Here is a 57,671-nt window from a genome sequence, read left to right as displayed (position 1 = left end):
ACAGCTCGCTTTGAGCATCGCCTTTGATCGCATCCGCCATTACGCCTGAGATAAAGCTGGTTCCTAGGATTCCCCATTTCATGTCTTAGATCTCCTGCTCTTGTGCTTTGATAGGTCCACGTTGCGTTTCGAATGCTTGAACCAACTCGGTAATGCCACGCTCAATAAACGCTTTAGTATGAGGCATCACAAAGTGCTGATTGATCGCTGCACGGTTAGCGTATTGCTCAAGCAAAATCACACGATCGCTTTGGCTTTGATCATAGGTTGCAATCGCTTGTAGGCAGCCCGGTTCGCTTTGCATGTCTAAACAAAACTGTTCGATGGCTTCGATCGCAGCAGCTCGCTCTATGTTGGTTTTGATCTTAAGTTCGGCAGTAACAAAGATGGTTTCATTCGTTTGAGGCATTTCACGCTCTTATTTTAGTTAATTATCGGTTTGCCATTAATATAATTACCCCCTAATAATTGATAAACTCGCCTTTTGTTTATTGTTTATCAACCAAGAGTGTTCAATGGATAAGTTAACCAGCATGAAAGTCTTCGTCTATGTTGTGGAACAAGGCAGCTTTCGCAGTGCCGCCAACCACTTCAACCTATCGGCGACCATGATCAGTAAACATGTCCACCACCTTGAAACGAGCCTTAACTCTCAACTAATTCATCGCACAACGCGTAAGCAGTCTTTAACCGATTCAGGTCAACTTTATTATCGAGAATGTAAGCGAATTCTCGAAGACATCAGCAACGCTGAAAACCTGATTCAAACCTTGGAAAACCAACCTCAAGGCACCGTAAAAATAAACTGCCCAGTCACTTATGGAAATAAGGTGCTCGCCCCGATAGTGGCTAAGTTTCTCGCGAATCACCCGACGATCAACGTCGAACTCGTGTTGAACAACGATCTTGTTGATCCTTACTCTTCTGATATTGATTTGATGGTGCGAATTGGCGATCTGTCTGACTCTAGCTTAGTCGCCAGATACTTAGGGGATTATGTGATGTGTTACTGCGCGGCTCCAGAGTACCTTAGCCAACATGCAGAAATCAGCGTGTTGGAAGACCTTGCGCAACACCCATCACTTGGGTTCAGTTACAGCAGCCAAGCTCCTCACGCCACACCGAACAAAGAACGTGTGCGCTTGATGTCGAATAATGGTGATGTGTTGCGATATGCCACTCTACAAGGCGTAGGTGTGTTGTTACAGCCGACTATCTTAGTTGCCGAAGAAATTGAACGTGGGATGCTATTGGAGATCTTGCCCGGCATGGCACCGTTACCCAAACCGATCCACTTGTTGTACAAAACTAAGCAACTGTCATTGAAAAACCGAACCTTTGTCGAGTTTTTATTAGCCGCTCTTTCCGAGTAACTAAGCGCTTTCTAAACAACAAAGACCGCTAGACTGTTTGCCAATGGCTCATCAAGCGTTTCCCAAGATCAGAAGGTGTTGTGTTATGGACGATCATCTCATCACATTGGTTGAACACCATAAAGTGCTTTAGTTCTTCGCACAAAGCGTCAATCAATGACTCATGATTTTTAACTCTATCTTCAACAACCAAGTTGCGAATATTGAGTAAACGGGTCTTCCTGTCGACCTTACAATCCATTCGCGCCACCAGCTTACCTTGCCACAGAATCGGCAAACTAAAGTAACCAAACTGACGCTTGGCCTCTGGCACATAGCACTCAAGGAGGTAGTCAAAGTTGAACAATGATTGCATTCGCTTTCGTTGAATCAACAGGTTATCAAACGGAGAAAGTATCTTTAGCTTGGTTCTGGAAAGGGGTTGATTCAACAACTCAAACGCATCAGGCAGTACATAGTAATCAGAGCCTTGAATCTCTACTTTCAGAACCTGCTTATCTTCAAGCATCTGTTGGAGTGTTTTCTGAATCAGAGGCTTAGTGTTCTTAAGTAGGTAGCTCATTTCCGACGCTATTCCAACTCCGTTAGCCTCTAAATAACGTGTTATCAGATGCTCGATGTACTCTTGTTCTGTCGGCTCAGAGGTATCAATTCCGCTCGGCAAAACTCGCTCGGTTAGGTCATACACCTTATGAAAATTCACTCGGCTTGGCACCATTAAGTCGCCTTGCATGAACAATGTTTCTAATGCTTGCTTGGCCGGTTTACCGCCCCACCCGCCGGGGTTTGGCCTATCCCCTTCAAAATCTTTCGCCATCAACGGCCCTTCGCTCTCAATGCGTTTGAGGACATGTGCCATCAGTGCGTCATCCTTTTTATACCAATGCTTGAGCTTACCGCTCGCAAACCCATTCTTTCGATGCAGGCTGAAGCGGTAGTCACGCATGGGTAAATACGCAGCGGCATGCGACCAATATTCAAATACTTCTCGACGCTCTAACAGCTTATCAAGATGGTTCAGTTGGTAATCTTGATTGCGATTCCAAAGCGTGTGGTGGTGAGCTCGCTGAATCACAGAGATGGTATCAATTTGCACATAGCCAAGGTTTTCAATCGCAGACAACGTGTTCGCCAAAGCGCCCCCATTGCGTTGCTTTTTAGGTGGCAACTTCTTAGGCGGCAGCTTTTGCGAAAGCAATACCAGTTTTTGCGCTTGAGCGAGTGACAGTGATTCCATGTAATTCAGACTCTAATTGATACCAATGATCCGTTTATGATTCAGCAATAAGCTCTTGAAGAATCTGCTTATATGTTTCTATCGTCTGCGCGCCCGTTACTGCACTCTTACGGTTGAACACCACAGTAGGAACCGCAGAGATCCCCATGCGTTGCCATTCAAACTCTTGCGCTTCAATTTGCTTCAAGTTGTCGGTGTTCTTTAGGCGCTTCAGTGCCTTCGTTGAGTTTAGCCCAACCGCTTCAAGCTCTTGTGCCATGACTTCAAGGTCAGACAGATCTTTTTGCTCTGTGAAGTGAGCGGTAAAGAAGCGTAGCTTTAACTCAGTCTGTTTACCGTGCGCTAGTGCAAAATCGAGAAGTACATGTAGATGACGTGAATTGACCATTCTCATGCTGTCATAGAAATTGAAATCGAAACCAACCGATTTGCCACGCGCCGCCAGTTGCTCACGCGAACTTTGGCTCTCTTCCGCACTAGAACCGTATTTCCTCATGATATGGTCACGCAAGTTTTCACCCTCTTGCGGCATATCAGGATTGAGCTCAAACGGCTGCCATTCAAGTTCAATTTGCTCCGCTAAGCCAAGTTCCGTAATGGCTTGCTCTAAGTTTTTGTAGCCGACCACGCACCAAGGGCACATTACGTCAGAAATAATATCGAGTTGAAGTTTATTGCTCATCGTCATTCCAAATGATCATTGATAAAGCATGTCCGCTGTATAAGCAGGCATCCCATTTACCTTCAGACTACAACAACCTGAACAATCGTTCAAATTTAACTAAATTCAACATTAACGAACAAAAAAGCCAACTCATGTTCACGAGTTGGCTTTAATAAAAATCTGTTGGAGCTTAACCGCGTTACGCTAGCAGCTTCTCAAGCACTTGGAACACACCGGCATCAACGTTGCTCGGTGCGCCAAAACGAGCAATCTCTTTCAGCTTAGGATGGGCGTTTTCCATCGCGTAAGAGTGGTGGCTCTCTTTAAGCATTTCCAAGTCATTCAGGTAGTCACCAAAACTCATGGTCTGCTCGTAAGTGAAACCTAATGTATTTTGTAGATGTTTAATCGCCGCGCCTTTTGACGCTTCAGCGTTCATCACATCCAACCAAATTTTCGCACTGACAACCACTTGGTAGTTCTCACCAAACTTGGCATCAATAGTTGGGTTCACTTTCTCTTGTGAACCGTCGAAGTGACAGATAGCCACCTTGATGAAATCGTCTTCTACCGCCAGTAAATCTTCTACTTGCTCACGGCGATGGTAGTACTTAGAGATCTCCGCTAGAGCACGCTCATCTTTGGTTTCGATGTATGCAGACTTCTTACCACATAGCACCACATGAGCACCTTCAATCGCGCGAGCTTCTTTAATGATCTCTTTGATGGCATCAGTATCAAGTAAGCAACTGTAAAGCTCTTGGCCTTTATGCATCACCAATGTGCCGTTTTCAGCAACGAACATCATGCGATCTTTTAGCGGGGCAAAGGTTTCCATCAAGCTGTAGTACTGACGACCCGATGCCGCAGCAAAAATAATGTCTTGAGCTTCTAAGCGCTCGTAAAGGTTGAAAAATTCTGGGTCTAACTTTCCGTGTTCATTAAGCAGAGTGCCGTCCATATCAGCAGCGATAAATTTGATGTTCTGTTGTGGCATTTCAGGGCTTACCTATTAGTAAAAATTAAAGTGCAAATTATGATTTTTCGTTATCTTGTGTAACGGTTCTGCGTTCGATTATATCGCTAGAGTAGCCAGTGAATGCAATGCTTTTCGATAGGCTTTTTTCTTCGAATGATGGCTTGAGTCTGACTTTGAATCAAGCTGACCAAACTCACTTCTCACGATAAGCCCTTCAATGAAGGTCATGACTGATTCGCTGCGTAATTCTAATGTTGCAGCGTCTACCTCTTCGCCACCACTCACCACGTTGTGAATAGTATTCTTAAGCCAAACTTTGTGCTGTCGCGAGAGCATCGCAATGTCATCTTCGGACTCTTTGAATTCCGCCAAGGCGTGCATGAACATACAACCTTTGAAATCAGGTTGTTCAAACCACGCAAGATGCCAATCTAACAGCGCATCGAGTTGGTTTTGTATCCCAGAAGTTGATGATAGCGCCGCTTCTAAACTCGACTCGAAGCGCTGATGACGCCTTTCTAACACCGCTTCAATCAACTTGGTTTTTGAACCAAAATGGCGGTACATGGAGGTTTTGGAAACCGCCGCCTCATCACGAATCATATCTACCCCAACAGCGGTATAGCCATACTGATTAAATAGCGACTCCGCTACATCCAAAATCAGATCTTTTTTACTCATCGTTAATCAACCTTAAAATCGCTCTGAAATCGTAGAGCTCAATTTCTCGTTGCAAGAAGTGTACAGATCTGTATCATTCAAATCAAACAGTACAGATCTGTACACTTGCAATAAAAAGAGATAACAAGAGGAAATGATTATGATCGGTAAACTATCTGGTGGTGGAGCCCTTCCTCCGAAAGCAAGCATTAGCCAGCTTATTAAAGGTTTTATTGGCGGTACGCTGGGCATCTTAACCTTGTGCCTATTAGCAGAAAGCTCTGGGTTCCCGTGGTTAATGGCTCCATTTGGTGCGACGTGCGTACTGCTGTTTGCGGTGCCTACATCGCCATTAGCTCAACCGAGAAACGTCATTGCGGGCCACTTTATTTCGGCTGCTGTTGGTCTAATCGCGTTATATGGCTTTGGGGATTCCTATTTAACCATGGCAATCGCCGTCGGCTCATCCATCATGCTAATGCAATACTTTCGAGCGGTTCACCCACCTGCTGGCGCTAATCCGATTGTGATAGCTTTAGCAGGTACTGCGCATGTGGATTGGACGTTCTTATTTACTCCAGTATTAATCGGCAGCATCGCTTTGGTCGGTATTGGTGCGTTATTGAATAACAGCGATTCACAACAAAAATGGCCGTTATACTGGTTTGGTTCATCCAAGTCTTAGTCCGTTGAATTTCAATAGTAAGTAACGATTTTCGTATCCAACTTAAGAGCAAATTGAAAGATCACATTGACCCTTGTATAAAATGGGCTTACTATTAATCGTCTTTTAACGATTATGGAAAGCGAAACATCAATATGAACGAAACTTGCCCTACAACTGGTGGCTGTGCTCTACCAATCGGACATGGTGATACCGAAGCTGAAACGCAAATGGCAGCTCTAGCCAAAGCGCTCGCTCACCCGGCAAGAGTTCGTATATTGAGTATCCTTTCAACGCTAGAAAAATCGGGCGGTTGTTTGAACAGTGACTTGGTTAGCGAATTAGGTTTGGCGCAATCGACAGTATCAGAGCACCTAAGAATCTTGAAAACCTCTGGTTTCATCACTGCTGAATCGATACCACCGAAGATGTGCTACCGCATTAATCGAGATAATATTCAGCAATTTGAGACGCTAATCGACACCATTTTGAAATAGATTTATCGCGCTTAGTTTGTCGAGTACGGAATAAATTAAGCGTATTTTTTTGCTTTCCAATATCGTTTTTCGACGATTAACGATATCAACCAAAGAGAAAATATCATGAAGCCAAAATTAGGTTTTCTAGATCGCTACTTAACGCTGTGGATCTTTATTGCCATGGGTCTTGGTGTACTGCTTGGCATCCTATTCCCACAGATCGAGCAGTGGAATGAATCGATGTCGGTTGGTACCACCAACATTCCGCTTGCGATTGGCCTTATCTTAATGATGTATCCGCCTCTGGCTAAGGTTAACTACAACCTATTAGGCACCGTGGTCAAAGATAAGAAAGCCATCAAACTATCTCTGATTATGAACTGGCTTGTTGGCCCTATTCTGATGTTCGTGTTGGCGCTAACATTCTTAGGTGACCACCCAGGTTACATGGTCGGCGTAATTCTGATTGGTCTTGCTCGTTGTGTGGCGATGGTTCTGGTTTGGAACGACATCGGCGGTGGTAACAAAGAGTACGGTGCGGCGTTGGTTGCCCTAAACAGTGCATTCCAGGTCGTGAGCTACAGCTTTATGGCGTGGTTATTCATCAGCGTTCTACCGCCAGTATTTGGTTACGAAGGCATGTTGGTTGATATCTCGATGATCGACATTGCACACAGTGTACTTATCTACCTTGGTATCCCATTTCTAGCGGGCTTCTTGAGCCGTAAGATCCTTGTGTCGATGAAAGGCGAGCAGTGGTACAACGATGTGTTTATTCCACGCATCTCTCCAATCACACTGATTGCACTACTGGCCACTATCGTTCTGATGTTCAGCCTAAAAGGCGAGATGATTGTTGAACTGCCAATGGACGTATTGTTGATTGCGGTTCCACTGACTATCTACTTCACAGCAATGTTCTTCATCAGCTTCTTCATTGGTAAGAAGATGGGTATTGAATACGACAAGAACGCATCAATTGCATTCACAGCGACGGGTAACAACTTCGAGCTAGCGATTGCCGTAGCAATCTCTGTATTCGGTATCAACTCAGACCAAGCGTTTGCCGGTGTTATCGGTCCACTGATTGAAGTACCTGTGTTGATTTACCTAGTGAACGTGGCGCTTAAGATGAAAGACAAGTACTACAACGGTCAGACGGTTAAACCTAGTGTCTAGCGTCTACATCTAGAGCTAACAAAAAGCAGCATCACATCAAACAGAAAGGCTCACACGTTAAACGGTGAGCCTTTTCTTTATTCAGTTTGATCCAATTTAAGTCTCGTCCAGTTTACGTTTCGTCTAATAAGCCTTTCAATGCTTGTTCAAGCCAAAGTAACGCAGGGCCTTTCGAGCGTGTTTTAGACAAAACAAGATCAACGGGAGGCGACCATGTTTTGTGATCGAATGAGACATTAATCTCCACTAAACGCTGCTTATTCAGCTCCTCTTCGACAAGGTGTTTAGGTAAGTATGCCCAGCCAATATCACTGCCGAGTACCATCTCTTTGATCACAATAAAGCTGTTTGACCACCATACCTTTCCGGCAATCAGCGGAAACTGATCCATCACCTTGCCTTTGTCTCCCCTCAACATTAACTGACGATGCGGGAGTAAGTCAGTGAGTTTCGCCACACCTGTTTTTGCGAGCGCATGACTTGGATGACACACAGCAATAAACGGTAAGTGACCGATAAAGCATGGCTCAGAACCGACATCAAAAGCCAAGTTGGTAAACATCAATCCAATGTCGGCTCTCTCTTCGATAATTAACGGATTGACCTCTGTTGTGGTACACGCAACCAGTTCAACTTCAGTAGCAGGGAATTGTTGACTGAACTGACTAAGGATCTTAGATAAGTTCGGAACCAGTAATGAATCATCTAATGCAATTTTGATGAGCCCCTCTTCACCGCTACCCATCACACTAACCGTCACATTCAGATCTTCAACCTGAAGCACGATCGCTTTCACCTGTTTAAATAACTGCTCGCCTGCTTTGGTTAGTGAAGGCTTTCGAGTCGAACGATCAAAAAGCTCAACATTAAAATCTATTTCAAGATTACTGATGCCTTGGCTTACCGCCGACTGCACCTTCCCTAAATGACGAGCACTGGCAGAAAATGACCCTAATTCAACGGCATACACAAACATTTTCAGCTGTTCAATGTTGTACATTCGGTTTCTCCCAAAACTTATTATCACCATATGTGATAGTAACTATCTTTATATTATCACTTAACTAGATATTATCTAGCCAAGTCATTAGCCCATCGGCGGCTATTTAATCGTAAAGAGAGTTAGAAAAATGTCACATAAAGAACGCATGTTGCACATGGTGCTATTTGAATTGGTTGCTTTGGTTTTGATGGCAGGGCTTGCAACCTATATTACAGGAAACGGCGCAGGCGAAATGGCAGGCTTAGCGCTCGCAATATCATTGATAGCGATGGCGTGGAACTACGTTTACAACTATGGCTACGACAAAATTTACGGAGCAGACCGAAGCAAAAGAACCAAGAAAACACGTGTTCTGCACGGATTAGGTTTTGAGCTTGGCTTAATGACAGTGACTTTGCCTGTCTTGATGTGGGTTCTACAACTCGACTTCCTAACCGTACTGATCATGGACATCGGCCTAGTTATTTTCTTCGTACTTTACGCGATTGCGTTCAATTGGGCGTATGACTCAATCCGAGCTCAATTGGTTTCGAAAGGAAAAGTTGCAGCTCTGGTTTAGAGCGGTAAGTTCGTCTCGTATAACAAGAACATACACCCAAATGAAAACTGCCAAACTACAACATAGTTGGCAGTTTATTCATTTATGCATATAAGCTCATTTGTTAACGCCCTTGTTACATAGCAAAAACATCACACAGCCCTCCCTAATTAAGTCTAATAATCCGCCACTCACGAAGTAGCATCACAAATCCAAACATAAACTCCTCGTACCAGTTGCGCATTCATTTACATATAGGTAGTTTGAGCGGCTTCGCAACCTATCAATTCGAGCAATGACGTTCATGCGAGCATCTTTTCCGAGCAAAAGTGTTCGGATTAACATTTCAAGTGACTTTAATTAACAATTTTATGCTCAAACGCTCACTTTTGATGTTCGTTTATTTTCGAGTTCGCAAATATATGCACAATACACGTGCTAGATAAGCAAAACTAAAAAGGACTCGAACATGACAACAAACAAACACCCTTCTTTATTTGGGCAATGCTTGGCTGAATTTATCGGTACAGGATTACTCATATTCTTTGGCGTTGGCTGTGTGGCCGCTCTGGTATTAACTGGTGCGACATTCGGACAATGGGAAATCAGCATCATCTGGGGCTTCGGTGTTGCGATTGCAATTTACTGTACTGCCGGCGTTTCAGGCGCACACATCAACCCAGCAGTAACGATTGCACTGGCCATGTTCCATGGCTTTGATAAAGCGAAAGTGGTGCCTTACATCATTTCGCAACTGCTTGGCGCTTTCTGCTCTGCAGCATTGGTTTACAGCCTGTACAGCAACCTATTTACTGACTACGAAATCGCACATAACTTCGTTCGTAGCAGCCAAGACGCACTATCAACTGCTGGTATCTTCTCGACTTACCCACATGCTTCACTCTCTTTCTTCGGCGCTTTTGCTGTGGAATTCGTGATTACTGCAGTGTTGATGTTTGCAATTTTGGCGTTAGGTGATGAGAACAATGGCGCATCTCGCGGCGCAATGAACCCTCTACTGATCGGTATTCTTATCGCGGTAATTGGTGGTTCTTTAGGTCCACTGACTGGCTTTGCAATGAACCCTGCTCGTGACTTCGGACCAAAACTGTTTGCTTACTTTGCAGGTTGGGATTTCGCACTAACAGGTGCTCGTGATATTCCTTACTTCATCGTACCAATCCTTGCTCCAATTGCGGGTGCATGTTTTGGTGGCTGGTTGTACCCACGTGTTATCGGTGCTTACCTACCTATTGAAGGCCAAGGCTGCACAATTCCAAACCAATGTGAAACAGAACAAGAAGCTGAACAAGCTCAAGCTTAATCACTAAGCGCCCCTACATTTACTAAAATATAAATAACAAAAGAAAAAGGATTCTTACCATGACCGAGCAAAAATACATTGTTGCCCTAGACCAAGGCACCACAAGCTCTCGCGCTGTAATCCTCGACCACGATGCAAACATCGTAAGCTCTTCTCAACGCGAATTTACTCAGATTTATCCTAAAGCCGGTTGGGTTGAGCATGACCCAATGGAAATCTGGGCAACTCAAAGCTCTACATTGGTTGAAGCACTTGCTAAAGCAGGCATTCGCAGCGACGAGCTAGCGGGTATCGGTATCACTAACCAACGTGAAACCACCATTGTTTGGAACAAAGAAACGGGTAAGCCGGTTTATAACGCCATCGTATGGCAGTGTCGCCGTACAGCAGACATCTGTGAAGACCTTAAAGCACGTGGCCTAGAAGACTACGTACGTGACAATACAGGCTTAGTCCTTGACCCGTATTTCTCAGGTACCAAAGTAAAATGGATTCTAGACAACGTTGAAGGCGCTCGCGAAGACGCAGAAGCTGGCAAACTACTGTTCGGTACAGTTGATACTTGGTTGGTTTGGAAAATGACTCAAGGACGTGTACACGTTACGGATTACACCAACGCGTCACGTACTATGTTGTTCAACATCAACGACCTATGCTGGGATCAGAAGCTACTTGATGAAATGGGCATTCCAGCAGTCATGATGCCAGAAGTAAAACGCTCTTCAGAGGTATACGGTCAAACGAACCTTGGTGGTAAAGGCGGTACGCGTATCCCAATCGCGGGTATTGCGGGTGACCAACAAGCTGCACTTTACGGTCAAATGTGTGTAGAAGCAGGCCAAGCTAAGAATACTTACGGCACGGGTTGTTTCCTTCTAATGAACACAGGCCAAGAGAAAGTAACATCGAAGAATGGTCTACTAACAACGCTAGCATGTGGCCCTAAAGGCGAGCCTGCATACGCGCTTGAAGGTGCGGTATTCATGGGTGGCGCATCTATCCAATGGCTACGTGATGAAATGAAGCTACTGGCTGGTGCAGAAGACTCTGAGTACTTCGCAACCAAAGTAGACTCTTCAAACGGCGTTTACGTGGTTCCTGCATTTACTGGCCTAGGCGCACCCTACTGGGATGCTTATGCTCGCGGTACGATTGTCGGCCTAACTCGTGGTGTTAACTCTAGCCACATCATCCGTGCAACGCTGGAAGGCATTGCTTACCAAACGCGTGACGTACTAGACGCGATGCAAGCGGATTCAGGCATCAAGCTAGCGAAACTACGTGTTGATGGCGGCGCAGTAGCGAACAACTTCCTAATGCAATTCCAATCAGACGTGCTGGATACTGAAGTTCACCGCCCGGAAGTAACAGAAGTAACGGCTCTTGGTGCCGCTTACCTTGCTGGCCTAGCGGTTGGTTTCTGGGACAGCATTGACGAGCTTCAAGACAAAGCCGTTCTTAACCGTACCTTCATGCCACACCACGACGAAGAGAAGCGTAACCGCCGTTACAAAGGTTGGAAGCGTGCTATCAAGTGTGCACAGGTTTGGTCTGAACTGCACGATGACGACGAAGAGTAATCTAAGCGTGAGTTAACAGAGGAGCACGAATAATCCCTTATTAATCGATTCGATTGTTCGAACCTCAGCAAACGAAACTAAAAAGAGCACTATTTTGTGCTCTTTTTTGCGTTTCAGGCTCAAATTCCATGTTTTGAGCAGCGTTTTTGCGGTTTAGACATGATTCCTTACCATCATTACTTCTCTCTTTTCATCAATTCGAGCACAATAGTGTGAGTTTATATTTTCGATTTTGACGCGCTAGAGCCCTTTGCGCGCAGGGAGTGGTAAGTTAAGTGAAGCAGATACCAAGACACCAGCAGATTGTAGATCTGGTAAAAACACAAGGATATGTGAGTACCGATGAGCTCGTTGAAAAGTTCGATGTTAGCCCACAAACCATCAGACGAGACCTCAATGAACTTGCCGATAGCAACAAAATCCGTCGCTATCACGGTGGTGCAACCATTCCTTTAAGCTCAGAAAACACCTCTTATAACACGCGTAAAGCGCTTAACTTCAACGAAAAAGACGTGATCGCCGACGAGCTGGTTAAACATATCCCAGATGGCGCAACCTTGTTCGTTGATATCGGCACCACACCTGAATCGGTTGCTCGCGCACTCAACAAAAACCACAAACAGCTACGAGTTGTGACCAACAACATTAACGTTGCAAGCATCCTTCTACCGAACCCTGAGATCAAGGTTATCTTGGCGGGCGGTGAAGTACGTAACCGCGATGGTGGCATCGTCGGTGAAGCGACACTCGATTTCGTGAAGCAGTTCCGCCTCGATTTCGGTATCTTGGGCATCAGTGGCATCGACTTTGACGGCTCGTTACTCGATTTTGACTACCACGAAGTTCGAGTGAAACAAGCCATCATCGAAAACAGTCGCAGCATCTTCTTAGCCGTCGACCACACTAAGTTTGGCCGTAACGCGATGGTTAAGCTCGGTAATATCTCTCAAGCCCACATGGTGTTTACTAATAAGCAGCCACCAGAAGAGATTCTCAACATCCTTAAAGATTCCGCAATACCATTAGAAGTGATCGATACCGCTCGTCCTATGAGCGAATAACTAAACATAAGAGCTCAGTGACGCCACTTTCTTAAATGATTCACGATTCTTTATAGAAAAGTTAATAAAGTAAAACTTGCTCGCTGTCACTGTCGCTTCTATGCTCGAATTAGACTTATTTGAACCTCTGCCTTCATAAGCAGAGGTTTTTTTATGCCCAAATCACATAAAACGCGCATAAACGAAAATAATAAATGACCGCAAACGAAAGTTCATATAGGATTCAATTATGTTCTAAAATGCTCGTTCGCTCAGAAAGAGGTCAAAACCATGAGTGCTCAACAAAATAATTCAAACAACAGTACACCTTCCACTTTAGACTTGATCGTGATTGGCGGCGGCATCAACGGTGCAGGCATCGCGGCAGACGCATCAGGTCGTGGTCTAAACGTTGGCTTATACGAAGCAAATGATTTCGCATCTGCAACGTCTTCTGCCAGCTCAAAGCTTATCCACGGTGGCCTACGCTACCTTGAACATTACGAGTTTCGTTTGGTTTCGGAAGCACTCGCGGAACGTGAAGTCTTGTTAAGAAAAGCACCTCATGTTGCTCAACCAATGCGTTTCCGTTTACCACATCGACCATTTTTACGCCCGGCTTGGATGATTCGCTGTGGCCTATTCCTTTACGATAACTTGGGTAAGCGCACCACTCTTCCTGGAAGTAAGACCGTCAACTTAGCGAAATCAGGCCTACTGAAACCAGAAATGAAGACAGGCTTCGAATACTCAGATTGCTGGGTTGATGATGCGCGTATGGTGTTGCTCAACGTATTAGCAGCAAAAGAAAACAACGCAGAAGTTCGTAACTACTGCCGAGTTGAAAAAGCGCACCGTGAAGGCGGCATCTGGCATGTGACGATCCTTGATGTGATGACAAACCAGCGTTTTGAACGTAAAGCGAAAGCACTGGTCAACGCAGCTGGCCCTTGGGTTAAGCAGTTCTTTGATGATGGATTAGAGCAAGCTTCGCCTCGTAATATTCGTCTGATCAAAGGCTCTCACATTGTTGTGCCACGTATTCACGACGAACCACAAGCGTACATCCTGCAAAACAAAGACAATCGTATTGTGTTCATGATCCCTTACCTAGATAAGTTCTCGATCATCGGCACTACCGACCTTGAATACAAAGGCGACCCACGTAACGTCGCAATTGATGATGTCGAAGTGGATTACTTGATTGATATTGTTAACCAACACTTTGTTAAACAGCTTGGCCGTGAAGATGTGGTTTGGACATACAGTGGCGTAAGACCGCTTTGTGACGACGAATCGGATTCACCACAAGCGATCACTCGTGACTACACGTTGGAATTGGACGCAGAGCTCGATCAAGCGCCACTGCTTTCGATCTTCGGTGGCAAGTTGACCACTTATCGTAAGCTCGGCGAAGCGGCACTTAAGAAGCTTGAGCCACACCTAACCAACATGGGTGCACCATGGACAGCGAACGACACGCTTCCAGGCGGTAACTTTAGTTGCAGCAGAGAGCAGCTTGCGAAGATGATCCACACTAAATACCCTTGGGCATCTGAAGCGCTATTGCTTCGTTACGTGACTCAATTCGGTACTTACACGTGGAAACTACTGGAAGGCGCAAATAGCGAAGCTGACCTTGGCATTCAATTCTCAAGCGAGGCACATGGCGTTTATCAAGTTGAAATCGATTACTTGATCAATGAAGAGATGGCGATGACAGACGAAGACATCTTGTGGCGCAGAACCAAGCTTGGCCTGTACATGAGTGAATCAGAGCAGCAAGCAGTAACGGATTACCTGAAAGAGAAACTACAAAGCAAGGTAGTGAGCTTTTCTCAAGTAGGCTAACCCCACCAGCCTAAGCATGGTTCAAGAACATACTTAACAACGAAGCTTAGCGTCCCCCGCGCTAAGCTTTTTTATATCCACCCTATTTACAAAACCTTAGTGCTAACTGAGTTTGTCTATATCTACGGTTTCTTGTATCCAAATATTCTTATGCGTTCAGATAGAGACTGGAATGCAGAAACGAAAAAAAACTCCCGAAGGAGTTTTTATTGTCTAAACCTGCAGTAACCGTTTAGCGATCTAACGATTTAACTTAGCTAGTCAGCAAAATTACCAACTCACTAGCCAGTTAAACGAGCATGCAGTGAATCTTTAAGCTCAGAACGATCATGTTTCAATTGGTGCATCGAGCCGTCATCAATGGGTGAATCTTTCAGCTCTAGTTTACGAATCTCTTTATCAAGGTTGTCGTATGTCTTCATATCTGCTGCAAAGCCATCGTCAGTTTTAGCAAGCTCAGCAATTTTGTCTTTCATTTCAGGAAATTCGTGAACAAGAGAGTGATTTTCACCTAGCATAGAAACCTCTTAAGTTGAGTAAAGTGATTGGTAGTACACATTCATTATTTACCTTAGCAAGGGACTCAAATAACAAATGAGATCCAGTACACAGCCTAGAATATAGACAGTTCAGATTCACAAATTTACAACATAAATCGGCAGGGATGCGTTGTTTTACATAGAAGAAAGCCTCACGTAATCGCAAGGCTTTGTAGAAGTGAGTTCTTTATAAGAACAGTGACAGAAATGATAATAACAGCAGCTAAAAAGTATTTTCAAAAAAGGATTAGCTGCTACAACCACCAGAATGAACTCGATTCATTTGATCATGTGAAGACGTGTCAGAGCCTGTCGATTGGCATCCTGCCACGAACAATAGCGTTACAGATAAGATAAGCCATTTCATAATTAATCCTCTTTTAGTCATGACTAAAGCATAGTGCTTTAAAGCGCGGATACCTCAGTCATTAACTAAAGCCTTACCTGCCGATAAAGCCTTAGTTAATGAACAAAGCATCGCTTCATTAATTAACGACCAGTCTCCATGCAAAAAACTTTCACCAAACGAACAAAAAACAGTCACGACTCTCTCTAAGCTTCACAAAAACCAGCGTATCAATTCCTTTAGGTTATTATCTAAATAACATCAATTCATTTTTAGAATCACAACCAAAGCGATACATTAGTGTCATCTCCTAATGACGACCTCAAGGTAAACGACATGAAAAAGACCATTTTAGCAACACTGATTACCATCACATCAATGCAAACAATGGCAGCAGTTGAAGTAACCGACGAAAACTTCGCTCGTGCAGAAAGCGACCTTTACTTCACTCAACAGTTAGAGCATCAACCGGTTAATGTTTTTGAGCATAATCGTGAGAACGTAACGGTAGAGAACCAAATGATTATCCGCTCTAACACCGACCTGCTCTATTCAACCGCGGTTGTCGATGTCTCAGAAGGCGCAACATTCAAACTGGCGGAAGGCGATGCGTACCAGATCATGCATATCTTCAATAACAATCATGATAACCACATGGCCATTTATGGTGGCGAAGAAATTTACATCGACTCAGAAATCGCAGGTTCAGACTACATCTACATACTGATGCGAACTGCAACAAGTGCTGGCGCAGATGAAGCGCATCGACTGCAAGATGCGGCGGTCATTAATGCGAAATCAGCTAAGCCTTTTGAACCTGCTTCAGATTGGGATGATGCATCTCGAGATAACGTCCGAGCAAAATGGGAGAAGCTAGTTAATGACATCAAGACAGAAGAAGCCTTCACACCAAACATCACAGCAACATCAGATAACAAGCAGTTTATGATTGGTACTGCGGTGGGTTGGGCTGGTATGCCGGCAGAGCATGCTGTGTATACATCACGAGCGGGCACAGGTAAAACAGAATGTGCAAACATCACGTTTGAAGCACCCTCATTACGTTATGACGAAGGCGGTTATTGGTCAATTACGGCCTATTCAAGCCAAGGCTGGTTGATGACGAACAACAACAGTGCTGATTCAACGACATCAACACCCAATAAAGACGGTTCTTACACGATCCACTTTGCGCCAAAAGGGCAAACCTGTGACGCTGCAAATAACGTAATTGAAGTAAACGATGATGGCTGGAACTTTGCGGTTCGTGCATACCGTCCTAGTGATGAAGCGGTAGCATCAGGTGAGATGCACAACTTCCCACAGGTCACTGCTCAATAGCGGGGAATAACGACTGAGTTGCGAGTGATTAGTGTTAATTAACTGGCAATAACAGCTGCTAACAATAACAACTACTAACAATAACCTAGCCTCTCATTTGAGAGGCTTATTGCTTTTCTTTTATGATGGTTTGGGAGGTAGTGATAATTTTTCGCTTAAGCCATTGATTCATCGGGTGCATTCTCTTGTTATGAGATTCCACCAGCACGATTTTTTTGAGCTCTTCCGGTGCATAATCAGGAAAAGAGAGATAATCGAACTCTTCATTAAGATAAAGAGCAAGCTGCTTGGAACACGGTAGAATCATGTCACTTTGTTTAATGACCTCTAATAGCGTGTGCAAATACGAGCTTCTTGCTTTCACTTTAAGCTGCTCTGTCGACAAATGCTTGGCGATATAAGGCTGAATATCATTCCACCCCGGTATCACCAAACTCGCGTATTCCGCTTCATCTATCTCTTGCTGTGAAATCACTTTGCCAGCTAATGGATGGCCGGTTTTAACCAACCCGACAAAGTCATCCTCACCGATAATCTGATGGGTAAACTGCTTATTCGTGTCGATTGGAGAAAAGTTGATAGCTGCTTGTATCTCGCCATCCAACAATTTTTTCAGCGTTTGAGAGCCCCAATTAACGATATTGACTTGAGCATTGGGCGCTTCTTGAATGAGACCAAGGCATAAACGCGCCCCAAGCCAGTTCGAGATAAAACCGTTAATCGCAATCGTGATGTTGCCTTGATACTCGGCAGGGTCAAAGCTTGGAGTTTCAAGAATCACGTCGTCCAAGCTTTCCATGATCATTGGCAGTCGTTCACCAAGCTCTAACGCACGTGGAGTTGGCTTCAAACCGGAATGGACACGAGTAAACAATTCGTCATCAAAGTACTCTCTCAATCGCCCTAGTGCTTTACTCACTGCGGGCTGACTCAGCGCCAATTTATTGCCAGCAATGCGAGTATTTTGGGTTTCTAGCAAAACCAGAAAAACGCGGATTAAATTGAGATCCAATTGTTTCATAGTTACCTGTCATTAAAATTTGGTCAGGGAGATATTTAGCCGTCTGGCGATAAACGCTAACTTAGCGAAGATCTCTCTCATTATGGCTCATTTGACGATTGATTCGCTTAACGATCTTTAGCTCTTTCTTACTATCTAGACAAACTAAACAATAAATCATCATAGAAAAAGCAGAACTTCAATTCCTCAAAGTTCTGCTTTAACAATCCATGACTGCTTACGCTCTGCGCTTTTTGAAAGCGTGCCAGCCGGCGCTGAAAATTGTTTTTAACACCACACCGAGTGCGCTTAGTTTTGGGTCGGCGTTCTTGCCAGAGGCAATGCGCCACATCTGATGTTCATACCAAACCAGCCCGACCATCGCCATCTTGTCTAAAGCGGGCTTTCCTGTGGTTGGCACGGTTAGTGGCATGCCGTGGCTAGGGTCTTCAATTAACTTGTTAGGGAAATCAGGATCAACCGCCATTGTGCGCGCAATACCAATAAAATCGGTCGCCGAGGTGTTTAATGCTTCATTCATTGCTTGCGCGGTTCGAAAACCACCCGTGACCACCAGCGGAGTGCTCACAAGCTTTCTCGCCTTCACCATGTAATCCATAAAATACGCTTCACGCTTTACCGTGCTGGACTTGATTGATTCAGATTTGCTCTTTGAACCCATCATTGATGGACTTTCATAGGTGCCGCCAGAGATCTCAATCAGGTCGATACCGTTATCACTCAGTGTTTGCACAACCTGCATCGACTCTTCTTCAGTGAAGCCACCTTTCATGAAGTCGGCGCTGTTGAGCTTAATTCCGACAGGGAAATCTTCACCGACCTCTTTTCGAATCGCGCGATAAACCTCAAGCACAAAACGAAGTCTGTTTTCGAGTGAGCCACCCCATTTGTCTTGGCGTTGATTGTGTCTCGAAGACAAAAACTGACTCACGAGATAACCATGAGCACCGTGAATCTGCACGCCAGTAAAGCCTGCTTGTTTTGAAAGCTTTGCACTCAGCGCGAATTTATCAATGATTGCGATTATTTCCGTCTCAATCAGAGCTCGTGGCGTATTGAAGCCTTTCTCTAACCCGCGCTCTAAAGAAATCGCCGAAGGAGCAACGGGGCTATCACATAAGAATTTAGGAATTTGCTTTCCTGGGTGGTTCAATTGCATCCATATCTGCGAACCATTTTGTGTTCCAGCCTTCGCCCACTCACGAAATACGGTTAAGTCACTGTGCTCATCTAACACAACGTTTTTAGGTTCACCAAGCGCGCCTCTATCGACCATCACGTTACCCGTTATGGATAGACCAATTCCTCCTTGAGCCCAACGCTGATAGAGCGTGACCAAACCTCGCTTAGGGTTATGGTGTTTATCACCTAGCTGTTCACTCATTGCCGATTTGAACAGGCGATTTTTGATCACTTGGCCATTAGGAAGAGAAAAAGGGTCGTTGAGGCAAATTGGATTCATGCGCGTGGTTACTTTCTTTGGTTTATATATTCAGTCCAGTATGCCCTATTTTATCCGACAGTTCTGAGCATTTAACGCCTATTTCGAAGCAAGTTTCGCTCAATAAAAAATGCCAGCGGCATAGCAGCTGGCATTAATCGATTATAAACAAAACCTTAAACAGGCGATTTAAGTCATCACTTTATCGTGGATTTTTTGACCTTGGTAAATGGTGTCGATTTCCATTTATCTGTTCTTACCTCTTCACCGGGCGTGTACATACGTAACACTGAATACCATTGATGATCGGGGATAGGTAAGAAGTTAGGATCATCTTCATGCCCTTTTACATCGCTACTCATGTAAATGGTGTAGCTGCCATCAGCATTAGGTGTTAGCGTTCTGTCTCCACGGGAATGACGGTTTAAGTCATTTTTCTCCATCAATCGGGTTTCACCACTGTAGGCAGTGTATGACCAAAAACCACCCTCTTCTAGCGGTGGCGCATCGAAGGTCACCGTGTAATCATACTTACTACCGTCGAGCGCACCACCTTCACTATCGAAGAAGTCACCGCTGTACATAGTGTGTTTTGCAGGCAGCCCCCATTGGCCCATTAAGGTGCCGTAGGCGTGCTGAAAGCTTGGAACCTTAGTCATTTCATCGCGAGAGCCTAATACGTCTCGTGAATCATCAAAGCCCGCATTGATGATTCGTTCCAGTCCGTCTTTTTGACCAGACTCGATCATACTAAGCTGCTCTGCCGTAAATGGATGACTGGCTTTGCCTAATTCAACATCTCCTAAGCCAATGTACTCAAACAGTTCAAGCAGCTTTTGGTCATGTGCCTTCATGGTTCCTTCAGACAGAATGAAATTGGTTCGCTCGACCCAATTAGAGTCTTCAGGATCTGGATACTCGCGCTCAATAGGAACTGGCCCTTTCTGACCTAAGTATTCCGACAACGTCCTAACATTCCATTGATCCATTAACTTTTGAGCAGTTGCAGAATCGTCACCGCCAAGGTCCATGATTCGACCCATCATTTTGACCAGCGGGTGCTCGACATAGATGACTTGATCGACACTCGCAGGCACTTCACCTTTCCACCCTTCAACTGCATACATGAAACTGCCGCCTTTTGTGCCTCGCTGTGGAGAGCCAAAAGCCGAGTCAGTAAAGTGCTGCATATTCATGGTATGGAACAACCAGTATCGATTGTCATCATGGTCTGGAATCGTAACGATGACAGGCTCTGCTGCTAGATCCATCCAACCCATCAAATGTAACGTGTCATTGTTAATCGTCGGGTGCGCAGTGTAAGTGTCGTCAGCAAGTATTCGAATATTTTGGAATCGATTCAAAGGGTAATCTTGCTCAACGACGGTTTTGTAAAAGTATTTGTAGGCTTCATCTATCGAGTACGCGTACTCATAGGCAAGTTGTGCCAATAGCTGATTATCCTTTTTGAGCGACGCTAAACTCGCCATCTCAACGGGGAGAGTTTCCGTTTTTATCCCCATTGCTGTTTTTGTTGCCACAGCTGCGCTGGTCGCGTCCACGGATTGGCTCGCAAGTACCGGAGACGGAAGTGCAACCATGAAAGCACAAGTCAGTGCTGCCGCAAGTATGTTTTTTTTCATCATTTAATGTCCCAACTAAAAGCAATATGTAAGGTGCGCTTGTTACAGCACACCTTGTATTAGTCGTATTTGGGTTAGTCAGCAACCACTGATTTGTCTGCCATACCAATACCACCGGCTTTCTGTCTTGGTGGAAACGCTTTGAGTGACTTCTGATATTCCGCCGCTGATTTTTGCAGCTTTGGTAGTACCCAAGACTTCTCTTTCATCCATAAGAACCAACCACGAGTATCAGGGCTACGCTCATAAGGATCAGCCTTGATGTTGATGAGCATCCCTAGTGGCCACTCTTCAGGAGGCGCAATCCACTCCGTTTTGGTTTTTAGGTGCACTTTCCAATCATCAACTCGGAACGCATTCAAATCTTGCTCGTTGTAGAAGAAGAACTCATGGCGTTGGCTCGGCTCACCTTTGGTCAACATATCCAGCTGGTTATAACCATCCAAGTGGACTTGATAACGCTCGCCGTTTAACTCTTTTCCATCAAGCAGTTCTTGCTTAATGTCGCCTTCACCCACTGCAGCCATAATGGTTGGCACCCAGTCTTCAGAAGTCATGAAGCCATCGGTGTATTCACCTTGAGGGATTTTATCTGGCCAGCTGACCAGCATTGGTACACGGAAACCGCCATCCCACGTCGTGCCTTTTTGACCACGGAAAGAGGCAGAACCACCATCAGGCCAATGATCTAGGTTTACGCCGTTGTCTGAGGTAAACAAGATTATCGTGTTATCAATTTCACCAAGATCTTCTAACTTATCGAGTAATACACCGATCTGGTCATCAAGTTCAATCAAGCCATCGTAATACGTGTTGATTTGGCTCGCGCCTTGGTATTCCGGGCGCACGTGCGTTTTTTGGTGCATACGAGTCGGGTTGTACCACATGAAGTAAGGTTGTTCGTCTTTCTCTGCTTCATGTCTATCGAGCCAATTAGTAGCAAACTCCAAAAATTCGCCATCAACGGTTTGCATGCGTTTAGAGCCTAAAGGACCTTTATCTTCAATCGTTTGCTTTCCAACCACACCAAACCTTGGGTCTTCTTGCATGTCCACACTCTCGGTAGCGATGGTGTGAAGAACATTACGAGGGCGACCTCTGAAGTTAGGGTCTGTTGGGAATTCCGGCTGTTCAGGCATCTCCATAACGTTGAGGTGGTAAAGGAAACCGAAGAATTCATCAAAGCCGTGCACCGTTGGTAAGTGACTGTTGTTATCGCCTAGGTGACTTTTACCGACATGCACGGTCGCATAGCCTTTGTCTTTCAGCATTTCGGCTAGGGTTGGATCTTCTTTTTGAAGGCCAAGTGAAGAGCCCGGCTGACCGACAGACGTTAAGCCTGTTCGGAAAGGATATTGACCTGTGATAAAGGCAGAACGACCTGCAGTAGAGCTGCCTTGCGCGTAGTAATCGCTGACCATCATGCCGCGTTCGGCAATTCGATCAATGTTCGGCGTATCCACCGCGCCTAAACCACGGTGGTAAGCAGACAGATCCGTTGGGCTAACATCATCGAGCATGATGGCAACCACATTGGGTTGGCTCGCTGCATGTACGTTGACGCTCGCCAGTACCGAAAGCGCCAGAGCGGATTTAACAAAAGACTTATACATTTATAACCCTCATTCACTATGAGTAAATCGCTGAAGTCACAACGAAAATTGTGCATGTCTCAGCGAACCATTGTTGAGGTAAATGGTATAAGAAAGAGGCCAAAAATGGCTTGATAGCCACTATTACGATTCTTAATAGTGGCCGTTAGAAAGGGAGAGTTATTTAGAAGGAATAGAGTAGCGTGACACTAGGATTGAATAATCGACGTAATTTCTTTTTGAAGCCAATCCGTGAACGGGTTATTACGGTTTGCTTGATGAGTAAACAGTGCTAATTCTCGACGATAGGTGTCTTTCAACAGTTCCGGCGGTAAATCGATACAACGATAAGAGTGATCAAGCAAATAGCGGCATTTCGACGATGTTACATAGATGAAGTCGCTATCTTTAACGATTTCTAGCATCAAATTCATATTGTTGCTTCTGAGCCCGATGTGTTTATCTAAGTCGTATTTTTTGATCAACATTTCCGTCTTGGACGGCTGAATGTAACCAGGGATCATATTGATACAGAGTGGGTATTCCAGAATTTCCTCAAGGGAATTGCCTTGAATTGGGTGGTCAGCTCTTAGCACCAACATGAACTTATCAAAACCAACTGGGCGTTCCGTCAGGGTTTTATTGACGTCCATAGGAAGATAGCTCACTCCCCAACACATTCGGTTGGTCTCTAGAGACTGCACCCCATTATCTAACCAAGGTGAGCATTGAAACGTCACTTGCGGCGCTTCTCTGGTCAGCTTTTTGATTAATGGCACACCCACTGGGATCAACAGCGGGGAAGGCAACATGATTTGAACCTCCCCTCTTAAATCTTCCAAGCCCCACTCATCATTGGGTATGTATAGATTATCTAGTTGCTCTAATAGCAGAGGCAAGGTTTCGATAAGCTTCAAGCATTTCGGGGTGGGTTCAAGCCTTGCTTTATCTCGAACAAACAACTCATCATCAAATTGTTCTCTGAGCTTACGAAGCATGACACTGATCGTCGGCTGACTTACGTTCAAGGCTTTGGCTGCACTCACCGTTTGACGAGTTTCATTAAGCACCAAAATGAGCCGCAGTAAGTTTAGGTCTTTGGTCATGCCCTACTCCAAATGATTTAGAAAAGTGGAAAGTACGCTGGCGAATACCCTTTTTTCATCGCTTCTACCATAGGCAATAATTTGGGTAATGCGTGACGAAAAAACATCTCATACCCTTGGCATAAATGATTCATCGGACTGCCATCTTCGGTTGTTGCTATTCTGTTTTTTGGGCAACCACCTTGGCAGAGTTCAACAAAATCACAACGTCGACAAGTGCTGTTTAACTCATCATATTTGTTGGTGCCAAACGCGATTTGTTCTGGTGAGCTCGCCATAGTTGCAAGCTTATCACTGTTCATGGTGCCCAATTGATGATCTTGATACCCATAATGGTCACAACTGTAAACATTGCCGTCATGCTCAACCATTAATTGCTGCCCACAAGTCGCGCTGTGATGGCACATTTGGCTTTGGTAGCCCATCAACACCATTAAACAGTTTTCAAAAAACTGGATATACACTTTACCGACATCATTGGCGCTCCATGCATCAAACAAGTCACAAAGAAATTGCCCCCACTGCTCACCGGTTAACGACCAATCATGCCCTGTTCGTCTGTCTAACTCATGATCGATACAAGGCTGAAACTGCATGTAACCACTGCCATTTTCAACCAAAAACTGATAGATCGTTTTACCGTGTTTGTAGGTTTTATTGTTCACGACCGTTAACGTATTAAAATCAACATTGTGCTTCTTTAGGTAAGACATCCCACGCATTGTGCGTTCAAAAGACGACTCGCCATTTTTGTCGATCCGAGCGATGTCATTCAGAATATTGGGGCCATCGATACTGATGCCCATCATGAAATTATGTTTAGCAAAGAAACTCGCCCAGCGATCGTTAATCATGGTTCCGTTGGTCTGCATCGTATTCACGATGCGCTTTTTCGTCGCTTTGCTTGCCTGTGCTTTCATCGCCGTTTCATAGAAATCGAGCCCTCTTAACATAGGCTCGCCACCGTGCCAGATAAAATCCACTTGTTGATCTTTCATTGGCTGCGCGTCGATATGAGCACCGACAATTTGCTCCATCATGTCCAGAGACATTGACGATCTTTTATCGCCATCTTGTCTATTGAGATAATAGCAGTAGCTACAATCCAGATTGCACTGAGCCCCTTCTGCTTTAATGAATAAGCTAAAAGGATAAGTAGATGTGTTCATATCGATTCCCGTACTTTTTTGCCAACATATCAACCGAAAATCAATCAAACAATAGCGCCTCAAGCACCCTACTCGCACACGTCGTAGGGGTACTTCACCACCCTAAATCAATGTTAATTAAAACAACCAGTTGAAAGGTAAAAAGAGACTATTAACATCCTTAATATCGGCTATTACACTCCTTAATCTCACTTGCTCATATGATAAATGCCTAATTCTGTTCCTACGATCTAAGGTGTTCTATGAGAAAGCTCCTCTATAAGAAAAGTGTACTGACCAGTTTAGTGTGTTCTTTATCCAGTATTATCGCGATGCCATCCCTTGCCCAACAATCTATTAATCCTGAAGAAGAGCTCGCTTACAATCTAGGTGTTCAAGCATTTATCTATGGTACGGGTCCATTAACCGTTGCTGCGGTTAGGCAAACGACCACATCTGTTGATGCGCCGATGGACAACGCCATGGCACCATTGAATGAGATGGGTAAAACACGCGTTCTATCCGGACCTCAGGATAGGATTGTACCGACCGTCAACAACGATACGCTCTACTCACAAGCTCACTACGATCTGGATTTATCAGGTCCAATGGTGATTGATATTCCTCGCACCGATAACCGTTACTACATTGTTCAGCTATTGGATGCTTACTCAGATTCGATTGAAGATCTGCACGTGAAGAATGTCGGCGACCAAGGTTCAAAAGTGCTTTTGGTCAACAAAGGATGGGCTGGTGAAGTGCCAGAGGGGATTGATCGTGTCGTAGAGTCTCGCACTCCTATGGTTTGGTTAATTCAACGAACGGGCGTGTTTGGCGAGCAAGATCTCAATGACGCATTGGTTACTCACGATAAATTCCTCAGCTACCCACTCGTTCAACTCGGCGCAGAGCATGACATCGTAGAACTTAAAGCTTCGACAGGTCGCATCCCACCCATGGCGAGGCCTGAAGGGTTAGAGTGGTATTCATTGATTGACCGTGAGCTACGTAAAAACCCGATTCCAGAAGATGCTGCCATCGTTGATCAATTCCAGCAAATTGGTATTGGAGGATCGACCCCCTTTAACCCTGAATCACTAACTTCAGCACAGAAAAAAGGGCTAATGCGCGCGATTGAGTCTTCACAACAGATCATTCAATACGCAGGTCGAAGCATCGGTGATGTCAATAATGGCTGGTCGATGATGTACGAGGGTGGCCGTTACGGAAATGATTATCTGAGCCGAGCGAGCATCAATATGCGTGCGGCTGGTTTGAATGTGCCAGAGCGAGCACTCTATCCAAACCGATACACGGACTCGAATGGTGAGCAGCTGTCGGGAGACAATCAATATCGAATGACCATGCCAGCTGATGCACCCGCTGACGCCTTTTGGTCGTTGACCATGTACGACGCTAAAAACCTGTTCATGGTTGAGAACTTCATTCAACGCTACTCCATCTCAACCAATCGTAAAGATGAGCTGAAATACGCAGAAGACGGCACCTTGCCAATATGCATTCAATACGTAAAACCGTCCGATCCAACGTGTAACTGGCTACCCGCGCCTCAAGATGACTTCTATCTTCACATGCGCCTGTATGAGCCAACTCAAGCCGTTCTCGACAATGAATATCCACTGCCACAAGTTGAAAAGCTCTAGCCTCAATTAAGTTAATTACGTCGATTAATCCAACTAAGGCAATTAAGTCGATCAAGTCAATTGCCACGGCGTTCTTAATGTTCGCTCGTGGCAATTCGTTTTATCCCTAAATACATGGCTCAAGCTGCTAGCAACATAACTCATACACTGAAAATGAGGTTCTATTCTTGAAAACACCTTTCATCACACTGTCTCTGTTAGTAACAGGGATAGTCAACTCTCTCGCTCACGCGGGAGGGTTAAATCTATCTCAGATTGCGACAACCAAAAGCGTTGGCACAGCCGGCGCAGGAAACGTAACCGTGAACGATGCATCCGCCGTGATCACCAATGCTGCGGGGTTATCGGCTATTGAAGAAAGCGCTTGGATTCTCGGCGTTCAATACCTCGATGTTGAAACCACTTTTGTCCGTGACGATAACTCGGCTTCGACCACAGGAAGCAGCGCCGATGTTCTCCCTCATTTGTCTTACGCATCAAGGCTCAATGACCAATGGGTCGTCGGCGCAGCATTGCACGCAGCTGGCGGCACTGGCGTTAAATACTCACACGGCGTTGGCGCACACCCTGCTTTATTGATCAAAGAAAATAGCATTTCGGCACTCAACTTTACGTCGTCATTGTCATATCAGGTCAATGAACAACTGTCTCTTGGTGGTTCTTTGATATTGCAGCACGCTGCGCTTGAAACTCAAGCATTGAATGGTCGAGAGCTTCAAGGAGATAGCCTCGACCTAGGATTCGGCCTGAGTCTCAATCACCACATCAGTGACAACACACAATTGGGTGTCAGTTATCAGGGCCAATTTGATCACGACCTTTCCCTTGATAACGCCAACGCTTTTGGCATTAGCTCTGAACTAACATGGGTTCGAAGCTTAAACTTAGGGTTGAAGCATTCATTAAATGAAGACTTAAACCTTCTACTCAGCTCCAACATGGAGACATGGCAAGATTATGATGACAAATACTCAACCACCTATTCTCTTGGGGTTGGTGTGGAATACGCATACGAGGATTGGTTGCTGTACAGCGGAGTGAGCGGTGACACGAGCCCTGTAAGCAGTCAAAACAGAGATGTGTTACTCCCGCTCGATAAACAGTGGCGTATCGGATTCGGTGCTGAGAAGAAGATATCCAATGACTTACATCTTGGATTGAGCTACCAATACCAAGATTTAGGCCATGGTGAAATTAATGCTGACTCAGGACTATTTCAGCCTTCTGGCAGCTATTCGACCAACAGAGTTCACTTCATCACTTTGTCTCTTCGCCATTAAAGCGAACTCTTGAGCGTTATTCACTTCTAGCTTCTAGCTTCTAGCTTCTAGCTTCTAGCAAGAAACAGTACGAAAAAAGGATTGGCTGTGAGAGCAATCCTTTTGAATTCATGAATATCATTCCGCCATCCAGAAAGGCTCAAACACCCTTTACGCTCATGGTAATTGTCGTTATTGTGATTCTCTACGTCATCATCACAAGGACAGTCTGAGAGTTATGAACAGCACGATTGAAACTATTCTGGGGCACCGCTCCATTCGTCAATATACAAATAAACCGATTGAAAAAGCGCAACTTGATGTGATTATTCAGGCTGGTCTCGCGGCTTCATCATCGAGCTTACTGCAGGCTGTTTCTATCGTGAGAGTGACAGACACAGAGAAGCGCAAACTGTTAGCTGAATACGCAGGTAACCAAGCTTACGTTGAGAATGCGGCTGAGTTTTTAGTGTTCTGTATCGACTATCAACGCCACGCTCAAATCAACCCTGAAGTGAAAACCGACTTTACTGAACTGACCCTGATTGGCGCGGTAGATTCTGGCATCATGGCGCAAAACTGCATGCTGGCAGCTGAGTCTCTAGGTTTGGGTGGCGTTTACATTGGCGGGCTGCGTAACAGCGCACAACAAGTCGATGAACTGTTAGAACTGCCACTGCACACTGCCGTGTTGTTCGGGATGTGTTTAGGCCACCCTGCACAACAACCAGAGGTTAAACCTCGCCTTCCTGCCCACGTAGTCATGCACGAAAACCAATACCAACCGCTGAGCCTAGATGAAATTGCCAGCTACGATGATTCAATGCAGAGCTACTACGCAAGCCGTTCAAGCAACCAAAAGCAGAGCAGTTGGTCACAGCAGATCACGCAAAAGCTGTCTGGCGAATCTCGCCCGCATATCCTGCCTTACTTGAACAGCAAGCAGCTGACCAAGCGTTAAGCCGTTAAGCCGTTAAGCCGTTAAGCCGTTAAGCCGTTAAGAGCTTGCAACAAACCACAGCAAACAGCAGTACAAACAAAAATGTCAGCGTAATATACGCTGACATTTTTATTTATCCGGAGGCGGCTAGCTTACAGATATTTCTCAATCGGTAACAATTGTAGGAAGCCAGACTGCATTCGTTCCCACTTACCCGTTTCTGGTTCGCTGTCCCAGCTTTTCTCGCCTGAATACCAATACACATCACCGTCTTCAAGCTCTAATCGCCAGCTGTTTTCTTCACTCATTGCTTGCTCAGTGGTTTCTGCTAGTTTTTCGGCAATGACTTTATTTTCGATGATCAAAACCGATTCCGTGTTGAGATAGGTAGAGCGCAAGTTGAAGTTAAATGAGCCAATGCTCGCGATGCTGCGGTCAAATACGACTGATTTAGCGTGCAAGCCATAGGCCGTTTCAGGCGCACATTTAGACACGTCTTGAGTCGAAGCTTCACACAGCTTAGATTCTGGTTTTAGCTCAAACAGGTCAATACCATGCTCCAGCATGTCGTAACGTCTGCCCGCATAAGCGGAGTGATTCGTCACCAGATCATTAGACGCCATAGAGTTCGTTAGCGCTTTTATCTCAACGCCCTTGTTGTTCAATACCTGCCACTCTTCAAGCTGACCATCATCGAATACAAGGTAAGCGGATTCCAATAAGATCTCTTGTTTCGATTCGCTCGCTAACTTCCCTAGAAGAATCGCGGTCGCTTTCGGTTCATCGGTATTGTCTGAATCATCAGGAACGGGCTGATCGTAAACAAAGCGCGCATTCACCCAAGTCATCTCGCCAATTACCTCTTTCAGTAAGCTATCCGCAGCCTTCCGATCTAATGGTAATTCAGGATAATTTTGATAATGCGGAACGACAATATTATCTATCTTTGAGAGATCAGGTTGTTCGTCATCACCCAACATATCGACGGGGTAAGACCAACGGCTGTTCCAGTATTCAACAAAACTGATTTGGATGGTGTTAACTACCGAGCCCATGACTAATACATCGCGGTCTCGGAAATTGATTTCATCAGAAAGGTCGAAGTATTCATCACCGATATTACGGCCACCCACCACAGACAAGGTGCCATCGACGGTAAACGACTTATTGTGCATACGGCGATTTAAGCGAGAAAAGTCACCGACAAAGCTCAACCATTTACTGAAGCCACGACGTGTTGGCGTTGGGTTGAAGATACGAATCTCGACATTAGGGTGCGCATCCAGTGCCGACAACAAACCTTCACGCTCATTGAGATTGATATCATCCAGCATTACGCGAACCTTCACACCGCGCTCAGCCGCGGCTAATAAACGGCTGGCTAAGTAACTGCCCGATTCGTCAGAGTTCCAGATGTAGTATTGAATGTCGATGGTGTGCTCGGCACTTTCGACCAGTGCTAATCGCTGTGCCAAGGCATCCCAACCAGACTCTTGCAGACGAACCGCAGTGGTGCCTTGCTCTATAGCTTCAGGCTGAAATTCATTGGTTAGAACCGATAAAGAACTAGGTGCAGGAGAGGTTGGCGGTTCTGTTGGATGATCGATGCCTTCAGGAAGTGAAGAACACCCACCTAAAACGGCGATTAAGATTAACGTTAAACTGATGCGTTGGAGCACAGGCATGTATCTGACTTCCTTTTCACGATGACGTCTTTAGAAACTTTCCGTACAGCTTTTCAATGAACAAGCTATTCCGATCTATTCATTGATTATTACTGCTAAATCCTGAAATTTATAGGTAATTATCCAGTATAAATTTAAAGGTCGTTAAATTGGCCTACAGATCACTTAAGTTGATTGAGCGCCAAACAGTATAAACTCAGCGGCTTTTCGACCATTTCAATAGTGAGCTCTGTTCGGTCTGGGTTACAGTTCAACGCCAAAGCGTAGCCGTGTAAATAATCCACCAGCAAGTCCAACGCATTTTTGGTTTGCTCTTTGGTTAACGCTAACGGGCTCAACACCGCTGTAAAACGTTCACTAAATACCTCCATCGGCCCGAGGGATTTCATGGTCAATAAGGTCTCTAACAAGCCTCGATATTCGTTGAGCATCGACAAGTAACTCACACTGAGCCGATAAAGGTTATCTCGCCAGTCTTGGGTCAGCTCTGGCTGTGCCACTTCTTCAATCAAAGAAACCGTGATTGCCTCAAGCAGATCGTTTTTGTTTTTGAAGTAATGGTATATGGCCATCGCATCGACCCCGAGTTCTGTCGCTAATCCTCGAATGCTTGGCACTTTGCCACTCTCTCGCATCATGCTTTTAGCAATGGTGAGAATTCTCTCCGCGCTGAGTTGGCTTGATCCACTCTTTGGTCGACCTCGCTTCTGATCCTTGACAGTCATACCGTCACCTCTTAAACTTTATTTCCACACTGTAGAATATTTTAATTTATTACCGTGTAGATGCCAAGTTTCTCATCGATATCGGAGTTAAAAATGTCAAATATTGTATTCATCGCAACCAGTCTTGACGGTTACATTGCAGACAAACAAGGCGGCTTAGATTGGCTGCAAGCGATTCCAAATCCAGACGGTGAAGACATGGGCTACAACGCCCATACTGATCATATCGATGCACTGGTCATGGGACGTAATACAATGGACATGGTGTTGAGCTTTGGCATTGATTGGCCTTACAGCAAGCCAGTCTATGTACTGAGCAACACTTTAAATGAAGTACCTCAAGAGCTTGAAGGTAAAGTATTTTTGATGAAGGGCGAGCTTAAACAGATTGTCGCGGATTTGAATAACAAAGGCTTAAAGAACTTGTATATTGATGGCGGCATCACCATTCAAAACTTCCTGAAAGAAGACCTGATTGACGAGCTGATCATCTCGACCATTCCTGTCGTGCTTGGTGGTGGGTCCCCGTTATTTGGTGACTTAGTATCTCCCGTCGACTTTACGTTGAAAGGCGTCACGACGTACCTTGATGAGATCGTGCAAACGCATTACTTACGTAAGCGTTAAAGCTGTTGTTGCTCTAAGGGCATGAAAGGATCAACACCGAAAACATTGTTCACGCGACGTAAGCTTTACCGTCTCTACACAAGCCTCCCCTAAAGTAGTACCCTTTATCGTCTCTCATTCTTGATGGTAGCTGGATATTATGAAGCTTTTGGTCGATCGCACTGGTGAACAGTTTTTAGAAATTCTGCAAGAATCGGGAGACACGCTGATGGTTCAATTCATTACCAATGAAGGCAATCGAAAGGGTAAGCCGTTCCAAGATAACTTGAGTGGATTGTTCCTCACAGGGTGGAAGCCGCGCACCACTTCAACCGCCATCGGATTAGAACGCTTTAAGCAAGGCAAACTTGAAGATCCCAAGGTGAGTTTCGCATTGCACCAACTCTATCCACTCGGTCGAGACGTAAAATTACCTTCCGGTGATATCGCAACTATCGCGAGTTACGCCAATACCCATGCCGATGGCTACTATATGTTTGTGCGCCTCAACGATGAATTAACCCGACTCAAGATTACGCCCGATTGGGAACTGCAACCTTCCGTTCAAAGGTTAGCCTTGCCTTATTACCCTGTGCCAAGAAGCCAGCAAGAACTCGACAATATTGACGATTTTGATGCGTGGGCGGGCGGTTTTTAAACACTGAAAGTCAGTAAACGCTATTGAGATCACATCCACTGATCGAATCTCAATACAACAATATGTGCTCTCTAAACATTGATACGAATACCCGTTCTCAAACGATGCAAATAACGGTTTGGCTGTGTGCTGCTAAAGAGTGTTTCATTCTTTCCTACAAGCTCAAACGGGGCTGAATAAAGTCAATAAACGCCGAGATACGTTTAGAGACAGAGGACGACTTGTAATAAACCGCATTCACTCGCTCTCGGTCTGTGTTGGCAAGTTTGTCTTGTTCCAGAATAGGGATTAAACGCCCTGCTGCCATATCTTCCTGCACCATAACCCCCGATAAACAAGCAATACCATTTCCTGCTAAGACTAGTTGACGCACGGTTTCACCATTACTGGCTGTCACAGTAGGCGCGACATCACTTTGGTTTGGTAAAGGCCAATGGTTAAGCACTTTGTTACCCGCAAATCCCACAATTTGATGCGAGCGCAAATCTTCAGGTTTGGTGGGTAGCCCACGCTTAGCGAGATAATCAGGTGACGCCACAATATGGAGTAAGCTTTTGCCTAACGGGCGAGCGTGCAGTGTTGAATCGGACAACTTACCGATTCGAATCGCAACATCGGTTCTCTTTTCTAGAAGGTCAACGAAGCCTTCGTTGGAAGTGAGTTCCAATTCAATGTCTGGGTAAGCCTCTTTGAATGACTGCACCAACGGCACTAACTGGTGAAATACGAATGGACTGGCGGCATCGACTCTTAAACGACCTTTTGGCAACTCACCGCGCGACACGATTTCTTCTTCCGCGCTCTGGATCATCTGTAATCCCACCCTGACTGAATCGACAAACTGCCGCCCTTCCTCCGTCAATTCCACGCGTCTCGTTGTTCGGTTGAATATTGAGACACCGAGTTGCGACTCAACCTTACTCACCGAACGAGATACCTTGGCGACCTGCACATCCAACGCCTCTGCCGCCGCAGAAAAACCACCAGCATCGACAACGGTGAGTACCATTTCTAAATCATCTGAACGGGTTAACATGAGGCTCCTTCGCTATCTTCATTTTGTTTAATGTCATCTCGCTTGTGCTCATCACAGCTCAAATCATCTATGTCTTTTCGATCTCATCAGCTTAATCCAATGATCGGTTAACTCTTCAATTATTGCATATTTAACAAAGGTTATTTGTTAATCGCACCATTTATCACAAATATATATTGCTAGATAATCCTCGCCATCAAACGAAGCGCTCCTATTGCAGTCACAAGCTGCCCCATTTTATCGCGCTCGGTATTTAACAAAGAACAGTAAGAGAGATGATTATGCCATTAGCATTACTTGCATTGACGCTCAGCGCCTTTGCCATCGGAACCACAGAATTTGTCATCGTAGGCTTGATTCCTACCATGGCGAGCGACTTGAATGTATCTCTGCCATCGGCAGGCCTATTAGTCAGTTTATACGCGCTTGGCGTTGCTATTGGCGCACCAGTATTAACGGCATTAACCGGAAAGTGGAATCGTAAAGCGGTATTGCTAACCGTTATGGCATTGTTTGTCATTGGTAACTTATTGGCGTGGCAAGCTCCAGGCTATAACACGCTGATCGCCGCACGAATTTTGACCGGCCTCGCCCATGGTGTGTTCTTCTCGATTGGATCGACATCGCGACAGGTTTGGTTTCAAAAGATAAAGCAGCCAGTGCCATCGCGATCATGTTTACGGGTTTAACGGTTGCATTGGTGACCGGCGTACCACTGGGCACTTACATCGGTCAAACCTTTGGCTGGCAAGCGACCTTCTTGATCGTTGCTCTGCTTGGTCTTATTGCTCTTATCGGTAGCGCTATCTTGGTTCCAAGCAACCTTAAGCAACCACCTGCGGCGAAGATTTCGGCACAACTAAAGGTTCTGACTCAACCACGCTTGCTGTTGGTTTACGCTATCACAGCACTAGGTTATGGCGGCACATTCACAGCGTTTACGTTCCTTGCTCCGATACTGGAAAACGTATCAGGGTTTGATTCGAGCTCTATCAGTTTAATCATGTTGGTTTATGGTGTGTCAGTGGCGGTAGGTAACATCTGGGGCGGTAAAATGGCCGACAAGATGGGCCCAATTAAAGCGCTGACCGTTATCTTCTCTGGTTTAGCCGCAGTATTGGTGGTATTCAACTTTACCGCTGTAAACCCTTATGCAGCCGTTGCGACTATTTTGGTTTGGGGTGCATTTGCATTCGGTAACGTTCCGGGGCTACAAGTGTATGTTGTGAAACTGGCTGAGAAATACACACCAGACGCAGTCGATGTCGCTTCTGGGTTGAACATTGCAGCCTTCAACGTCGGTATTGCATTGGGCTCGTGGGGTGGTGGTTTGATTGTCGCGAAATCTGGATTAATGAACACCCCTTGGGTAGGTGCTGTGATTGTTTTGATCGCTCTTATTCTGACTCGATTCAGTGGTGCGTTAGATAAGAAGCAAGCACAACAAGCTGTTCCATCTAGCATCTAGCATCTAGCAAGGATAGAAAAAACAAAGCCCGAACCTAGGTTCGGGCTTCGTCATTTACATCTGATTATTGTCCGTTATCGATCGCTTTCAGCACTTTACATGGGTTACCGACTGCAACCACATTGGCTGGGATGTCTTTAGTTACCACACTGCCTGCGCCAATAACGCTGTTTTCGCCAATGGTTACACCCGGGCAGATGATTACACCACCGCCAAGCCAAACATTGTCGCCGACGTTAATCGGTGTGCCAAATTCAACACCCTCTTCAACTCGGCCTTTCACATCGAGTGGGTGACCTGCGGTCAGGATTTGAACGTTCGGACCAAGCAGCACATTGTCGCCAATGGTCACTTCAGCCACATCCAAAATCACGCAGTTAAAGTTAGCGTAGAAGTTCTTGCCCAGCTTGATGTTCGAGCCGTAGTCACAACGAAATGGAGGTTCTAAGTGTGCATTTTCACAGCCCGGAATGAGCTCTTGCGTTGCCGCTTCCCATTCGGGTGTGTCTGGAATACTGTTATTGAGTTTTTGAAGCACCTTACGACATTCGATACGAGCTGAATAAAGCTCTTTATCCCAAGCCTGATAAGGTTCGCCTGCTAGCATTTTTTGTTTTTCTGTTTTCACGTTACTTACCTGTTCTCACATCACTTAGCTAGTTTCACATTACTTACCGTTTTCACAGTACTTAGCTAGTTTCACATTACTTACCGTTTTCACAGTACTTAACTAATGCTGGTCAATTCATCGACCAAAAACGCAATATCGCACATCTAAATAACAGTGAATAAGGAGTGTTTGCGCTTGGTTGAAGAGATGCGCAGCTCGTCACTTTTTGTAGGTGAAATATGAAATTCGAACGGTGCTAATTTAGCTTCGCTATCGAATCACGTAACACCAAACTGCCAGTGGTATTGATGGTGGTCGCTTGCTCTGTTTCACCGACAATTTGCAGGATCGCCTTTTGCGTCATTTGCTCTAATGGCACACTCACAGACGTTAAGCTTGGCGTTAAAAACGCCCCCACTTTGCTGTTATCAAAACCAACGATAGAAACATCTTGAGGCAATGAGTACCCAAGTTCGGTTAACGCCTTAATCGCACCAATCGCCATGTCATCGTTTTCCGACAAGATAGCGGTGAATGTTGCTTTGCTTTTTACCAGAGCCTGAGCCGCATGATAACCGCTCTCCATCGTCCAATCACCTTGAACAACCTTGGACTCATCCAATGCAATACCCTGTTTAGTTAGCACATCTTGATAGGCTTGGTAACGCAACTCATCGGTCGAAGAACCGGCTTTACCACGAATCACTGCAATGTCTGTATGGCCTTGCTCGATGATGTGCTCAACCATCAAACAAGCGCTCTGATAATGGTCGGTGGTAATGGCATGATTAGGCTTCGACGGCATTTCTCGGTTGAGTACCAGAATCGGTGTGTCAGTACTTTCGATGATCTTTGCAATCTCGCTTTCGGTTAAGCATTGCGGATAGATGATGATGCCCGCGCACTTCATATCCAGCAGGAAGTTGATCGCCTTTCTTTCGTCTTCAGCGCTGTGTTTGCCATCGGTGATCACCAATTGGTGATTCGACTTTTCGCTATAAGAAGCCGCGTGATACATCAAGGAAGAGAAGTAAGGGCCATTGAACAACTCATTGGTGATTACAAAGCCGATGAAATTGGTCTTCTTGGTCGCCAATTGCTGAGCCAACAAGTTCGGTCGATAACCTGTTTCTTGAATCGCATCGAATACCTTTTTCACCACATCTGGGCGCACGATGTTCTTGCCATTTAAGACACGAGAAACGGTCGATTTAGATACGCCTGCGCGGTTCGCGACATCAAGCATGGTTACCATTCGCTTCTTTTCCTTTATAAAAAATTAGCCGACATAGGCCGACTAATTCATTGCAAAATGACAGCTCACAGTTCACATAACTGCGCTGGGAAATGCATTCTAAATAGTGGTACCGTTAGATGCAATCACGCCTTTATACCACTCGAACGACTTCTTGCGTTTGCGTTCTAGTGAGCCAGATTGATCGTTGTGCTTATCTACGTAAATGAATCCGTAGCGTTTTTTCATCTCGCCCGTGGTGAATGAAACTAAGTCGATACAGCCCCAAGGGGTGTAGCCCATCAAGTCAACGCCATCAATCGCTACGGCTTTTTTCATCTCTTTGATGTGGTCACCAAGGTAAGCAATGCGGTAGTCATCATTAATGCTGCCATCTTCTTCAATGGTATCAACAGCGCCAAAACCGTTCTCAACAATAAACAATGGCACTTCATAACGTTCATACAAAGACGCTAAACAGAAACGCAAGCCTGTTGGATCAATTGGCCAGCCCCAATCGCTCGACTGGATGAACGGGTTATCGACCGAGTTCTCATGACCACCGTCCATCGCTTCTTCTGTCGATTGGTGAGAAGACGAATCCAATGTATTCGACATGTAGTAGCTAAAGCCTAAGTAATCGGCCTTACCTTCTTTTAGGATCTGCTCATCTTCTGGCTGCATCTCAATGTTGAAGCCTTTGATTGCCCAGTCACGCTTAGCGTAATTTGGGTAATGACCACGCACCATTACATCCGAGAAGAAATAACGGTCACGCATCGCTTGTTGTGCCACCATGATGTCTTCTGGCTTTGAAGAACGAGGATAGAAAGGCACCATCGCACACATTGCACCGATTTGAAGATCTGGATTGATCTCGTGACCTTTCTTAACCACCAAAGCACTGGCAACAAACTGATGGTGAACCGCTTGATACATGGCTTCTTGCGGCTTTTCACATTGTGGAAACTTCACGCCAGAACATAACCAACCAAAGATATCTGCTGAAGTATTCATCTGGTTATTTATCTCATTGAACGTCATCCAGTACTTAACCTTGTGCTGGTAGCGTTCCATCACTGTGGTTGAATACTTAACAAAGAAATCGATCACTTTACGGTTCATCCAACCCCCGTATTCTTTGGCTAGATGGTAAGGCATTTCAAAGTGGCTCAGTGTTACCACAGGTTGAATGTCGTATTTCAGCAGCTCATCAAACAGATCATCGTAAAATGCTAAACCCGCTTCACACGGCTCAGCTTCATCGCCATTTGGGAAAATACGCGTCCAAGCGATACTGGTACGGAAACACTTAAAGCCCATCTCAGCAAATAACTTAATGTCTTCTTTATAACGATGGTAGAAATCCACTGCGACTTGGTTGGGGTAGTTTTCGCCATCAATCACACCATCGGTAATTCGACGTTGTACACCATGAGCGCCCGCTGTTAAAACATCAACAACACTGACACCTTTACCATTCGCATCCCAGCCGCCTTCTAGCTGATGCGCCGCAACCGCACCACCCCACAAAAAATCGTTCGGAAATTCGTTGTTCATACCATTACTCGCTACAAGTTATTCGCAAAAAAGATCAGGATTAGAGAGCTCATTGCAGCCCTGAAACCGATTTCAATAAATGCAAAGATACAGATTGAAACCGGTTTCAGCAATAACTAAACGATCTTTTTCTGATCGAACTACAGACTAATCAAAAGTCAGCGTTACGATCAGTGCTCTTCAAAATATTGATCATGTGTGTGTTTGCTAGATTGGTCTTGAGTTCCGGGATAGAACTGAACCAAAGTCTGATCGGCTAGTGTGAGGTGAATCCAACCCTCTTTGACTTTCAGCCAATTGGTGCCGTTGGTCTCGTAGACGGCAGGAAAACTGCCCCAGCCTGACTCTGATACCTGCAACTCTTGAAAACGGTCAATTGGAATGAGTTTATTGCTGTTTAAATCAGCACCGGAGTAAACCAACAGAGGCTTGATAGCATCGTTTGGCTTAAACGTATAACAGCTCACAGAGGCTGAAGTGCGATCAAACCACTGGTAAGGTTGTGCGCCTGTTAGATCATAGACCGTACAGTCGTTAAATTGAATGGCCCACTCTTGGTGAGCTTTAAAACCGAGGTAGCCTATTGGCTGTGATGGTTCAGCCTTCGAGTCAGTTTCTGGTTCATACACCGGTTCTGAGGTAGCACATCCCATAAGCCCAAGACTAAAAAGGAAAGTCACAGCAAGCTTCATCATTGTCATACCTCAGTTCCGTTAGTAGATGAGTAACTCAATTAAGTCTCTACATTAAACGGTAAGTTCCAAGCGATTACCATCAGGATCGAGCACACAGCTCTCATAATAGCCATCACCTGTTCTTCTTGGGCCATCTAAGCGCTCATAGCCGTCTTCAACCAAGCGTTGAGTCAGTTGATCGACCGCTTGTTCCGAACCTAGTGATATCGCCATATGAATGAAGCCTGTGAACTGGTCATAGATATCGTCTTTCGATTCAGGGACAGAGTACATTTCCATGATCTCTAAGCGACTACCGCTTTCAAAAGACAAGAAATATGAAGAGAAGCCTTTGCTTGGATTGTGATATTTCTGGTTGGACGTTGCACCAAAGTAATCCTCATAAAAACGTTTAAGCACTTCGAGTTGTTTGGTCCAAATTGCGATGTGTTCGATCTTCATTTTTATCACCTAATGTTTACATATGACACTAGATTACTCGTCAGACAAGGAAGGATAAACAGAACATAATTCATCAAAAGTGTTCCTATTTAATAGTCAGTTCCGTTATCAAAATGCCAACAATTAGCTGCACAGTATTAACACCTAAATTTGTGCAATACATAGCTTTGATCCATAGTCGGTGTTTTACACAATCTGAGATTCAAACTGTGAGCTTTTTAAAACTGATACTACTTGCGGCTATATGGGGAGGCTCGTTTCTTTTCATGAGAATGGCGGCTAATCCATTAGGGCCCGCAGTCTTGATTGAAGCGCGAGTTCTGTTTGCAGCACTTACTCTGCTTTTAGTTTCTTTTTATTTAAAAAAGAAGCTCTCTTTTCATGATCACGCTAAACACTTCTTCATTCTCGGGCTGTTTAACACCACACTTCCTTTTTTGCTTTTCGCTTATGCCGCGCAGACACTTAACGCCTCGACACTCGCCATCTTGAACTCTACCGCGCCAATATGGGCGGCAATCATTGGTGCGATATGGACTAAAACAGCACTCGAGGCGAAAGTTCTATTGGGACTTGGGATTGGGGTAACGGGAGTTGGCGTGTTAGTCGGTTGGGATGCGATGAACATTGGCCGTGAGGCTATGCTTCCTATCTTTGCAGCAGTGATGGCGGCCTTTAGCTACGGAATAGCGTCAAACTATACGAAACAAGCCCCTAAAGTTGAGGCATTCAACAATGCTCATGGCAGCATGTGGGCTGCGGTGTTGCTGGTTTTGCCATTTGTATTCTTTATTCCGATGAGAGAAACACCCGACGTTACGATCACTACGTCAGTTATCTTATTAGGCGCGGTATGTACTGGGTTAGCGTATCTACTTTACTTCAATCTCGTCTCTGAACTCGGCGCACCTTCAGCCCTGTCCGTGACCTTCATCATTCCGGTATTTGGTATTCTCTGGGGTAACTTGTTCTTAGATGAAGCAATTGGCATCAATACGATTGTTGGTTCAATTCTGGTTATCACAGGCACCATGTTAGTGACAGGTATGTCGCCAATGAAAATGTTCAAAACAGCGCGTCAGAAACGCGCACAATAAGTTGATTGAATCCCAAAAACCTAATTAAAACCCTCAAGTAACAGAGACAAAAACGGCCTCCAAATGGAAGCCGTTTTTCATTGAATCGTTAACAACTTTGAGAGCTCGTCATGTATTGTTGAATCTTGGTTCTTAACCATTGATGTGCCGTGTTTAAGTCTGTTCGTTTATGCCAAATCATATACTGTTTCATCGGCAAGACCTCAAAAGGTTGCTCGAGCACTTGCAGTTGGAATCGCTCCGCAAACTGATTAGCAAAACCTCTAGATGTGCTACCAACACAGTCGGAGCCAGAGACCAACACACACATCGTCATCAATGAATCACATTCGGAACTGACTTTTCGCTGCTGTATCGGATTTTTTGTAAAGTAATCCGCGGTGTAAAGGTGAGAGCGACGCATTCTGAAGGTGATGTGTTTCTCATGATAATACTGCGCTTCCGTTACCGATCCATCAATCCTTGGATGCCCTTTCTTGGCGATCAGCACGAGCTCATCTTCAATCACTTGCTGGTTCATATAGCCATTCACTTGTGGGTAGTGAATATCGATCGCTAAGTCGGCTTGCTGCATGCTCAAACTCTGCAGCAGATCTTCTTCATTACTTGGCACCATATTGAATTCAATTGAGATATTACCAAGCGTATCGTCCTTTTCCACAAGGGGCTGAAGCTTGGTTAAACCGATCTCGTTGACCAGAATTCGAAACACATGATGTTGCTGATTATCAAACTGCTTTAAGGTACTGACAGCGCTGGTTATCCCGTCCAGTGCGGGCTCTACACGTAACGCCAACTGCATCGCTGCATTGGTCGGTGTTATACCTCTACCCTCTCGAATAAAAAGGTCTGTACCCAATTGTGCTTGCAGCCGTTTCAAAGCGCCACTGACTCCAGGTTGAGTCATACCAAGCGATTCTGATGCAAGCGTGATCGACTTTAATCGATACACTTCTAAGAACACGCTCAGTAGATTTAAATCCAACTTTTCCATGTCGCTCACCGTTACTCTCCCTGTCAATGTGCTCTTAATCAATCATAGGTCAGGTTTTATCTTCGTTCCCTAACCATTGCACGACTCAATACATAGCTAATCGTGATGTGTTAACTAAAGCTTACTTTATTTTTTGCTATATGTCTTAGGCATATAATTTCCTCAACGAAACGAAATCCCGAATTGAAGAGGCACCTATGACTCCATCACGCACTTTCAAAAATGCATCACTGTTCCTAGCAATCTCTCTTGCGTTTCCTGCTATTGCAGCTAACCATGACCACGCACACTTTAGCGATATCGGCGATCAGGGTGGCAAAGATGCGACCGAGATGACGACGAAAGCAAACCAAAAATTCGCGAAAACGCTGAACTTCGAAGACACTCGCGCGTTCGACAATAACAACAAAGGGTTGATTGCGAGCTTCGATCAAGAAACTGGCGATATTATTCGTAACAGCTTCAACTTCATCGACCCTAGCGTGAACAATGCCGATCAAGCGCCTGATTCAGTAAACCCTTCTCTTTGGCGTCAAGCCGTGCTGAACCAAGCTGCTGAAGGTTTATACGAAGTTGTCCCAGGCAAAGTGTATCAAGTTCGTGGTGCTGATCTGGCGTCGATATCTTTCATCCGCAGTGACAATGGTTGGATTGCTTACGACGTTCTTCTCACAAAAGAATCCGCGGCTAAGTCATTAAAGTTCTTCAAGAACAACGTGCCTGATGGTGGCGACTTACCTGTCGTAGCGATGATTTACTCACACTCACATGCCGATCACTTTGGCGGTGCACGAGCAATCAAAGAAGCTTACCCAGACGTAAAAGTGTACGGTTCTAAAAACATCACTAAAGAAATCGTCGACGAAAACGTACTGGCAGGTAATGCGATGTCTCGACGTACCGCTTATCAATATGGCGCAACACTGAATCGTCATGAGCACGGTATTGTGGATGCGGCACTCGCGAAAGGCTTGTCGACTGGCACCATTACTTACGTATTGCCGGATTACGAACTTAACCATAGCGAAGAAATTGAAACGCTAGTTATCGACGGCCTAGAGATGCAATTCATGGATGCATCAGGCACTGAAGCGGCATCAGAAATGGTGACCTACATTCCGAGCATGAAGGCACTTTGGACTGGTGAGCTAACGTATCAAGGCATGCTCAACCTCTACACATTGCGTGGTGCAAAAGTACGTGATGGCTTGAAGTGGTCTAAGAAGATCAACGAGATGTTGGTCACTTGGGGTGAAGATACCGAGGTATTGTTTGCCTCTCACTCATCGCCAATTTGGGGCGAACAAGAGATCTCTGACTACCTAAAAATGCAGCGTGACGCTTACGGTTTTACTCATAACCAAACACTTCGCCTAGCGAGCAATGGTGTCGTTTTGCAAGACATTGGCGACGAGATCTACAAAGTCATGCCAGACAGCATTCAACAGTCTTGGCACACCAATGGTTACCACGGTACTTACTCTCACAATGCCCGTGCGGTGTACAACATGTACCTTGGCTACTTCGACATGAACCCAGCCAATCTGAACCCGCTACAAATTCACCCAGAGTCGGTTAAGTTTGTTGAATACATGGGTGGCAGTGACGCGGTGATTGAAAAAGCGCAACAAGATTTCCAAGAAGGTGAATATCGCTTCGTTGCAACGGCACTTAACAAGGTTGTCCAAGCGGAACCTGAGAACAAAAAAGCGCGTGGTTTACTGGCCGATACTTATGAACAGCTAGGCTACCAATCAGAAGGCGCAGGGTGGAGAAACATCTATCTAACAGGTGCTCAAGAACTGCGTATCGGCACACAACCGGGCGCACCAAAAACGGCTTCTCCGGATGTATTGGCGAACATGACCATCGAAAACTTGCTGGATTACTTAGCGGTAAAAGTGGACTCATTGAAGGCGCAAGACACGCCGTTTACCATGAATATCCAATTACCTGATGTGAAAGAGTTCTACTACGTAGAGATGTCGAATGGCAACCTGAACAACATTCAAGTAACTGACCTGCAAGATGCCGATACCACACTGATCATCAACAAATCAGATGTATCAGACATCGTACTGAAGAAAACGACACTCAACCAATTATTGGAAGATGGCCAAGCGGGCGTGAAAGGAGACAAAACATCGTTGAACAAACTGCTGTCTTCATTGACTGAAGCGGATACCTCTTTTGAGATTGTTCCTCGTCCAAACAAAGGCGAAGAAGTCGACGCTGAGTTGTACCAAGATTCACACGAGCACGCTCACTAAGCAGCTCTTAGGTAAAATAATTACAACGTCAAACTGGCCTAAATAGGCTGAAACAAGGCTAATACGACCAAGCCTCAACCATTAAACTGGTTGAGGCTTTTTTGATTTGAGCTTTACTCGATATCAAGAAAATAAAATGAAAAGCCACACCCTTGTTTCACGGTTTCTCAATCGTAATACACATCCGTACTTTCTATATCTCAGCATGTGAAGTAGTAGAAACTTTGTGCAATCAAACTTTGTTATAAAAGTTGTCCGGACTCTTTATTCAAGGAAGGAAGATGCGAAAAAAGATCATGATTACAGGTGCGACAGATGGTATCGGTTTAGAGACCGCGAAAATGTTAGCCCAACAAGGGCATCACATCCTTATCCATGGACGTAACCCAACAAAACTCAGCAAAGTAGAAGCCGGCCTTTCTCGATTATCCAAGGATGCGATTATCGAAAATTATGTTGCTGATCTCTCTTCTCTTTCTGAAGTTAAAGCCCTCGCCAACCAAATAAAGTCGAAGCATGAACAGCTCGATGTACTCACTAACAATGCTGGTGTCTACAAGGTTTCGGAAGTCACCACCTCAGACAACCTTGATGTACGTTTTGTTGTGAACACCATTGCCCCTTATTTACTGACTCAAAAGCTGCTACCACTTTTTGATGCCAACGGTCGCATCGTCAATCTATCTTCAGCCGCTCAGTCATCGGTCGATCTCGAGGCACTTGTCAGCCCAAATCCTGACGCTTTAGATGGCCCCATCTACGCACAAAGTAAGTTGGCGTTAACGATGTGGTCAATCCATCTTGCGCACCAATTAAGAGATCAAGGGCCTCTAATCATTCCCGTTAATCCGGCCTCATTTCTTGGCAGTAAATTGGTTAAAGATGCGTATGGTTTGGAAGGTAATGACTTAGGGATTGGCGCTGATATCTTATGCCGAGCGGCACTATCGGAAGAGTTTTCTAACGCTTCTGGGAAGTATTTTGATAATGACTCAGGGCTATTTAAAGACCCTCATGCTGATGCATTAAATACGGAGAAAAATCAGAAGCTGGTGACGACTCTTGACCAGTTACTTGCAAAAAAGCTCTAGCTAATGCCACGCTCACTACTCAGATACAATGAGTGCTCCGTATTTAGGAGCACTCCACAACCCAAAGTTGTCTGATGTGGTTACGACAGAACTCCAGCAATTGTTTAGATAGAATTGAAATGGTTCATCCACCCGACAAGTTAACTGGTGTTAGCGAAAGGAAGACATTACGCATACTTGATGAAAGCTTGGCTTAACTCCTGAAAGAGTGAGTCGACATTGGGAAGGGTTGTCAGATGTGCGGACAACGGAGTATGAACCTGCGCATCGACCACGGTTGGGTTATCGCAAATTTGATTATAAGAATTCACAGGCGCAACGATGTTCTCTAAGTCGACATCTAACAAGATACAGGCTTGCGAAAGTACGATTTGGCCGCCCCCTTGTTTAAGCAAAACACGCTGCGCAGTGCCCACTATTTTTTGTTTATTGATATTGAGATTGTAGTCGCCATCACAATAAGAACCGGGGGTGGCGTGTACATCCACATCGATGCCCAGTTCTTTGAAAAACAGGGTTAAGACATTGCACAGATGTAGATAGGCTTTTTGGATGTTGTAAGCTTCATCACGAGGCCAATGGTAAATGTGCGATAGGTTAATGATCCCCGGCAGTTGAGGAACGGGAGCACCACCCGTTTTACGTGAGGTGAGTTGCCAGCCTTGTGCCACAAGTTGCTTTCTAGACTCTAACGTCACTGGCCACTTTTTACCTGCCGGTAACACAAGTGTTGGCGTTTTTGCTTGCCACAGCATTAAGGCTTGTCCAATCTCACCCGCCTGAATTTGCTGCAATAATTCAGCTTCTTTTTCAAACGCACGATCAACATCAATGTGCGGGTAACGTACGAGTTTATTCGTTAACTTCAATGCACTTTTCCTCTACAGATTGTGGTGACCTACCATTTAACGTTCTGCAATGGTTGATGACATATGGGACTATGTGAGATGAAAACAGCACCAAAAGTTAGTTATTGCTACAACAGTCGTTTGTTATTGTTATGTCTACTCGATCCCTGTTTGCACATAAACCATGCGCCAAACATCAGGCTGAACTTCCACATTTGATAGCTTACAAGCAACATCAATGTAGTCTTTATAGCTGTGGTGTTCATTAATTTCAAAGTTGCGCTGTTCTTCAGACAATTTAATTAAATAAAAGATGGTTTCAGCGGCATCAATTAGTAATTGAGCTGTTAGGAAAGAGATTCGATTGCCTATTTCTCGTTTTTCACCAAGATCAATTAGGTTTTCTGTCTCAAATAACTTTTTAACTAATACCCCTCGCTGCGAGTCAATTTCTACTGCATGAGCCAAAAGAAACTTTAGCCTGATTATAAATTTCCTTTGCTCTCTCGTAACTCTACGCTTGCTCGAAGCTAATTCGATAACGATGTTTTCAACCAGAGACAAGTCAATGGCCGGAATAACCGAATAAACATCCTGAATTGGTTTTTGATGTTCGAGTAACAGTTTAGGGAACCAACGCTCCATTTCTACACGTAGAAACTCGAACTCATCATTCATCGCCTGTTCTAGAGATTCTACTCTTTGGCCGTACAATCTCGAAGTTAGAACATGACCTGCTACAACGCCGAACACTGCACATACAATGCCTATCAACCAGTTCTCTACACTCATAAATTCCTCTAGAAAACATAACGAATGACATGGATTCCCCCTACTGAGGATCTGCCACACTTATGCAGTACTTAAATGCATCGGAGGCACCATGTCTGATTATTCTTATTTCTGCGGTATCAACCTAGCTAAAAACCACTTCAGTCTTCATGCCGTAGACCAAAATGGTAAGATAATACTTCATAAGCCGGTAACTCGCTCTAAACTGCTGACTACAATAGCAAATATGCCACTCATGCGTATAGATATTGATGCGTGTGGTGGTACACATTATTGGGAAAGGGTAATCTAAATTATGCCGTGGCTATCTCCAAAACAGTCCGACACCTTTTCTCGATAACTCAGGGGCTTGATGGCTTCTGTCTGACAAGGTTGTCTGATATGGTGTCGGCAGAACTTCAGCAATTGTTTAGATAGTATTGAATATGAAAACACTAACCATACTTGATGGCGGCATGGGCCGAGAACTCAAAGAAATTGGCGCGCCATTTTCTCAACCGCTTTGGAGTGCTCAAGCGCTGATTGAAGCACCCGACTTTGTTAGCCAAGCGCATCAAAACTTTGTCGATGCAGGTGCTGAAATCCTGATCACCAATAGCTACGCGTGTGTGCCTTTTCACTTGGGTGAAGAGCTCTTTGAACAACGAGGCTTTGAACTCGCTGCACTATCTGGCGAACTGGCTAAAGCAGTTGCTGACAATGCCCCTCACACAGTGAAAGTAGCAGGCGCGATTCCACCACCATTCGGCAGCTACCGACCAGACTTGTTTAAGGTAGAAGAGGCGGCGCCAATCATTCAAACGCTTTACGATGCTCAAGACCCAAACATCGACCTTTGGATAGCGGAAACCATTTGTAGCCTGCAAGAATTCGAATCCATTCATGCGGTTCTTAAGCAGTCAGATAAACCTTGTTACTACGCATTCAGTTTGGAAGACACCAAGGGCGATTCTGCCAATATTCGTTCAGGCGAAAGCGTAACATCCGCGATCAAACTTGCCTGCCAATCAAACGCGACAGGCATAATGTTTAACTGCTCAGTGCCTGAAGTGATGGATCAAGCCATTATCGATGCTAAGAAAGTGATTGGTGAGCTAGGTAGTGATTTAGAAATTGGTGTCTACGCCAATAACTTTGCACCTATCAGCAGCGAACATGAAGCTAATGATATGCTTCAAGAGATACGTGAACTGGATGGCCAAGGTTATTTAGTTTACGCAAAACGCTGGCACGCCCTGGGAGCGAATATTATCGGTGGTTGCTGCGGTATTGGACCAAAACACATTCAAGCCCTAGCCGATTGGAAACGCCACACACAGAGCTGATCCAGATCTTCAACTAGAATAAAATAAATAGAGAACAGGTTGAGAAATCTGTTCTCTATTTGTATGTGGCGTCTCTGAGTACACTGATACAAAACAACGATTTGGAGCAACTGATGAGCGACACGCAACGTAAAATTAAATGGGGTATCGCTGGGCTAGGCAATATCGCCAATCGATTCGCAACAGCTGTAATCGAGCACTGTCTGCATGGTGAATTGTATGCCGTTGCCGCAAGAGATCACTCACGCGCAGCGACGTTCGCCAATAAGTTTGGTTGCGACAAGGCTTATGGGTCTTATGAAGCCATGGCGAATGACCCTAGTGTTGAAGCGGTTTACATCGCTACGGTTCATCCTTATCACAAGCCTTTAGCTGAACTGTTTCTAAGCCATAAAAAACACGTATTGGTCGAGAAGCCCGCTTTCACCAATCTTGATGATTGGCTGGAGATGAAAGCTCTCGCAAATCAAAATGGTGTGATGTTGCTAGAAGCAATGAAAACCGTGGTGTTTCCCGCGTATCGTGAGCTTCAATCATTCTTGGTCTATAACAACATTCAGATAGATTCAATCGAAGCCAGCTTTGGTAACCATCATGACTATGAGCCGGGCTTATTTATCTTCAATCCGGATTTGTCAGGCGGAGCAACGCTTGATGTTGGGGTCTATGGGCTTTGGTTCTTTTACGATCTGTGCAGAACACTGGGGGTGACCCCTTCAGAACCTCAGGTAGAGATGTCGTGTCTGTATGAGGGCGCGAATGTCGATACCGATGCGTGCTTTACATTCTCTGGTGATATGAACGGTAAGATATCGGCATCAACCGTGCAAAATCTTCCCCGGTCAGCACATTTGAGTGGGCCAGATACCAAGATCACCATTCACGAAAAATGGTGGAATCCGGCCTTTATTGAGATTGAACATCAAGGGCAGAAGTCGACCATCAACAAACGAGTGACGGGCAATGGGTTCGAATTTGAAATCGACCATTTTTCAGATTTGGTGCTTCAAGGCAAAACTGAGTCGAATATCCTAAGCTCAGAGATAACCTCTCGAGTTCTCGATACGATGGAAAAAGCACTCATTGACTCTGGCTATCCACATTTAACTCAACCTCGTCGTTAGGAAAAGCAAATTGGGCAACCTTAAGCGCAAGCTTGAACTGTATGAAAAGATATTTCAGGCTTTTGGGCCTGGAGTATCGCATTGTCAGGTCAACCAACTGGCTACACTGCTGCATGTGAGTGAACGTCATGTTCAGACCTTAATAAAAGCGATGACAGCACAAGGTTGGATTGAGTGGCAAGCCAGCTCAGGCCGAAGCAAGAAAGCACAACTCACGTGTCTGGTTGAGCCCATTGAGGCGTGTTACCAATACACACAAACCCAAGCTGACGCAGGTAACATAGAACAGGTGTTTAGCACCTTGAGCTTCAATGGCCGCAATGCTGGCGCTGAGTTGCAAGCCTTTCTAAGCAATACCAATTCGTCGGCGCAGAATATCGCGTACACCCCCTTTCACCGAGAGCTCGAGGCTCTTCACCCTCAAAGAGTGCTTAGACGCACCGAACGTTTCTTAGTGATGCAAATTTGCCAACGCCTAACCTCTGTTAAGCACGGTAAACTCAGCGGCGATCTGGCTTATCATTGGCAGCCTAATGAAGATGCGACACAGTGGCACTTTCAAATACGCAATGGCGTTCGCTTTCATAACGGTCGAACACTCGAACCTCAAGACATAGCGCGCAACCTTAACTCACTCTGCCAAAGCAAAATATGGCGTCGCTGTTATCAGCATATTGATGAGGTCTCTGCCTCGGCAGGTAATGTGGTTGTCGTGAAATTGAATCAACCTGATTGGCACTTACCACGCCTACTTGCCAAAGCTGAAGCCTCCATTTTTGATCACTCATCACCGACTGATAGGCTGATTGGTTCTGGCGCGTTCTCGTTAGACATCTTCTCAAGCAATATGTTGAGATTGAGCCGCAATAGCGCGTATTCACACAGCACGCCGATTCTTAATCGAGTCGAGTTGTGGGTCTATCCAGAATGGGCACAGGGTAAAGCCTGCGCTCAAAATCAGGTGTGCGTGAAACTGCCCGAAAAGACGACCACCGTGCGTGGCGATGACCATTCTTCTCAACCGGATTCTTGCTCGACGTTTTTCAAGATTCAAAACCCAGCATTAACTAAGTCACTTCGTGAATTTACTGTTGAAGACACCTCTGAATGCCAAACCCTTTTCGAGCAGTTGTCAGTGTCTGGCGACAGAAAAACCAACGTGGAATATGGACATTACCTAACTAGCTACCTAACAACCAAAGACGTCGTGTTGTGTAGCATTATTGATGAGAACGACACCTTCACTTCGTGGTTAAGCTTCTTCAGTCGCTTCCCGTTTGAGGACTTAACGCTGCCTGCTGAGATGCTAGAGACAATCGAACAAGGCTTAGCCTCGATAAGAAACCAGCCCAACTTTGAGTTAGCGATGAATGCACTGTTGGAACTGAAGCATTGGTTGAATGACTCTGGAGTTGTGATTGAGCTAAAGCAAGAGGTGTTCAATTTGGAAATTTCTGAAAAGATACACAGCGCGCAAGTCAATGGTTTCGGTTGGTGCGATCTCGACCAATTATGGATCAACCATTTGTAATTTATGGCTAGACAAGTTTGCTAACCTTACCGACTTTTACATAATGGATCGAGTCTAGTGTCGCGTACCGTTACTTTATCTCTGAGCCACTTCCAACACTATCTTGCCGACGTGTTTTTTCTTCAAGAACTCGTCTTGTGCAGTATGGATGTCAGCCAATGGGAATGACTCCGCGACAATTGCGCCAATCTGCTGTTTCTCAATTCGGTTAACCAAGTTTTGGAATATTTGAGGCTCCAACACTGTACAACCGAAGAAGCTCAAATCTTTCAAATATAAAGTACGTACATCAAGCTCGACCATCGCACCACCAATCGCACCAGAGACGGCATAACGACCATGCGATTTTAGGACTTCAAGAAACTCTGGCCACTTGTCACCGGCAACCAAATCGATAACCACATGCACACTATTTACACCTAATGCTTCCACCAAATCAGCATCACGAGCAATCACTTCATCAGCACCCAATTCAAGTAACTGTTGGTTCTTGCTTGGGCTAGTAATTGCAATCACGTAAGCACCGCGTGCTTTCGCCAATTGAATCGCCGCTGAACCCACACCGCCCGATGCTCCGGAGATAAGCACACGATCACCTTCAGCCACATTTGCGCGAGTCAGCATGTTCTCTGCTGTTGAGTAAGAACATGGGAAAGACGCTAGCTCTACATCCGACATAGAACTGTTCACCGCATAAGCGTGTTTCGCTGCCACTTTTGTGTACTCAGCAAAACCACCATCGCACTCCGAACCGAAATACCATGGCTGTGGCAGATCTCTTCCGTAAACTTCAGTCAAACAAGGCTCAATCAGAACACGCTCGCCAATACGTTCAGCCGAAACTTCGTTACCAACGGCTACGATGAAACCGCACACATCGGCTCCTTGGATGCGAGGGAATTTCAACGCTTCGCCAGACCAACTGGCATCGTCTGAGTCATCACTTTTAGAATACCAACCGATTCGTGTGTTGATGTCGGTGTTGTTCACGCCTGCGGCCATCACCTTGATCAGCACTTCATTAGGTTCAATTTGAGGAACAGCGATATCTTCACGGTAACCAAGCATTTCTGCACCGCCGTGCCCTAACATCTCTACGCCTTTCATTGTTTTTGGCACTTCAAAATTCATACTGTTTCCTTGAGTAATTTTGTCACCATATTCTGTGCAGATGCCACTGCTTCTTCGCCCAATACTGGCCACGCGCTTGATACGCCTTCATGAAGTAAAAAGAGCTCTGAAGCGAGGTCTTCTCTTTGGCTTTGCTTAGCCATTAACGCCTGAACTTCTTTCTTATGCTCGATTACGGCTTGGTTAATCAGTTCGTTGTCAGGAAAAGCAGCCAGTGCGTTCATAGATAAACAACCGTGCGGCGCGTACTCTTCCATCCACTGTTGAAGCTTGTTGAAGATATGAGTAATCGCTTGGTAGCCCGAGCGAGGGGAATCTTCCAACAGCAGACTCAAGTAGCGCTGGTGACGATGTTCTAACGCCCCAACGATCATCGCTTCTTTTGAAGGGAAGTGTTTATACAAGGTTCTCAGGCTCACGTTGCACGCGGTTTTCAGTTGTGCAACGCTCGGTTCCGCAAAACCTTGCTGGCTAAACGCCACTTCAAGGCTTGCTGCAATCTGCTCTCTCAACATAATGCTCTCTTAATACTGAATACCAATCGTAGTAAGTAACAGTGATAGGTATAACAACAGGTAGAATGGTTGTTCCACCCACAGAGTAGAACGATCACTCTACCCATGTCAATGAGATCTTTTTGTCGTCCTATAAACGAAAAATCCCGCTACCAAGTAGGAGCGGGATTTCAGTTATCAAAACAACTTACTTAATGCTTAATAAGATTAGGGCTCAATCAACACCAACGAATCTAGAATGCCTTTGCCGCTGTGGATCCCGCCTTCGTTTTCGCTGGCTGGTTTACTGCGGATCAAGTAGCCCGCGTAGCCGTCCAGTTCGGTCACTGGCTTACCTTGGTAGTAAGCGGTGAATAGGCCGACTTCGCTGACTAAATCTGTCACTAGCGTTTGTTGAGTGTCACGCACTGCAATGGTTGGTACGTCACGTTCATGCGGGTACAAGCGCTGCATCAATGCCCATGCGTCGTACTCTTCTGGCTTAAGTTGACTCAATTGCTCGCTAATGTCGTCACCAAAGACACAATGGCCGCCGCCCTCGCCTTGGTTTTTCAACACCCACTCTTGCTTATCAGCTTGTGTGTTAAACCATTCAATCGATTCACTGGTGATTGGCTTCATATCTGCTAAAACACTCTTCACCAATTCCGCTTCTTCTAGCGTTAAACCCCAACGTGCGTATTCAGATGCTGGCATCATGGTCAGCCGCATTTGCATGGTTTTACTGGTCGCTAATTGTTGACTGATGGTCGCGTTCATTGCGACATGGTGTTGTTCCATAAACACGCGCGTTTGGTTTAGTGTATGACAACAAACCGATTCGTTGAGTTCTGGTGCCCAGTAATCTGAATACTGATAGCCCGCTCTTAGGTACACCACATCAACCGCGCCGACATCTTGCAATAACAAACGTTGCTTATCACCCGATGAAAGCTGACAGCTCAGTTGTTCAAAAGTGCGACGAACCGTACGTACACCCTGCTTTTGCAGTTCAATTTCGAGTAGGTGTTGGTCGTAAACATTGTCTTCATTCTTTTGTACTACCATCAAGAATGTTGGCTTATCTGAATCATTAAAGTCAGCTCGCACTTTTCTTGCTGAAGTCGCAATACCATAAGCCAACTGCGTTAAGCCTTGGTTTTCAGCAGGTGTCGCAGATTTATCTTCAAGCCAGCTCTGATAAGTCTCAGGCCATTGATTTTGCATGTAATCATGGAAATCTGTGGCCTTTTGCCCGAATGGAGCCATGCCTGCTGCAATACCATTGAACTCGATCACTTTCGCGCCGTGTTGGCGATCATCCATAAAATCGGTTCGCATCAATAGCAGTGACTGACGAGCCGGATTCAAGCGTTCATCCGCACTGCCATGCGCTTGTTGATGCAGTTCCATCAAACGGCCAAAAAACGGATCAGCTTTGGCCATATCACTCAGTGATGACTGCAAGAAATCATGATCTTCGGAAACATTGCTGATTAACTTGGTGATCAGCGGTGTTACCTTCAACAAGTGTTCATACACCTCACGCTCCATAGTCATAGGAGCAATGCTGAAAGGACAATGCCTAGCGGTATTATCTGACTGGCGAAATGCAACACCGTGCATGATCGCCCACTCACACACGTCTTCAATAATTTGTTGTGGTAACCGTGGAATTGTCATCTCTCATCTTCCAAATAAAAATAGCACCCAGAATAAGACGAAGCTTAATTCCAAAAGACGAAATAGAACTGGATTATTTATCAAACAACTACGTTTGTCCTATCTTTCAAAAGCTTGAATTAATTATACATTCCAACTATCGAGTCTGCTCGATGATCAGGTCGCGCAACCATTTGTGGCTCGGCTCTGAATCGAAGTATTTGTGCCATAACAGGAACAAGCCTCCCGGCACCAAATCAACCGGGACAGGCTTCATCACCAACTCTCCGCTATCAATGTAATCGCGTACCGAGTTGTATGGGTAACACATAAGTAAATCACTCTGCTTACACAGCTTAATGGCACTGGTGATGTCTGAAACATTAGCGGCTTTGTTGATTTCAAGCTGCTTTGAGTTAAGCACTTCCATCAATAACCAGTCACCCGCTCCACCCGTCACCAACTGTATGTGTCGATACTTCAAGAAGGTGCCGAGGTTCCACTCTTCTTGCAAGGCTGGGTGGTCATTTCGCATCAAACACACCGAGTAATCCAAGCACAGTTCCACGTAATCCAACTCGTCAGGGATACACTGGACATGGGTAGAAGCGCGCTCATCTAGCTCAAAGATGCCGATACCAAAATCCACCTCACGTTTCAGTAAGCGCTTGAAGCTGTCGCTGCTCCACGTTGAACTGTTGATGGTGATGTGCGGCGCATCGGCAAGTGCTGTCGGCATAAAATGCGGGTAAATCGCCGTGTACGCGGTTTCGACAAGGTCTATAGTAAAGGTACGCTCACTGTCTTTGGGGTCGAAAACTTCGGGAACAGTCAGCTTTTCGATTTGCAGTAGAATTTGGTGGATCTTAGGCGCTAACGCGAGTGCTTTGGGTGTTGGGAATAGACCCTTTGATTCACGCTCAAACAGCGGATCATCAAACAAAGCTCTGAGTTTAGTGAGCTGTTTACTTACCGCAGACTGGCTCAAAAAGAGTCGTTCTGCCGTTTTACTCACACTTCGTTCTTCAATCAGAACGTGCAAGCAAAGCAGCAAATTCATATCGCATTTAAGTAAGCTTTTAACATCTACCATGATATTCCCTAAATTCAGGTTAATGATGATTAATTGTCACTTTAAATCATATCATTGTCTTGGTAAATTTAGCGCATGTGAGTTAAAACACTCAAAGAATAATAGAATTAAGGAATACTCATGGATTTTCTAGCACTACCAAAGATTGATTTACACTGCCACCTAGACGGAAGTGTTCGCCCAGACACGATTATTGACCTAGCAAAACAGTACAATATCGAACTACCTGAAGATCGCAACGCGGTTGTTCAATCTCTAACGGTGCCAGAAGATTGCAAAAACCTAGATGAGTACCTGGCTTGTTTCAGCCTGCCACTGCAAGTAATGCAGACTGAAGAAGCGATTGAACGTATCTCTTTTGAGCTTTACGAAGACGCTGCACTAGAAAACGTTAAATACCTAGAAGTTCGCTTCGCACCAATCCTGCACGTAAATAAAGGTCTGTCTCTTGATACGATCATTGCAAGTGCAGTAAAAGGCATGAAGCGCGCTGAAGAGAAATACGACATCAGAGGCAACTACATCATGTCTGTGCTTCGTATGTTCCCTAAAGATTCGATCAAAGACGTAATCGACGCAGGCCAACCCTACCTAGGTAAAGGTGTTGTGGCGTTTGATATCGCAGGCGGCGAAAAGCCAGGCTTCTGTGCTGAATTCCCTGAATACACACAATACGCTCTTGAAAAAGGCTACCGCATTACCGTGCACGCTGGCGAGCAATGGCATGGTCAAAACGTTTACGATGCAGTGACAATGCTTGACGCTGAACGCATCGGCCACGGTGTTCACATCCAAGGTAACGAAGACGCATACAACATCGTTAAAGAGAAGCAAGTTGCGCTTGAAACTTGCCCAACAAGTAACGTTCAAACTAAATGTATTCACAAATTCAGCGACCACCCAATTGCTGAATTCAAGAAAGACGGCATCGTTGTTACGATCAACACAGACAACCGTACTGTGTCGAACACAACCATGACCAACGAAGTGAAGCGTGTGTGTGAAACATTCGGCCTAACAAAAGAAGACTACGTAGAAATCTACAAATACTCAGTCGACAGCGCTTTTGCTTCAGACGAAGTGAAACAGCACCTAATGGGTTTCGTTGAGCAAATCTAATTTGGCAAAGCGCGCCTTTTGCTGAATAGCAGGGCTCACTTAGCATTAGTGCTTAAAGCACAAAACAGGAAGAGAAAGGCTGACGCTTTTCTCTTTTTTTATGTCTAAAAGTCGCTAATCTTGCAGTATTCGTCATTTAGACCGAGACTCTCGTAAAGTGGATAAGCATGAGTAATAAAAACAATAAAACTGAACTAGAAAAAATGCTATCTGGACAAGTGTATGATGGTGCAGATCAAGAAATTGATACCATGCGTGCCAATGCCAGAAAGTCGCTAATGGCTTTCAACCACCACCAAGACCCAAACCAGCAACACACATTGCAAGAGCAGCTATTTGGTAAGGTTGGTAATAGCAGCTTAATCCAGCCCCCTTTTCATTGTGAGTTTGGCAAAACCATAGAGATTGGCGACGACACCTTCATTAATATGAACGCAGTAATGCTAGATGGTGCGAACATCAAGATCGGTAACAATGTTTTAATTGGACCAAGTGCCCAATTCTATACGCCATCACACTCCCTTGATTATCGTAGCCGCCGTAAATGGGAAACCTTCTGTTTACCAATAACAATCGAAGATGATGTGTGGGTTGGCGGTAATTCAGTGATCAACCAAGGCGTGACAATTGGGGCTCGTTCAGTGATTGCTGCGAACTCTGTGGTCAACAGTGATGTACCGCCAGACTGCTTATACGGCGGTACACCAGCGAAGTTGATTCGACATCTGAATACCGAACAATAAAGCTAAATAGAAGAATAAAACGTATCAGTAGAATGAAGTCACTTAGAACAACAAATAGAAAAGAGGCGATGTTCATATGAAACATCACCTCTTTTTAACCGATTCATTTTCTCTTTTATCAATATTTTCTACTTAGCTTTTCTACCTAGACTATCCGCATAGAGAAACCTGACTAAATATAGATAATTTGAGCACTTCGCTACATGATCACGTCAATTCGACGCCAAAAGCACGTAGTGCGTTCTCGCATTGCACAGCATCACTAAACTGGATACCGGCCATACCTACAGCCTTTGCCCCTTCAACGTTAGAGGGCATATCATCAATGAACACCGTATCTGAAGCATCAAGACCATGCTGGGACAGTAGAGCATGATAAATTTCAGCTTGAGGTTTGAGCATGCCCAACTCTGCCGATACCGTTGCACCATCAAACAGTGGCCAAAACTCGTAGGTGGCTTTTAGGTACTCAACAATCTCAACCACGTTATCGGTTAACGCATACACGGCATAGCCTGCTCGTTTTACTTGCTTGATGAGGTCAATAGAACCGTACAGTAAGATCTGCGTTTGCTTTACGTAGTAGAACAGGCGATCGCACTCTAATGAAGATAAATCTAACTCTTGTTGGTAGCGAAGTTTGGCTTCATTTTCGGTTAAGAACCCTTTGTTCAAATCCAACCAAATCGTACTTTGGAAAATTGAACGCGCTTGGGTTTCCAGATCATCAAGTTCCCCGAAAGTCAGGCGAGTAATTTCTAGCGGTGACCAACGTACAATCACATTGCCGACGTCAAATACCACATTTTTTATTTGATGAGTACTCATACCTTGCTCCTGAATTATTCGCGTGAAATAACAACAACACCGACATTAAATGCCGCACCTCAAAGTTCATAACCTTGTTTTACAAAATGAGGAGTGAAATCACAATATGTCATCGAGCAGGTACGAAAAAGGCCATCATAAAAAATTAATGCCGTTCGGATAAGCATTATTGCTTGAACCTGAACGGATATTTGGCTGGG

Annotated in this window: 53 protein-coding genes and 2 pseudogenes (1 of these 55 running past the window's edge); 25 read left to right on the top strand and 30 right to left on the bottom strand. The window is 45.1% G+C overall.

Features of this window, described 5'->3' with window-relative positions:
* Window positions 1-82 carry the 5' portion of a Gfo/Idh/MocA family protein gene (locus tag AB6E08_RS06835; RefSeq protein ID WP_371996188.1) on the bottom strand. 893 nt of this gene lie to the left of the window's left edge, so the window shows 82 of its 975 coding nt (coding positions 1-82); it begins with the start codon at window positions 80-82; the stop codon falls past the left edge of the window.
* Window positions 83-85: 3 nt separating this feature from the next.
* Window positions 86-409, bottom strand: coding sequence for a putative quinol monooxygenase (locus AB6E08_RS06830; RefSeq protein WP_102483327.1), 324 nt, complete (start codon window positions 407-409; stop codon window positions 86-88).
* Window positions 410-515: 106 nt separating this feature from the next.
* Between AB6E08_RS06830 and AB6E08_RS06825 the strand changes: the two genes are divergently transcribed.
* Window positions 516-1,373, top strand: a complete 858-nt coding sequence (locus tag AB6E08_RS06825) for a LysR substrate-binding domain-containing protein (RefSeq protein ID WP_371707127.1) — start codon at window positions 516-518, stop codon at window positions 1,371-1,373.
* A 28-nt stretch (window positions 1,374-1,401) separates the two neighbouring features.
* On the opposite strand, the gene AB6E08_RS06820 is transcribed toward AB6E08_RS06825, so the two are convergent.
* From AB6E08_RS06820 to AB6E08_RS06805, 4 genes are all read right to left on the bottom strand, one after another.
* Complete coding sequence (locus tag AB6E08_RS06820; protein ID WP_371707128.1) at window positions 1,402-2,610, bottom strand: winged helix-turn-helix domain-containing protein; 1,209 nt, start codon at window positions 2,608-2,610, stop codon at window positions 1,402-1,404.
* A 34-nt stretch (window positions 2,611-2,644) separates the two neighbouring features.
* Window positions 2,645-3,292, bottom strand: a complete 648-nt coding sequence (locus tag AB6E08_RS06815) for a DsbA family oxidoreductase (RefSeq protein ID WP_371707129.1) — start codon at window positions 3,290-3,292, stop codon at window positions 2,645-2,647.
* A gap of 181 nt (window positions 3,293-3,473) precedes the next feature.
* Window positions 3,474-4,271, bottom strand: coding sequence for a Cof-type HAD-IIB family hydrolase (locus tag AB6E08_RS06810; RefSeq protein WP_371707130.1), 798 nt, complete (start codon window positions 4,269-4,271; stop codon window positions 3,474-3,476).
* A 78-nt stretch (window positions 4,272-4,349) separates the two neighbouring features.
* Window positions 4,350-4,934, bottom strand: a complete 585-nt coding sequence (locus AB6E08_RS06805) for a TetR/AcrR family transcriptional regulator (protein ID WP_371707131.1) — start codon at window positions 4,932-4,934, stop codon at window positions 4,350-4,352.
* 139 nt (window positions 4,935-5,073) lie between these two features.
* On the opposite strand from AB6E08_RS06805, the gene AB6E08_RS06800 reads away from it, so the two are divergent.
* The 3 genes from AB6E08_RS06800 to arsB all read left to right on the top strand — a co-directional run bounded on the left by AB6E08_RS06800 (window position 5,074) and on the right by arsB (window position 7,235).
* Window positions 5,074-5,598 (top strand): HPP family protein, encoded by a 525-nt coding sequence (locus AB6E08_RS06800; RefSeq protein WP_065682634.1) that lies wholly within the window; start codon window positions 5,074-5,076, stop codon window positions 5,596-5,598.
* A gap of 134 nt (window positions 5,599-5,732) precedes the next feature.
* Window positions 5,733-6,074, top strand: coding sequence for a helix-turn-helix transcriptional regulator (locus AB6E08_RS06795; RefSeq protein WP_017102294.1), 342 nt, complete (start codon window positions 5,733-5,735; stop codon window positions 6,072-6,074).
* A gap of 105 nt (window positions 6,075-6,179) precedes the next feature.
* A complete protein-coding gene (gene arsB / locus AB6E08_RS06790; protein WP_135383588.1) occupies window positions 6,180-7,235 on the top strand; it encodes an ACR3 family arsenite efflux transporter in 1,056 nt (351 codons plus the stop codon).
* A gap of 112 nt (window positions 7,236-7,347) precedes the next feature.
* On the opposite strand, the gene AB6E08_RS06785 is transcribed toward arsB, so the two are convergent.
* Entirely contained in the window at window positions 7,348-8,235 is an 888-nt protein-coding gene (locus tag AB6E08_RS06785) for a LysR family transcriptional regulator (protein ID WP_371996193.1), read from the bottom strand.
* A 130-nt stretch (window positions 8,236-8,365) separates the two neighbouring features.
* Here AB6E08_RS06785 and AB6E08_RS06780 point away from each other — a divergent pair, with 130 nt between their 5' ends.
* The 5 genes from AB6E08_RS06780 to glpD all read left to right on the top strand — a co-directional run bounded on the left by AB6E08_RS06780 (window position 8,366) and on the right by glpD (window position 14,571).
* Window positions 8,366-8,797: a PACE efflux transporter gene (locus AB6E08_RS06780; protein WP_012600123.1), complete on the top strand. Its 432-nt coding sequence runs from the start codon at window positions 8,366-8,368 to the stop codon at window positions 8,795-8,797.
* Window positions 8,798-9,245: 448 nt separating this feature from the next.
* Complete coding sequence (locus tag AB6E08_RS06775) at window positions 9,246-10,100, top strand: MIP/aquaporin family protein (protein WP_371707135.1); 855 nt, start codon at window positions 9,246-9,248, stop codon at window positions 10,098-10,100.
* A 59-nt stretch (window positions 10,101-10,159) separates the two neighbouring features.
* The gene (gene glpK, locus AB6E08_RS06770; protein ID WP_371707136.1) at window positions 10,160-11,680 is read left to right on the top strand and encodes a glycerol kinase GlpK; all 1,521 of its coding nucleotides are present in this window, start codon (window positions 10,160-10,162) and stop codon (window positions 11,678-11,680) included.
* A 275-nt stretch (window positions 11,681-11,955) separates the two neighbouring features.
* Window positions 11,956-12,741 (top strand): DeoR/GlpR family transcriptional regulator, encoded by a 786-nt coding sequence (locus AB6E08_RS06765; RefSeq protein ID WP_017100307.1) that lies wholly within the window; start codon window positions 11,956-11,958, stop codon window positions 12,739-12,741.
* Window positions 12,742-13,011: 270 nt separating this feature from the next.
* Complete coding sequence (gene glpD, locus AB6E08_RS06760; RefSeq protein ID WP_371709871.1) at window positions 13,012-14,571, top strand: glycerol-3-phosphate dehydrogenase; 1,560 nt, start codon at window positions 13,012-13,014, stop codon at window positions 14,569-14,571.
* A gap of 281 nt (window positions 14,572-14,852) precedes the next feature.
* Here the strand turns inward: glpD and AB6E08_RS06755 are convergent, their stop codons facing one another.
* A complete protein-coding gene (locus tag AB6E08_RS06755) occupies window positions 14,853-15,089 on the bottom strand; it encodes a YdcH family protein (RefSeq protein ID WP_004732244.1) in 237 nt (78 codons plus the stop codon).
* Window positions 15,090-15,756: 667 nt separating this feature from the next.
* Between AB6E08_RS06755 and AB6E08_RS06750 the strand changes: the two genes are divergently transcribed.
* Window positions 15,757-16,797 carry a DUF1214 domain-containing protein gene (locus AB6E08_RS06750; protein WP_102249469.1) on the top strand — a complete coding sequence of 347 codons (1,041 nt, stop codon included), beginning with the start codon at window positions 15,757-15,759 and terminating at the stop codon, window positions 16,795-16,797.
* A 106-nt stretch (window positions 16,798-16,903) separates the two neighbouring features.
* Here the strand turns inward: AB6E08_RS06750 and AB6E08_RS06745 are convergent, their stop codons facing one another.
* The 6 genes from AB6E08_RS06745 to AB6E08_RS06720 form a co-directional block, all read right to left on the bottom strand.
* Window positions 16,904-17,818, bottom strand: a complete 915-nt coding sequence (locus AB6E08_RS06745; RefSeq protein ID WP_012600117.1) for a LysR family transcriptional regulator — start codon at window positions 17,816-17,818, stop codon at window positions 16,904-16,906.
* A 217-nt stretch (window positions 17,819-18,035) separates the two neighbouring features.
* A complete protein-coding gene (locus AB6E08_RS06740) occupies window positions 18,036-19,280 on the bottom strand; it encodes an NADH:flavin oxidoreductase/NADH oxidase family protein (protein WP_371996197.1) in 1,245 nt (414 codons plus the stop codon).
* 176 nt (window positions 19,281-19,456) lie between these two features.
* Window positions 19,457-20,905 (bottom strand): DUF1254 domain-containing protein, encoded by a 1,449-nt coding sequence (locus AB6E08_RS06735; RefSeq protein WP_371996199.1) that lies wholly within the window; start codon window positions 20,903-20,905, stop codon window positions 19,457-19,459.
* 71 nt (window positions 20,906-20,976) lie between these two features.
* Window positions 20,977-22,515 carry a sulfatase-like hydrolase/transferase gene (locus AB6E08_RS06730; RefSeq protein ID WP_017096312.1) on the bottom strand — a complete coding sequence of 513 codons (1,539 nt, stop codon included), beginning with the start codon at window positions 22,513-22,515 and terminating at the stop codon, window positions 20,977-20,979.
* A 188-nt stretch (window positions 22,516-22,703) separates the two neighbouring features.
* The gene (locus AB6E08_RS06725) at window positions 22,704-23,600 is read right to left on the bottom strand and encodes a LysR family transcriptional regulator (RefSeq protein WP_372064805.1); all 897 of its coding nucleotides are present in this window, start codon (window positions 23,598-23,600) and stop codon (window positions 22,704-22,706) included.
* A 17-nt stretch (window positions 23,601-23,617) separates the two neighbouring features.
* The gene (locus tag AB6E08_RS06720; RefSeq protein WP_372064808.1) at window positions 23,618-24,769 is read right to left on the bottom strand and encodes an anaerobic sulfatase maturase; all 1,152 of its coding nucleotides are present in this window, start codon (window positions 24,767-24,769) and stop codon (window positions 23,618-23,620) included.
* 242 nt (window positions 24,770-25,011) lie between these two features.
* On the opposite strand from AB6E08_RS06720, the gene AB6E08_RS06715 reads away from it, so the two are divergent.
* The 3 genes from AB6E08_RS06715 to nfsA all read left to right on the top strand — a co-directional run bounded on the left by AB6E08_RS06715 (window position 25,012) and on the right by nfsA (window position 28,632).
* Window positions 25,012-26,412 carry a DUF1254 domain-containing protein gene (locus AB6E08_RS06715; RefSeq protein ID WP_371707143.1) on the top strand — a complete coding sequence of 467 codons (1,401 nt, stop codon included), beginning with the start codon at window positions 25,012-25,014 and terminating at the stop codon, window positions 26,410-26,412.
* 167 nt (window positions 26,413-26,579) lie between these two features.
* A complete protein-coding gene (locus tag AB6E08_RS06710; RefSeq protein ID WP_371722744.1) occupies window positions 26,580-27,692 on the top strand; it encodes an OmpP1/FadL family transporter in 1,113 nt (370 codons plus the stop codon).
* Between the two features lie 217 nt (window positions 27,693-27,909).
* Window positions 27,910-28,632 carry an oxygen-insensitive NADPH nitroreductase gene (nfsA, locus tag AB6E08_RS06705; RefSeq protein WP_372064811.1) on the top strand — a complete coding sequence of 241 codons (723 nt, stop codon included), beginning with the start codon at window positions 27,910-27,912 and terminating at the stop codon, window positions 28,630-28,632.
* Window positions 28,633-28,763: 131 nt separating this feature from the next.
* On the opposite strand, the gene AB6E08_RS06700 is transcribed toward nfsA, so the two are convergent.
* The gene (locus AB6E08_RS06700; RefSeq protein ID WP_372064814.1) at window positions 28,764-30,296 is read right to left on the bottom strand and encodes a phospholipase D family protein; all 1,533 of its coding nucleotides are present in this window, start codon (window positions 30,294-30,296) and stop codon (window positions 28,764-28,766) included.
* 161 nt (window positions 30,297-30,457) lie between these two features.
* Window positions 30,458-31,021, bottom strand: coding sequence for a TetR/AcrR family transcriptional regulator (locus tag AB6E08_RS06695; RefSeq protein ID WP_004732269.1), 564 nt, complete (start codon window positions 31,019-31,021; stop codon window positions 30,458-30,460).
* A gap of 60 nt (window positions 31,022-31,081) precedes the next feature.
* Here AB6E08_RS06695 and AB6E08_RS06690 point away from each other — a divergent pair, with 60 nt between their 5' ends.
* Window positions 31,082-31,648 (top strand): dihydrofolate reductase family protein, encoded by a 567-nt coding sequence (locus AB6E08_RS06690; protein ID WP_371707148.1) that lies wholly within the window; start codon window positions 31,082-31,084, stop codon window positions 31,646-31,648.
* A gap of 139 nt (window positions 31,649-31,787) precedes the next feature.
* Window positions 31,788-32,285: a hypothetical protein gene (locus AB6E08_RS06685; RefSeq protein ID WP_371707149.1), complete on the top strand. Its 498-nt coding sequence runs from the start codon at window positions 31,788-31,790 to the stop codon at window positions 32,283-32,285.
* 154 nt (window positions 32,286-32,439) lie between these two features.
* Here AB6E08_RS06685 and AB6E08_RS06680 read toward each other — a convergent pair whose 3' ends face one another.
* Window positions 32,440-33,321 carry a LysR substrate-binding domain-containing protein gene (locus AB6E08_RS06680; RefSeq protein ID WP_371707150.1) on the bottom strand — a complete coding sequence of 294 codons (882 nt, stop codon included), beginning with the start codon at window positions 33,319-33,321 and terminating at the stop codon, window positions 32,440-32,442.
* Window positions 33,322-33,596: 275 nt separating this feature from the next.
* On the opposite strand from AB6E08_RS06680, the pseudogene AB6E08_RS06675 reads away from it, so the two are divergent.
* Window positions 33,597-34,789: pseudogene (locus AB6E08_RS06675) on the top strand (MFS transporter).
* Window positions 34,790-34,853: 64 nt separating this feature from the next.
* On the opposite strand, the gene AB6E08_RS06670 reads toward AB6E08_RS06675, so the two are convergent.
* The 5 genes from AB6E08_RS06670 to AB6E08_RS06650 form a co-directional block, all read right to left on the bottom strand.
* Window positions 34,854-35,417: a sugar O-acetyltransferase gene (locus AB6E08_RS06670; protein ID WP_017102277.1), complete on the bottom strand. Its 564-nt coding sequence runs from the start codon at window positions 35,415-35,417 to the stop codon at window positions 34,854-34,856.
* A gap of 238 nt (window positions 35,418-35,655) precedes the next feature.
* On the bottom strand, window positions 35,656-36,654 hold the full coding sequence (locus tag AB6E08_RS06665) for a LacI family DNA-binding transcriptional regulator (protein WP_012600106.1): 999 nt from the start codon (window positions 36,652-36,654) through the stop codon (window positions 35,656-35,658).
* A 99-nt stretch (window positions 36,655-36,753) separates the two neighbouring features.
* Window positions 36,754-38,193 (bottom strand): 6-phospho-beta-glucosidase, encoded by a 1,440-nt coding sequence (locus tag AB6E08_RS06660; protein WP_372030994.1) that lies wholly within the window; start codon window positions 38,191-38,193, stop codon window positions 36,754-36,756.
* 170 nt (window positions 38,194-38,363) lie between these two features.
* Entirely contained in the window at window positions 38,364-38,888 is a 525-nt protein-coding gene (locus AB6E08_RS06655) for a hypothetical protein (RefSeq protein WP_372064845.1), read from the bottom strand.
* A gap of 51 nt (window positions 38,889-38,939) precedes the next feature.
* Window positions 38,940-39,329: a VOC family protein gene (locus AB6E08_RS06650; RefSeq protein WP_017102273.1), complete on the bottom strand. Its 390-nt coding sequence runs from the start codon at window positions 39,327-39,329 to the stop codon at window positions 38,940-38,942.
* A gap of 209 nt (window positions 39,330-39,538) precedes the next feature.
* Between AB6E08_RS06650 and AB6E08_RS06645 the strand changes: the two genes are divergently transcribed.
* The gene (locus AB6E08_RS06645) at window positions 39,539-40,426 is read left to right on the top strand and encodes a DMT family transporter (RefSeq protein WP_122046112.1); all 888 of its coding nucleotides are present in this window, start codon (window positions 39,539-39,541) and stop codon (window positions 40,424-40,426) included.
* A gap of 88 nt (window positions 40,427-40,514) precedes the next feature.
* Here the strand turns inward: AB6E08_RS06645 and AB6E08_RS06640 are convergent, their stop codons facing one another.
* Window positions 40,515-41,429 (bottom strand): LysR family transcriptional regulator, encoded by a 915-nt coding sequence (locus tag AB6E08_RS06640; RefSeq protein WP_017097566.1) that lies wholly within the window; start codon window positions 41,427-41,429, stop codon window positions 40,515-40,517.
* Window positions 41,430-41,617: 188 nt separating this feature from the next.
* Here AB6E08_RS06640 and AB6E08_RS06635 point away from each other — a divergent pair, with 188 nt between their 5' ends.
* Together AB6E08_RS06635 and AB6E08_RS06630 are read left to right on the top strand one after the other, a co-directional pair.
* Window positions 41,618-43,690 (top strand): alkyl/aryl-sulfatase, encoded by a 2,073-nt coding sequence (locus AB6E08_RS06635; RefSeq protein WP_372064823.1) that lies wholly within the window; start codon window positions 41,618-41,620, stop codon window positions 43,688-43,690.
* A 281-nt stretch (window positions 43,691-43,971) separates the two neighbouring features.
* Complete coding sequence (locus tag AB6E08_RS06630) at window positions 43,972-44,781, top strand: SDR family NAD(P)-dependent oxidoreductase (protein ID WP_371707153.1); 810 nt, start codon at window positions 43,972-43,974, stop codon at window positions 44,779-44,781.
* Between the two features lie 167 nt (window positions 44,782-44,948).
* Here AB6E08_RS06630 and AB6E08_RS06625 read toward each other — a convergent pair whose 3' ends face one another.
* Both AB6E08_RS06625 and AB6E08_RS06620 read right to left on the bottom strand, forming a co-directional pair.
* Complete coding sequence (locus AB6E08_RS06625) at window positions 44,949-45,650, bottom strand: biotin/lipoate A/B protein ligase family protein (RefSeq protein ID WP_371707154.1); 702 nt, start codon at window positions 45,648-45,650, stop codon at window positions 44,949-44,951.
* 135 nt (window positions 45,651-45,785) lie between these two features.
* Entirely contained in the window at window positions 45,786-46,421 is a 636-nt protein-coding gene (locus AB6E08_RS06620; protein WP_371701214.1) for a hypothetical protein, read from the bottom strand.
* Window positions 46,422-46,512: 91 nt separating this feature from the next.
* On the opposite strand from AB6E08_RS06620, the pseudogene AB6E08_RS06615 reads away from it, so the two are divergent.
* The 4 genes and pseudogenes from AB6E08_RS06615 to AB6E08_RS06600 form a co-directional block, all read left to right on the top strand.
* Window positions 46,513-46,710, top strand: a pseudogene (locus AB6E08_RS06615) (IS110 family transposase); the annotation flags it as partial.
* A gap of 136 nt (window positions 46,711-46,846) precedes the next feature.
* A complete protein-coding gene (locus tag AB6E08_RS06610) occupies window positions 46,847-47,746 on the top strand; it encodes a homocysteine S-methyltransferase family protein (RefSeq protein WP_372064828.1) in 900 nt (299 codons plus the stop codon).
* A gap of 113 nt (window positions 47,747-47,859) precedes the next feature.
* Window positions 47,860-48,870, top strand: coding sequence for a Gfo/Idh/MocA family protein (locus AB6E08_RS06605; protein ID WP_371694834.1), 1,011 nt, complete (start codon window positions 47,860-47,862; stop codon window positions 48,868-48,870).
* A gap of 10 nt (window positions 48,871-48,880) precedes the next feature.
* Entirely contained in the window at window positions 48,881-50,401 is a 1,521-nt protein-coding gene (locus tag AB6E08_RS06600) for an SgrR family transcriptional regulator (protein WP_372064831.1), read from the top strand.
* Between the two features lie 75 nt (window positions 50,402-50,476).
* On the opposite strand, the gene AB6E08_RS06595 is transcribed toward AB6E08_RS06600, so the two are convergent.
* The 4 genes from AB6E08_RS06595 to AB6E08_RS06580 all read right to left on the bottom strand — a co-directional run bounded on the left by AB6E08_RS06595 (window position 50,477) and on the right by AB6E08_RS06580 (window position 54,781).
* On the bottom strand, window positions 50,477-51,532 hold the full coding sequence (locus AB6E08_RS06595; RefSeq protein WP_372064833.1) for an alcohol dehydrogenase family protein: 1,056 nt from the start codon (window positions 51,530-51,532) through the stop codon (window positions 50,477-50,479).
* Window positions 51,529-52,047, bottom strand: a complete 519-nt coding sequence (locus AB6E08_RS06590) for a TetR/AcrR family transcriptional regulator (RefSeq protein WP_061020944.1) — start codon at window positions 52,045-52,047, stop codon at window positions 51,529-51,531. The genes AB6E08_RS06595 and AB6E08_RS06590 overlap by 4 nt, the downstream gene beginning before the upstream one ends.
* A 207-nt stretch (window positions 52,048-52,254) precedes the next feature.
* Window positions 52,255-53,709, bottom strand: coding sequence for a glutathione synthase (locus AB6E08_RS06585; RefSeq protein WP_372064836.1), 1,455 nt, complete (start codon window positions 53,707-53,709; stop codon window positions 52,255-52,257).
* Between the two features lie 136 nt (window positions 53,710-53,845).
* Window positions 53,846-54,781: a LysR substrate-binding domain-containing protein gene (locus AB6E08_RS06580; RefSeq protein ID WP_012600083.1), complete on the bottom strand. Its 936-nt coding sequence runs from the start codon at window positions 54,779-54,781 to the stop codon at window positions 53,846-53,848.
* A 120-nt stretch (window positions 54,782-54,901) separates the two neighbouring features.
* Between AB6E08_RS06580 and add the strand changes: the two genes are divergently transcribed.
* Both add and AB6E08_RS06570 read left to right on the top strand, forming a co-directional pair.
* Window positions 54,902-55,900 carry an adenosine deaminase gene (gene add / locus AB6E08_RS06575; RefSeq protein ID WP_372064839.1) on the top strand — a complete coding sequence of 333 codons (999 nt, stop codon included), beginning with the start codon at window positions 54,902-54,904 and terminating at the stop codon, window positions 55,898-55,900.
* 167 nt (window positions 55,901-56,067) lie between these two features.
* Entirely contained in the window at window positions 56,068-56,643 is a 576-nt protein-coding gene (locus AB6E08_RS06570; protein WP_371694827.1) for a sugar O-acetyltransferase, read from the top strand.
* Between the two features lie 207 nt (window positions 56,644-56,850).
* Here the strand turns inward: AB6E08_RS06570 and AB6E08_RS06565 are convergent, their stop codons facing one another.
* Entirely contained in the window at window positions 56,851-57,471 is a 621-nt protein-coding gene (locus AB6E08_RS06565) for an HAD family hydrolase (protein WP_372064842.1), read from the bottom strand.
* Between the last annotated feature and the right edge of the window lie 200 nt (window positions 57,472-57,671).

The sequence above is a fragment of the Vibrio sp. 10N.247.310.24 genome (assembly GCF_041467175.1).
Taxonomy (GTDB): domain Bacteria; phylum Pseudomonadota; class Gammaproteobacteria; order Enterobacterales; family Vibrionaceae; genus Vibrio; species Vibrio tasmaniensis_A.
The sequence above is the reverse complement of the archived record's forward strand: the minus strand, read 5'-3'. Positions and strand labels throughout refer to the sequence as shown.

What these genes read in the sequence shown, in the direction of transcription:
- AB6E08_RS06680 (WP_371707150.1), bottom strand. Translation starts at nt 33,321, where the DNA reads ATGTTAACCCGTTCAGATGATTTAGAAATGGTACTCACCGTTGTCGAT.
- AB6E08_RS06830 (WP_102483327.1), bottom strand. Translation starts at nt 409, where the DNA reads ATGCCTCAAACGAATGAAACCATCTTTGTTACTGCCGAACTTAAGATC.
- arsB (WP_135383588.1), top strand. Translation starts at nt 6,180, where the DNA reads ATGAAGCCAAAATTAGGTTTTCTAGATCGCTACTTAACGCTGTGGATC.
- AB6E08_RS06825 (WP_371707127.1), top strand. Translation starts at nt 516, where the DNA reads ATGGATAAGTTAACCAGCATGAAAGTCTTCGTCTATGTTGTGGAACAA.
- AB6E08_RS06695 (WP_004732269.1), bottom strand. Translation starts at nt 31,021, where the DNA reads ATGACTGTCAAGGATCAGAAGCGAGGTCGACCAAAGAGTGGATCAAGC.
- add (WP_372064839.1), top strand. Translation starts at nt 54,902, where the DNA reads ATGGATTTTCTAGCACTACCAAAGATTGATTTACACTGCCACCTAGAC.
- AB6E08_RS06700 (WP_372064814.1), bottom strand. Translation starts at nt 30,296, where the DNA reads ATGCCTGTGCTCCAACGCATCAGTTTAACGTTAATCTTAATCGCCGTT.
- AB6E08_RS06800 (WP_065682634.1), top strand. Translation starts at nt 5,074, where the DNA reads ATGATCGGTAAACTATCTGGTGGTGGAGCCCTTCCTCCGAAAGCAAGC.
- AB6E08_RS06820 (WP_371707128.1), bottom strand. Translation starts at nt 2,610, where the DNA reads ATGGAATCACTGTCACTCGCTCAAGCGCAAAAACTGGTATTGCTTTCG.
- AB6E08_RS06565 (WP_372064842.1), bottom strand. Translation starts at nt 57,471, where the DNA reads ATGAGTACTCATCAAATAAAAAATGTGGTATTTGACGTCGGCAATGTG.
- AB6E08_RS06755 (WP_004732244.1), bottom strand. Translation starts at nt 15,089, where the DNA reads ATGCTAGGTGAAAATCACTCTCTTGTTCACGAATTTCCTGAAATGAAA.
- AB6E08_RS06815 (WP_371707129.1), bottom strand. Translation starts at nt 3,292, where the DNA reads ATGAGCAATAAACTTCAACTCGATATTATTTCTGACGTAATGTGCCCT.
- AB6E08_RS06780 (WP_012600123.1), top strand. Translation starts at nt 8,366, where the DNA reads ATGTCACATAAAGAACGCATGTTGCACATGGTGCTATTTGAATTGGTT.
- nfsA (WP_372064811.1), top strand. Translation starts at nt 27,910, where the DNA reads ATGAACAGCACGATTGAAACTATTCTGGGGCACCGCTCCATTCGTCAA.
- AB6E08_RS06650 (WP_017102273.1), bottom strand. Translation starts at nt 39,329, where the DNA reads ATGAAGATCGAACACATCGCAATTTGGACCAAACAACTCGAAGTGCTT.
- AB6E08_RS06590 (WP_061020944.1), bottom strand. Translation starts at nt 52,047, where the DNA reads ATGTTGAGAGAGCAGATTGCAGCAAGCCTTGAAGTGGCGTTTAGCCAG.
- AB6E08_RS06735 (WP_371996199.1), bottom strand. Translation starts at nt 20,905, where the DNA reads ATGATGAAAAAAAACATACTTGCGGCAGCACTGACTTGTGCTTTCATG.
- AB6E08_RS06610 (WP_372064828.1), top strand. Translation starts at nt 46,847, where the DNA reads ATGAAAACACTAACCATACTTGATGGCGGCATGGGCCGAGAACTCAAA.
- AB6E08_RS06785 (WP_371996193.1), bottom strand. Translation starts at nt 8,235, where the DNA reads ATGTACAACATTGAACAGCTGAAAATGTTTGTGTATGCCGTTGAATTA.
- AB6E08_RS06665 (WP_012600106.1), bottom strand. Translation starts at nt 36,654, where the DNA reads ATGGTAACCATGCTTGATGTCGCGAACCGCGCAGGCGTATCTAAATCG.
- AB6E08_RS06715 (WP_371707143.1), top strand. Translation starts at nt 25,012, where the DNA reads ATGAGAAAGCTCCTCTATAAGAAAAGTGTACTGACCAGTTTAGTGTGT.
- AB6E08_RS06690 (WP_371707148.1), top strand. Translation starts at nt 31,082, where the DNA reads ATGCCAAGTTTCTCATCGATATCGGAGTTAAAAATGTCAAATATTGTA.
- AB6E08_RS06740 (WP_371996197.1), bottom strand. Translation starts at nt 19,280, where the DNA reads ATGAATCCAATTTGCCTCAACGACCCTTTTTCTCTTCCTAATGGCCAA.
- AB6E08_RS06745 (WP_012600117.1), bottom strand. Translation starts at nt 17,818, where the DNA reads ATGAAACAATTGGATCTCAATTTAATCCGCGTTTTTCTGGTTTTGCTA.
- AB6E08_RS06685 (WP_371707149.1), top strand. Translation starts at nt 31,788, where the DNA reads ATGAAGCTTTTGGTCGATCGCACTGGTGAACAGTTTTTAGAAATTCTG.
- AB6E08_RS06810 (WP_371707130.1), bottom strand. Translation starts at nt 4,271, where the DNA reads ATGCCACAACAGAACATCAAATTTATCGCTGCTGATATGGACGGCACT.
- AB6E08_RS06580 (WP_012600083.1), bottom strand. Translation starts at nt 54,781, where the DNA reads ATGGTAGATGTTAAAAGCTTACTTAAATGCGATATGAATTTGCTGCTT.
- AB6E08_RS06805 (WP_371707131.1), bottom strand. Translation starts at nt 4,934, where the DNA reads ATGAGTAAAAAAGATCTGATTTTGGATGTAGCGGAGTCGCTATTTAAT.
- AB6E08_RS06585 (WP_372064836.1), bottom strand. Translation starts at nt 53,709, where the DNA reads ATGACAATTCCACGGTTACCACAACAAATTATTGAAGACGTGTGTGAG.
- AB6E08_RS06635 (WP_372064823.1), top strand. Translation starts at nt 41,618, where the DNA reads ATGACTCCATCACGCACTTTCAAAAATGCATCACTGTTCCTAGCAATC.
- AB6E08_RS06660 (WP_372030994.1), bottom strand. Translation starts at nt 38,193, where the DNA reads ATGAACAACGAATTTCCGAACGATTTTTTGTGGGGTGGTGCGGTTGCG.
- AB6E08_RS06605 (WP_371694834.1), top strand. Translation starts at nt 47,860, where the DNA reads ATGAGCGACACGCAACGTAAAATTAAATGGGGTATCGCTGGGCTAGGC.
- AB6E08_RS06570 (WP_371694827.1), top strand. Translation starts at nt 56,068, where the DNA reads ATGAGTAATAAAAACAATAAAACTGAACTAGAAAAAATGCTATCTGGA.
- AB6E08_RS06795 (WP_017102294.1), top strand. Translation starts at nt 5,733, where the DNA reads ATGAACGAAACTTGCCCTACAACTGGTGGCTGTGCTCTACCAATCGGA.
- glpK (WP_371707136.1), top strand. Translation starts at nt 10,160, where the DNA reads ATGACCGAGCAAAAATACATTGTTGCCCTAGACCAAGGCACCACAAGC.
- AB6E08_RS06720 (WP_372064808.1), bottom strand. Translation starts at nt 24,769, where the DNA reads ATGAACACATCTACTTATCCTTTTAGCTTATTCATTAAAGCAGAAGGG.
- AB6E08_RS06620 (WP_371701214.1), bottom strand. Translation starts at nt 46,421, where the DNA reads ATGAGTGTAGAGAACTGGTTGATAGGCATTGTATGTGCAGTGTTCGGC.
- AB6E08_RS06725 (WP_372064805.1), bottom strand. Translation starts at nt 23,600, where the DNA reads ATGACCAAAGACCTAAACTTACTGCGGCTCATTTTGGTGCTTAATGAA.
- AB6E08_RS06730 (WP_017096312.1), bottom strand. Translation starts at nt 22,515, where the DNA reads ATGTATAAGTCTTTTGTTAAATCCGCTCTGGCGCTTTCGGTACTGGCG.
- AB6E08_RS06630 (WP_371707153.1), top strand. Translation starts at nt 43,972, where the DNA reads ATGCGAAAAAAGATCATGATTACAGGTGCGACAGATGGTATCGGTTTA.
- glpD (WP_371709871.1), top strand. Translation starts at nt 13,012, where the DNA reads ATGAGTGCTCAACAAAATAATTCAAACAACAGTACACCTTCCACTTTA.
- AB6E08_RS06655 (WP_372064845.1), bottom strand. Translation starts at nt 38,888, where the DNA reads ATGATGAAGCTTGCTGTGACTTTCCTTTTTAGTCTTGGGCTTATGGGA.
- AB6E08_RS06775 (WP_371707135.1), top strand. Translation starts at nt 9,246, where the DNA reads ATGACAACAAACAAACACCCTTCTTTATTTGGGCAATGCTTGGCTGAA.
- AB6E08_RS06595 (WP_372064833.1), bottom strand. Translation starts at nt 51,532, where the DNA reads ATGAATTTTGAAGTGCCAAAAACAATGAAAGGCGTAGAGATGTTAGGG.